The sequence below is a fragment of the Streptomyces mayteni genome (assembly GCF_054783955.1).
On sequence record NZ_BAAGPR010000002.1, the window covers coordinates 1 to 55752 of the forward strand.

General features: G+C 72.5%; 54 protein-coding genes and 1 pseudogene (1 of these 55 only partly in view). 40 read left to right on the top strand and 15 right to left on the bottom strand.

Annotated elements, in window-relative coordinates; genetic code table 11:
- The 9 genes from ftsW to ACYVPE_RS01085 form a co-directional block, all read left to right on the top strand.
- Positions 1-1236, top strand: a 1236-nt coding sequence (gene ftsW, locus ACYVPE_RS01045) for a putative lipid II flippase FtsW (protein WP_461031400.1), incomplete at its 5' end; no start/stop codon positions are given.
- Between the two features lie 6 nt (positions 1237-1242).
- Positions 1243-2334 carry an undecaprenyldiphospho-muramoylpentapeptide beta-N-acetylglucosaminyltransferase gene (murG, locus tag ACYVPE_RS01050; RefSeq protein ID WP_461031401.1) on the top strand — a complete coding sequence of 364 codons (1092 nt, stop codon included), beginning with the start codon at positions 1243-1245 and terminating at the stop codon, positions 2332-2334.
- 36 nt (positions 2335-2370) lie between these two features.
- Positions 2371-3177 (top strand): cell division protein FtsQ/DivIB, encoded by an 807-nt coding sequence (locus ACYVPE_RS01055; RefSeq protein WP_461031402.1) that lies wholly within the window; start codon positions 2371-2373, stop codon positions 3175-3177.
- A 292-nt stretch (positions 3178-3469) separates the two neighbouring features.
- Positions 3470-4723, top strand: coding sequence for a cell division protein FtsZ (gene ftsZ, locus ACYVPE_RS01060; protein WP_461031403.1), 1254 nt, complete (start codon positions 3470-3472; stop codon positions 4721-4723).
- A gap of 57 nt (positions 4724-4780) precedes the next feature.
- Positions 4781-5521: a peptidoglycan editing factor PgeF gene (pgeF, locus tag ACYVPE_RS01065; RefSeq protein ID WP_461031404.1), complete on the top strand. Its 741-nt coding sequence runs from the start codon at positions 4781-4783 to the stop codon at positions 5519-5521.
- A 53-nt stretch (positions 5522-5574) separates the two neighbouring features.
- Entirely contained in the window at positions 5575-6300 is a 726-nt protein-coding gene (locus ACYVPE_RS01070; protein WP_461031405.1) for a YggS family pyridoxal phosphate-dependent enzyme, read from the top strand.
- 121 nt (positions 6301-6421) lie between these two features.
- Positions 6422-7045, top strand: a complete 624-nt coding sequence (sepF, locus tag ACYVPE_RS01075) for a cell division protein SepF (protein ID WP_461031406.1) — start codon at positions 6422-6424, stop codon at positions 7043-7045.
- A gap of 73 nt (positions 7046-7118) precedes the next feature.
- Positions 7119-7403 (top strand): YggT family protein, encoded by a 285-nt coding sequence (locus ACYVPE_RS01080; RefSeq protein WP_132820481.1) that lies wholly within the window; start codon positions 7119-7121, stop codon positions 7401-7403.
- Positions 7404-7452: 49 nt separating this feature from the next.
- A complete protein-coding gene (locus ACYVPE_RS01085; protein WP_461031407.1) occupies positions 7453-8790 on the top strand; it encodes a DivIVA domain-containing protein in 1338 nt (445 codons plus the stop codon).
- 97 nt (positions 8791-8887) lie between these two features.
- On the opposite strand, the gene ileS is transcribed toward ACYVPE_RS01085, so the two are convergent.
- Positions 8888-12028 carry an isoleucine--tRNA ligase gene (ileS, locus tag ACYVPE_RS01090; RefSeq protein ID WP_461031408.1) on the bottom strand — a complete coding sequence of 1047 codons (3141 nt, stop codon included), beginning with the start codon at positions 12026-12028 and terminating at the stop codon, positions 8888-8890.
- A 459-nt stretch (positions 12029-12487) separates the two neighbouring features.
- Between ileS and ACYVPE_RS01095 the strand changes: the two genes are divergently transcribed.
- The 4 genes from ACYVPE_RS01095 (at position 12488) to ACYVPE_RS01110 (ending at position 16543) form a co-directional block, all read left to right on the top strand.
- Positions 12488-13207: a TraR/DksA family transcriptional regulator gene (locus ACYVPE_RS01095; protein WP_461031409.1), complete on the top strand. Its 720-nt coding sequence runs from the start codon at positions 12488-12490 to the stop codon at positions 13205-13207.
- A 104-nt stretch (positions 13208-13311) separates the two neighbouring features.
- Entirely contained in the window at positions 13312-13935 is a 624-nt protein-coding gene (gene lspA, locus ACYVPE_RS01100) for a signal peptidase II (RefSeq protein ID WP_461031410.1), read from the top strand.
- Positions 13936-13960: 25 nt separating this feature from the next.
- Entirely contained in the window at positions 13961-14923 is a 963-nt protein-coding gene (locus ACYVPE_RS01105; protein WP_461031411.1) for an RluA family pseudouridine synthase, read from the top strand.
- A 21-nt stretch (positions 14924-14944) separates the two neighbouring features.
- Complete coding sequence (locus tag ACYVPE_RS01110; RefSeq protein ID WP_461031412.1) at positions 14945-16543, top strand: Na+/H+ antiporter; 1599 nt, start codon at positions 14945-14947, stop codon at positions 16541-16543.
- Between the two features lie 141 nt (positions 16544-16684).
- Here ACYVPE_RS01110 and ACYVPE_RS01115 read toward each other — a convergent pair whose 3' ends face one another.
- Positions 16685-17734: a mechanosensitive ion channel family protein gene (locus ACYVPE_RS01115; RefSeq protein ID WP_461031413.1), complete on the bottom strand. Its 1050-nt coding sequence runs from the start codon at positions 17732-17734 to the stop codon at positions 16685-16687.
- 119 nt (positions 17735-17853) lie between these two features.
- On the opposite strand from ACYVPE_RS01115, the gene ACYVPE_RS01120 reads away from it, so the two are divergent.
- The gene (locus ACYVPE_RS01120) at positions 17854-18426 is read left to right on the top strand and encodes a dienelactone hydrolase family protein (RefSeq protein ID WP_461031581.1); all 573 of its coding nucleotides are present in this window, start codon (positions 17854-17856) and stop codon (positions 18424-18426) included.
- 130 nt (positions 18427-18556) lie between these two features.
- On the opposite strand, the gene ACYVPE_RS01125 is transcribed toward ACYVPE_RS01120, so the two are convergent.
- The 3 genes from ACYVPE_RS01125 to ACYVPE_RS01135 form a co-directional block, all read right to left on the bottom strand.
- Entirely contained in the window at positions 18557-20128 is a 1572-nt protein-coding gene (locus tag ACYVPE_RS01125; protein ID WP_461031414.1) for a serine/threonine-protein kinase, read from the bottom strand.
- A gap of 117 nt (positions 20129-20245) precedes the next feature.
- Positions 20246-21088, bottom strand: coding sequence for a DsbA family protein (locus tag ACYVPE_RS01130; protein ID WP_461031415.1), 843 nt, complete (start codon positions 21086-21088; stop codon positions 20246-20248).
- 76 nt (positions 21089-21164) lie between these two features.
- Positions 21165-21839 carry a hypothetical protein gene (locus ACYVPE_RS01135; protein WP_461031416.1) on the bottom strand — a complete coding sequence of 225 codons (675 nt, stop codon included), beginning with the start codon at positions 21837-21839 and terminating at the stop codon, positions 21165-21167.
- Between the two features lie 257 nt (positions 21840-22096).
- Here ACYVPE_RS01135 and dnaE point away from each other — a divergent pair, with 257 nt between their 5' ends.
- Positions 22097-25636 (top strand): DNA polymerase III subunit alpha, encoded by a 3540-nt coding sequence (gene dnaE / locus ACYVPE_RS01140; RefSeq protein WP_461031417.1) that lies wholly within the window; start codon positions 22097-22099, stop codon positions 25634-25636.
- Positions 25637-25727: 91 nt separating this feature from the next.
- On the top strand, positions 25728-25967 hold the full coding sequence (locus ACYVPE_RS01145) for a hypothetical protein (RefSeq protein ID WP_461031418.1): 240 nt from the start codon (positions 25728-25730) through the stop codon (positions 25965-25967).
- A gap of 148 nt (positions 25968-26115) precedes the next feature.
- Here ACYVPE_RS01145 and ACYVPE_RS01150 read toward each other — a convergent pair whose 3' ends face one another.
- Positions 26116-26277 (bottom strand): hypothetical protein, encoded by a 162-nt coding sequence (locus tag ACYVPE_RS01150; protein WP_461031419.1) that lies wholly within the window; start codon positions 26275-26277, stop codon positions 26116-26118.
- A gap of 221 nt (positions 26278-26498) precedes the next feature.
- Between ACYVPE_RS01150 and ACYVPE_RS01155 the strand changes: the two genes are divergently transcribed.
- From ACYVPE_RS01155 to ACYVPE_RS01170, 4 genes are all read left to right on the top strand, one after another.
- Positions 26499-27746: an NYN domain-containing protein gene (locus ACYVPE_RS01155; protein ID WP_461031420.1), complete on the top strand. Its 1248-nt coding sequence runs from the start codon at positions 26499-26501 to the stop codon at positions 27744-27746.
- Positions 27747-27865: 119 nt separating this feature from the next.
- On the top strand, positions 27866-28876 hold the full coding sequence (locus ACYVPE_RS01160) for an ABC transporter ATP-binding protein (RefSeq protein ID WP_461031421.1): 1011 nt from the start codon (positions 27866-27868) through the stop codon (positions 28874-28876).
- Between the two features lie 825 nt (positions 28877-29701).
- Positions 29702-30481, top strand: a complete 780-nt coding sequence (locus ACYVPE_RS01165) for an ABC transporter permease (protein WP_461031422.1) — start codon at positions 29702-29704, stop codon at positions 30479-30481.
- A gap of 83 nt (positions 30482-30564) precedes the next feature.
- A complete protein-coding gene (locus tag ACYVPE_RS01170; protein WP_461031423.1) occupies positions 30565-31215 on the top strand; it encodes an ABC transporter permease in 651 nt (216 codons plus the stop codon).
- 8 nt (positions 31216-31223) lie between these two features.
- Here ACYVPE_RS01170 and ybaK read toward each other — a convergent pair whose 3' ends face one another.
- Together ybaK and ACYVPE_RS01180 are read right to left on the bottom strand one after the other, a co-directional pair.
- Positions 31224-31724, bottom strand: coding sequence for a Cys-tRNA(Pro) deacylase (ybaK, locus tag ACYVPE_RS01175; protein WP_461031424.1), 501 nt, complete (start codon positions 31722-31724; stop codon positions 31224-31226).
- A gap of 8 nt (positions 31725-31732) precedes the next feature.
- A complete protein-coding gene (locus ACYVPE_RS01180; protein ID WP_461031425.1) occupies positions 31733-32479 on the bottom strand; it encodes an LON peptidase substrate-binding domain-containing protein in 747 nt (248 codons plus the stop codon).
- Between the two features lie 125 nt (positions 32480-32604).
- Between ACYVPE_RS01180 and hisD the strand changes: the two genes are divergently transcribed.
- From hisD to hisF, 7 genes are all read left to right on the top strand, one after another.
- The gene (hisD, locus tag ACYVPE_RS01185) at positions 32605-33975 is read left to right on the top strand and encodes a histidinol dehydrogenase (RefSeq protein WP_461031426.1); all 1371 of its coding nucleotides are present in this window, start codon (positions 32605-32607) and stop codon (positions 33973-33975) included.
- The gene (locus ACYVPE_RS01190) at positions 33972-35087 is read left to right on the top strand and encodes a histidinol-phosphate transaminase (RefSeq protein ID WP_461031427.1); all 1116 of its coding nucleotides are present in this window, start codon (positions 33972-33974) and stop codon (positions 35085-35087) included. The genes hisD and ACYVPE_RS01190 overlap by 4 nt, the downstream gene beginning before the upstream one ends.
- Positions 35084-35674 carry an imidazoleglycerol-phosphate dehydratase HisB gene (hisB, locus tag ACYVPE_RS01195; RefSeq protein WP_461031428.1) on the top strand — a complete coding sequence of 197 codons (591 nt, stop codon included), beginning with the start codon at positions 35084-35086 and terminating at the stop codon, positions 35672-35674. The genes ACYVPE_RS01190 and hisB overlap by 4 nt, the downstream gene beginning before the upstream one ends.
- Positions 35675-35759: 85 nt before the next feature.
- Positions 35760-35915, top strand: a complete 156-nt coding sequence (locus ACYVPE_RS01200) for a hypothetical protein (protein ID WP_461031429.1) — start codon at positions 35760-35762, stop codon at positions 35913-35915.
- A gap of 4 nt (positions 35916-35919) precedes the next feature.
- Positions 35920-36567 carry an imidazole glycerol phosphate synthase subunit HisH gene (gene hisH, locus ACYVPE_RS01205; RefSeq protein ID WP_461031430.1) on the top strand — a complete coding sequence of 216 codons (648 nt, stop codon included), beginning with the start codon at positions 35920-35922 and terminating at the stop codon, positions 36565-36567.
- Between the two features lie 9 nt (positions 36568-36576).
- Positions 36577-37317 carry a bifunctional 1-(5-phosphoribosyl)-5-((5-phosphoribosylamino)methylideneamino)imidazole-4-carboxamide isomerase/phosphoribosylanthranilate isomerase PriA gene (gene priA / locus ACYVPE_RS01210; RefSeq protein WP_461031431.1) on the top strand — a complete coding sequence of 247 codons (741 nt, stop codon included), beginning with the start codon at positions 36577-36579 and terminating at the stop codon, positions 37315-37317.
- Positions 37314-38084 carry an imidazole glycerol phosphate synthase subunit HisF gene (hisF, locus tag ACYVPE_RS01215; protein ID WP_461031432.1) on the top strand — a complete coding sequence of 257 codons (771 nt, stop codon included), beginning with the start codon at positions 37314-37316 and terminating at the stop codon, positions 38082-38084. Before priA ends, hisF begins: the two co-directional genes overlap by 4 nt.
- Here the strand turns inward: hisF and ACYVPE_RS01220 are convergent.
- Positions 38044-39282 (bottom strand): FAD-dependent oxidoreductase, encoded by a 1239-nt coding sequence (locus ACYVPE_RS01220; RefSeq protein ID WP_461031433.1) that lies wholly within the window; start codon positions 39280-39282, stop codon positions 38044-38046. The two genes, hisF and ACYVPE_RS01220, sit on opposite strands and share 41 nt — an antisense overlap.
- A gap of 88 nt (positions 39283-39370) precedes the next feature.
- Complete coding sequence (locus tag ACYVPE_RS01225; RefSeq protein WP_461031434.1) at positions 39371-40558, bottom strand: macrolide family glycosyltransferase; 1188 nt, start codon at positions 40556-40558, stop codon at positions 39371-39373.
- A 210-nt stretch (positions 40559-40768) separates the two neighbouring features.
- Between ACYVPE_RS01225 and ACYVPE_RS01230 the strand changes: the two genes are divergently transcribed.
- A complete protein-coding gene (locus ACYVPE_RS01230; protein WP_461031435.1) occupies positions 40769-41332 on the top strand; it encodes a TetR/AcrR family transcriptional regulator in 564 nt (187 codons plus the stop codon).
- A gap of 11 nt (positions 41333-41343) precedes the next feature.
- On the opposite strand, the gene ACYVPE_RS01235 is transcribed toward ACYVPE_RS01230, so the two are convergent.
- Entirely contained in the window at positions 41344-41787 is a 444-nt protein-coding gene (locus tag ACYVPE_RS01235; protein ID WP_461031436.1) for a MarR family winged helix-turn-helix transcriptional regulator, read from the bottom strand.
- Between the two features lie 72 nt (positions 41788-41859).
- Here ACYVPE_RS01235 and ACYVPE_RS01240 point away from each other — a divergent pair, with 72 nt between their 5' ends.
- Together ACYVPE_RS01240 and ACYVPE_RS01245 are read left to right on the top strand one after the other, a co-directional pair.
- Positions 41860-42735: an MBL fold metallo-hydrolase gene (locus ACYVPE_RS01240; protein ID WP_461031437.1), complete on the top strand. Its 876-nt coding sequence runs from the start codon at positions 41860-41862 to the stop codon at positions 42733-42735.
- 36 nt (positions 42736-42771) lie between these two features.
- Positions 42772-43047: a type II toxin-antitoxin system Phd/YefM family antitoxin gene (locus ACYVPE_RS01245; RefSeq protein WP_461031438.1), complete on the top strand. Its 276-nt coding sequence runs from the start codon at positions 42772-42774 to the stop codon at positions 43045-43047.
- On the opposite strand, the gene ACYVPE_RS01250 is transcribed toward ACYVPE_RS01245, so the two are convergent.
- Entirely contained in the window at positions 43029-43241 is a 213-nt protein-coding gene (locus tag ACYVPE_RS01250) for a DUF397 domain-containing protein (RefSeq protein WP_461031439.1), read from the bottom strand. The genes ACYVPE_RS01245 and ACYVPE_RS01250 overlap by 19 nt on opposite strands.
- The gene (locus tag ACYVPE_RS01255) at positions 43238-44113 is read right to left on the bottom strand and encodes a helix-turn-helix domain-containing protein (protein ID WP_461031440.1); all 876 of its coding nucleotides are present in this window, start codon (positions 44111-44113) and stop codon (positions 43238-43240) included. The genes ACYVPE_RS01250 and ACYVPE_RS01255 overlap by 4 nt, the downstream gene beginning before the upstream one ends.
- A gap of 292 nt (positions 44114-44405) precedes the next feature.
- On the opposite strand from ACYVPE_RS01255, the gene ACYVPE_RS01260 reads away from it, so the two are divergent.
- On the top strand, positions 44406-44687 hold the full coding sequence (locus ACYVPE_RS01260; RefSeq protein WP_461031441.1) for an ATP-binding protein: 282 nt from the start codon (positions 44406-44408) through the stop codon (positions 44685-44687).
- 50 nt (positions 44688-44737) lie between these two features.
- On the opposite strand, the gene ACYVPE_RS01265 is transcribed toward ACYVPE_RS01260, so the two are convergent.
- Both ACYVPE_RS01265 and ACYVPE_RS01270 read right to left on the bottom strand, forming a co-directional pair.
- A complete protein-coding gene (locus ACYVPE_RS01265; protein ID WP_461031582.1) occupies positions 44738-45820 on the bottom strand; it encodes a protein kinase family protein in 1083 nt (360 codons plus the stop codon).
- 82 nt (positions 45821-45902) lie between these two features.
- Positions 45903-46256, bottom strand: a complete 354-nt coding sequence (locus ACYVPE_RS01270; RefSeq protein ID WP_461031442.1) for a MerR family transcriptional regulator — start codon at positions 46254-46256, stop codon at positions 45903-45905.
- Between the two features lie 329 nt (positions 46257-46585).
- On the opposite strand from ACYVPE_RS01270, the pseudogene ACYVPE_RS01275 reads away from it, so the two are divergent.
- The 9 genes and pseudogenes from ACYVPE_RS01275 to ACYVPE_RS01315 all read left to right on the top strand — a co-directional run.
- A pseudogene (locus tag ACYVPE_RS01275) lies at positions 46586-47742 on the top strand (RNA-guided endonuclease InsQ/TnpB family protein).
- A 93-nt stretch (positions 47743-47835) separates the two neighbouring features.
- Entirely contained in the window at positions 47836-48561 is a 726-nt protein-coding gene (locus tag ACYVPE_RS01280; RefSeq protein WP_461031443.1) for an aminotransferase class IV family protein, read from the top strand.
- Positions 48562-48732: 171 nt separating this feature from the next.
- Positions 48733-49737 (top strand): phosphotriesterase family protein, encoded by a 1005-nt coding sequence (locus tag ACYVPE_RS01285; protein WP_461031444.1) that lies wholly within the window; start codon positions 48733-48735, stop codon positions 49735-49737.
- A gap of 57 nt (positions 49738-49794) precedes the next feature.
- A complete protein-coding gene (locus tag ACYVPE_RS01290; RefSeq protein ID WP_461031445.1) occupies positions 49795-50760 on the top strand; it encodes an aldo/keto reductase in 966 nt (321 codons plus the stop codon).
- 104 nt (positions 50761-50864) lie between these two features.
- Positions 50865-51917, top strand: a complete 1053-nt coding sequence (locus tag ACYVPE_RS01295; protein ID WP_461031446.1) for a ScbA/BarX family gamma-butyrolactone biosynthesis protein — start codon at positions 50865-50867, stop codon at positions 51915-51917.
- A 6-nt stretch (positions 51918-51923) separates the two neighbouring features.
- Complete coding sequence (locus ACYVPE_RS01300; RefSeq protein WP_461031447.1) at positions 51924-53825, top strand: FAD-dependent monooxygenase; 1902 nt, start codon at positions 51924-51926, stop codon at positions 53823-53825.
- Positions 53822-54541 (top strand): HAD family hydrolase, encoded by a 720-nt coding sequence (locus ACYVPE_RS01305; protein ID WP_461031448.1) that lies wholly within the window; start codon positions 53822-53824, stop codon positions 54539-54541. The genes ACYVPE_RS01300 and ACYVPE_RS01305 overlap by 4 nt, the downstream gene beginning before the upstream one ends.
- Positions 54538-55581, top strand: a complete 1044-nt coding sequence (locus ACYVPE_RS01310) for a 3-oxoacyl-ACP synthase III family protein (protein WP_461031449.1) — start codon at positions 54538-54540, stop codon at positions 55579-55581. The genes ACYVPE_RS01305 and ACYVPE_RS01310 overlap by 4 nt, the downstream gene beginning before the upstream one ends.
- Positions 55571-55752: the 5' portion of a hypothetical protein gene (locus ACYVPE_RS01315; protein ID WP_461031450.1), read on the top strand. Its footprint extends 4 nt past the window's final position; only the first 182 of its 186 coding nucleotides appear in the window; the start codon lies at positions 55571-55573; the stop codon falls past the right edge of the window. Before ACYVPE_RS01310 ends, ACYVPE_RS01315 begins: the two co-directional genes overlap by 11 nt.

Here is a 55752-nt window from a genome sequence, read left to right on the forward strand (position 1 = left end):
GCCGGGCGGCCGCCCCGCCGGTTCACGCCCCTCGACCGGCTGCGGCGGGCCTGGGACCGCCCGTTGACGGCCTACTACGTCCTGCTCGTCACCGGCCTCCTGCTCGCCCTCCTCGGCCTGGTGATGGTGTTCTCCGCCTCGCAGATCCAGGCGCTCCGCTGGGACCTGCCGGCCACCTTCTACTTCCGCAAACAACTGCTCGCCGCCGTCCTCGGCGGCACGCTGCTGCTGGTCGCCTCCCGGATCTCCGTCAAGCTGCTGCGCGCCCTCACCTACCCGTTCCTCGCCGGCACCGTGGCGCTGCTGATCCTCGTCCAGGTGCCAGGCGTCGGCGTCTCGGCGAACGGCAACACCAACTGGATCGCCCTCGGCGGCTCCTTCCAGCTCCAGCCGAGCGAGATCGCCAAGCTCGGCCTCGTGCTGTGGGGCGCCGACCTGCTCGCCAGGAAGGGCGACCTGCGGCTGCTCACCCAGTGGCGGCACCTGCTGATCCCGCTGCTGCCCGGCGCCCTGCTGGTCTGCGGCCTGGTGATGGTCGGCGGCGACATGGGCACCGTGGTGATCCTGGTCGCCGTCGTCTTCGCGCTGCTCTGGCTGGCCGGCGCCCCGATCCGGCTCTTCGCCGGGGCGATCGGCGTCGCCGCGGTCCTCGGCGTGGTCTTCATCGCCACCAGCCCGCACCGGATGGACCGGATCTCCTGCCTGGGCGCCGGAGACGCCGAGCGCTGTCAGCAGGCCGTGCACGGCATCTACGCCCTCGCCTCGGGCGGCTGGTTCGGCTCAGGACTCGGGGCCAGCGTGGAGAAATGGGGCGAACTCCCGGAGCCCCACACCGACTTCATCTTCGCGATCACCGGCGAGGAACTCGGGCTAGCGGGGACGCTGTCGGTACTCGGACTCTTCGCGGCTCTAGGCTATGCGGGTATCCGCGTGGCCGGACGCACGGAGGACGCCTTCGTGAGGTATGCCGCGGGAGGGGTGACGGCCTGGCTGATGGTCCAGACCGTCATCAACATCGGTGCCGTGCTGGGCCTGCTGCCCATCGCCGGCGTGCCGCTTCCGCTGTTCTCCTACGGAGGGTCCGCCCTGCTGCCCACCATGTTCGCCATCGGGCTGCTGATCGCGTTCGCGCGCGGCGAGCCCGCGGCCCGGGCCGCCCTGGCCGCGCGGGGACCCGGGCACAGATGGAAGACGATGAGACGGCGCCGCGACCGAGCGCCGTCTGGAGAGCGGTGAAATTCGGTGCATGTTGTCGTCGCCGGCGGAGGGACCGCCGGCCACATCGAGCCGGCGCTCGCCCTCGCCGATGCCCTGCGCAGGCGCGATCCCACGGTGGGCATCACGGCCCTCGGCACGGAGCGCGGCCTGGAGACCCGGCTGGTGCCGGAGCGGGGCTACGAACTCGGCCTGGTCCCGGCCGTTCCGCTGCCGCGCAAGCCCACCCCCGAGCTCTTCACCGTGCCCGGGCGGCTGCGCGGCACCGTGAAGGCGGCCGAGGAGATCCTGGAGCGGACCAAGGCCGACTGCCTCGTCGGCTTCGGCGGCTACGTGGCCATGCCCGGCTACCTCGCGGCCAAGCGGCTCCGGATCCCGATCGTGGTGCACGAGGCCAACGCCCGCCCCGGCCTGGCCAACCGGATCGGCGCCCGCTACACCCGCTTCGTCGCCGTCTCCACCCCGGAGAGCAAGCTGCGGCACGCGCGGTACGTCGGCATCCCGCTGCGCCGCTCGATCGCCACCCTCGACCGGGCCAGGGCCAGGCACGAGGCGCGCGCCTTCTTCGGCCTCGACGCCAACCTGCCCACCCTGCTGGTGTCCGGCGGCTCGCAGGGCGCGCGCCGGCTCAACGAGGTGGTGGCCGCCGCGGTGCCGGTGCTCCAACGCTCCGGCGTGCAGGTCCTGCACGCGGTCGGCCCGAAGAACGAACTGCCCCAGGTCGACACGATGCCGGGAATGCCCCCCTACATCCCGCTATCGTATGTGGACCGCATGGACCTCGCGTACGCGGCGGCCGACATGATGCTCTGCCGCGCGGGCGCGATGACCGTCGCCGAACTGTCGGCGGTCGGGCTGCCCGCCGCCTACGTGCCGCTGCCGATCGGCAACGGCGAACAGCGGCTCAACGCCCAGCCGCTGGTCAGGGCCGGCGGTGGCCTGCTGATCGACGACGCCGAGCTCACGCCGGAGTGGGTCAGGGGCAACGTCCTGCCGGTGCTGACCGACCCGGGCCGGCTGCTCGCCATGTCGCGCGCCGCCACCGAGTTCGGCCGCAGGGACGCGGACGAGCTGCTGGTCGGGATGGTGTACGAGGCGATCGCGGCGCGCCGGGCCTAGCCAGGCCGGCACGTCAGACAGGGGAGATGAGGGAGCGTGGCCGGAGCGACGACCGCCAGGCGCGACGCGGACCGACGGCGGTCGGACCCCGGCCCGCCCCCGCCCCGCCCGCGCCGCCCCCGTTGGCTGCCTGGCCGCCGGCTGGCCGTCGTGCTCGCCGTGCTCGCGGTCGCGCTCGGCGGCTTCGGCGGCTGGGCGCTCTACGGCTCCGACTGGCTGCGGATCGAGCGCGTCTCGGTGCGCTGGCGGGACGAAGGGCCGCGGAACCTGACGGAGGAACAGGTGCTCGCGGCGGCCGGCGTCCCCCTCGGCTCGCCGATGATCTCGCTGGACAAGGACGCCATCCGCGACCGGCTGCTCGACCAGCTGCCCAGGCTGGAGTCGGTCGAGGTGGTCCGCGCCTGGCCGCACGGCGTCGGCCTGCGGCTGACCGAGCGGGAGGCCGAGATGCTGATCCCGAACGGGAACGGCTACACCGAGGTCGACGACGGCGGGCTGGCGTTCGCCGAGATCGCCGAGCCGATCGACGGGGTGCCGCTGCTGCGGCTCGACGTCGAGGACGGTCCAGGGCTCCGCAGGTTCGGCGAGGACGGCATCCGCCGCGAGGCGGTCACCGTGACGCTCTCGCTCCCCGACGAGGTGCGGGACGACCTGCTGCTCGTCCGGGTCTCCTCCTACGACGGCGTCACGCTGGAGTTGACGGGGGACCGCACCGTGGTGTGGGGCAGCGCGGAGGAGCCAGCGGCCAAGGCGCGGGCCCTGGCCGCGGTGATGGAAGCGGCTGGTGACGCGCGGTACTTCGACGTCAGCGCGCCCACCGTGCCGGCGGTTTCCGGTGGTTGACGCGGCGTCGACCCGGCGGCGTCGGCGCAGGCCAGCCCCCTGGTTGGCGATGCGCGAGCGTGATCACATAGGGTGAAAAGAAAAACAGGAGGTTCGGCGTGTTCGTTGAACGCGTACCACTTGTCGACTTAGTGTCCGTTCCTAGGATTCCCGGGAACGACAAGCACAGGGCACCCTAAACTGAAGCGTTAGGGTTCTGGGGCGGTCATCCCCTCCGTCCCACAGGCATCAGTCGGCGCGCTGCGGCTCACGCGGAGCGGCGACACGTAAATCGAGGCGAGAGGCCTTCGACGTGGCAGCACCGCAGAACTACCTCGCAGTCATCAAGGTCGTCGGTATCGGCGGCGGTGGTGTCAACGCCATCAACCGGATGATCGAGGTCGGTCTCAAGGGCGTCGAGTTCATCGCGATCAACACCGATGCGCAGGCGCTGCTGATGAGCGACGCCGACGTCAAGCTCGACGTCGGCCGTGAGCTCACCCGCGGTCTGGGTGCGGGCGCCAACCCCGAGGTGGGTCGCAAGGCTGCCGAGGACCACCGCGAGGAGATCGAGGAGGTCCTCAAGGGGGCCGACATGGTCTTCGTCACCGCGGGCGAGGGCGGCGGCACCGGCACCGGCGGCGCTCCGGTCGTGGCGAACATCGCGCGCACGCTCGGCGCGTTGACCATCGGCGTCGTCACCCGCCCGTTCACCTTCGAGGGGCGCCGGCGGGCGAACCAGGCGGAGGACGGCATCGCCAGCCTCCGCGACGAGGTCGACACCCTGATCGTCATCCCCAACGACCGGCTGCTGTCCATCTCGGACCGTCAGGTCAGCGTCCTCGACGCCTTCAAGTCCGCGGACCAGGTGCTTCTCTCCGGCGTCCAGGGCATCACCGACCTGATCACCACCCCCGGCCTGATCAACCTCGACTTCGCCGACGTCAAGTCCGTGATGTCGGAGGCCGGTTCCGCCCTCATGGGCATCGGCTCGGCCCGCGGCGACGACCGCGCGGTGGCCGCCGCCGAGATGGCCATCTCCTCGCCGCTCCTCGAGGCGTCCATCGACGGCGCTCGGGGCGTGCTGCTCTCCATCTCCGGCGGCTCGGACCTGGGCCTGTTCGAGATCAACGAGGCCGCCCAGCTGGTCAGCGAGGCCGCCCACCCGGAGGCCAACATCATCTTCGGCGCCGTCATCGACGACGCCCTCGGCGACGAGGTGCGGGTCACCGTGATCGCCGCCGGCTTCGACGGGGGCCAGCCGCCCGCCCGCAGCCGCGACCGGATGCTCGGTTCCTACGGCGCCAAGGACGACTCCTCCTCGGTCGGCCAGGACCGTTCGGCGGCCGAGCCCGAGCCGGAGCGTCCCTCGTTCGGCGGCCTCGGCACCCTGCCCTCCCGCGACCCGGGCCCGCTCGGCGACCGGGACACCTCGCCGGTGGGCGGCGCCGAGCCGGCGGCCGAGCCGGTCCGCGAGCCGCTGAAGAGCTCGCCGCAGGTACCCTCGGCCCGGCCTTACGATGGGGGTCAGGTCGAGGAGCTGGACGTCCCCGACTTCCTGAAGTAATCAAAAGTGTCGACGGAGTTCCGCCCGAACCCCGTGTGAGCCAGACGTGATGGACCCGTGATAGACCGACAGACGACGGACAGCGGCGCCCACTTCGCCTTCACCGACCGGTGGGGCGGGGTGAGCGCCGCTCCGCATGACACGCTCAATCTCGGCGGCGCGGTCGGCGACGACCCCGCCGCCGTGCTCGCCAACCGGGAGCTGGTGGCCAAGGAACTCGGCCTCGACCCGGCCGAGGTCCGCTGGATGCGGCAGGTCCACGGATGCGTGGTGGCCCTGGCCGACCAACCCTGGCCAGACGGGGAGCCGCCCGAGGCGGACGGCGCGGTCAGCGCGCGCCGGGGCCTCGCGCTCGCGGTGCTCACCGCCGACTGCACGCCGGTGTTGCTCGCCGACCCGGTGGCCGGGATCGTCGGCGCCGCGCACGCCGGGCGTCCCGGGCTGCTGGCCGGAGTCGTTCCGGCGACCGTCGAGGAGATGTGCCGGCTCGGCGCCCGCGCCGAGCGGATCGTCGCCAGGACGGGACCCACCGTCTGCGGCCTCTGCTACGAGGTGCCGGTGGAGATGCGCGAGGCCGCCGAGCTCGCGGTGCCGGGCAGTGGCTCGCACACCAGGGAGGGCACCCCCTCCATCGACATCCCCGCCGGGGTGCGGCGCCAGCTCGCCGACCTCGGCGTCGTGGACATCGCCCTCTCGCCGGTCTGCACCCGGGAGTCGGCCGACCACTTCTCCTACCGCCGCGAGCGCGTCACCGGCCGGCAGGCCAGCTACGTCTGGATCGGCCGGGCCGACCGATGAGGAACGGTGAGCGGCGGCCGGGCGATGCGACCACCTCCCACGGTGCGCCCAGCGTGCGCCCGGCGCGCGAGGTCGAGTTGGCCACCGGCCTCGCCCGGGTGGAGGAGCGCGTCGCCCGCGCCTGCGACGCGGCGGGGCGCCGGCGGAGCGACGTGACCCTGATCGTGGTCACCAAGACCTATCCCGCCGAGGACGTGCGGCTGCTCGCCGGGCTCGGGGTGCGGGACTTCGCGGAGAACAAGGACCAGGAGGCGGCCGCCAAGGCGGCGGCCCTCGCCGATCTTCCGCTGACCTGGCACTTCGTGGGGCAGTTGCAAACGAACAAGGCGCGTTCCGTGACGGCTTACGCGGATTATGTGCACTCGGTGGATCGCGTCCGGCTCGTCGACGCGCTGGCGCGCGCCGTCGCACAACGGGAGCGCGCCCCGCTCAACTGTTTGATCCAGGTCGCCCTGGAGGAGGAATCCGCCCCGGGCGCCGGCCGCGGCGGCGTCGACCCGGCGGGGGTCGCGGAGTTGGCGGCCGCGCTGGCGGCCGCGCCGGGGCTGCGCCTGGCGGGGCTGATGACGGTCGCGCCGCTCACCGGCGCCTACGCGGGGTCGCCGGGCGCCGCGTTCGAGCGGCTGATGGAAATCGCGAGGGACCTGCGCGGGGTCGATCCTGCTGCGAACATGGTCTCGGCGGGAATGAGCGCGGACCTGGAGGAGGCCATCATCGCCGGGGCGACACACGTGCGTGTAGGAAGCGCGGTACTCGGAGTCCGCCCCGCCCTCGGGTAACGTCGCCAAGCGAGGACCACAGCCGAAAATATGGTCATTCCCGAGGGATTCGGGCAGGTTACGTGGATGCGCGGCCCCGGAGGTTCGGAGCCGATCCACCACAGAGCGGAGGACGCAGTCGATGGCTGGCGCGATGCGCAAGATGGCGGTCTACCTCGGCCTCGTGGAGGACGACGGCTACGACCGCCCGGGGTACGGCCCCGATGACGAGTTCGAGCCCGAGCCGGAGCCGGACCGGGGGCGGCGTCAGGAGACGCACGAACCGCCGCGCAGGGAGCGGGTGGAGGAGCCGGTGCGGGTGGTCCACCCGCCGGCCCAGCGCGAGACGGAGCCAACACCCGCTCCGATTCTGGCGGAAAGCAGACGACCCGGGAGGATCGCTCCCGTGTCTTCCATCACATCAGAACGACAGAACGTGGAGAAGAGCGCACCGGTGATCATGCCCAAGGTCGTGTCAGAGCGGGAGCCGTACCGGATCACCACGCTCCACCCCAGGACGTACAACGAGGCCCGTACCATCGGGGAACACTTCCGCGAGGGAACCCCGGTGATCATGAATCTGACGGAGATGGATGACACGGATGCAAAGCGACTTGTCGACTTTGCGGCTGGTCTCGTCTTCGGTCTGCATGGCAGCATCGAGCGGGTGACGCAGAAGGTGTTCCTGCTGTCGCCTGCTAACGTCGATGTAACGGCGGAGGACAAGGCCCGCATCGCGGAGGGCGGGTTCTTCAACCAGAGCTGACGAGAGCAGTACCGGAAGTGGGAGTTCCGGCCGATCGGCCGGGGCATGAGTACAGGGGAGAGGGCCAGGCAGGATGGGCATCGTTCAACAGGTGATCCTGATTGTCTTGTACTGCTTGCTCGGCCTGTTGCTCTTCCGTCTGGTGATGGACTACGTCTTCATGTTCGCGCGCGCATGGCAGCCCGGCAAGGCGATGGTGGTCGCTCTGGAGGCCACCTACACTGTCACCGATCCGCCGCTGAAGGCGCTACGGAAGGTCATCCCTCCCCTGAGGTTCGGGGGAGTGGCGCTTGATCTGTCCTTCTTCGTACTCATGATCATCGTCTACATCCTGATCAACGTCGTGGCCAGGCTGTGAACGAGTACGGTCTTGCCGATATGCCGACGAATCACGTTGAGGTGAAGAGATGCCGTTGACCCCCGAGGACGTGCGGAACAAGCAGTTCACGACCGTCCGTCTGCGAGAAGGCTATGACGAGGACGAGGTCGATGCCTTCCTCGACGAGGTCGAGGCAGAGCTGACCCGCCTGCTGAGGGAGAACGAGGACCTGCGCGCCAAGCTGGCCGCGGCGACTCGGGCGGCCGCGCAGAACCAGCAGAACATGCGTAAACCCGAGCCCCAGGAGCGTCCTGGCGGGCCCATGCCGGCCATATCAGGTCCGCAGGGCGGCCCGGGGACCCAGCAGATGGGCGGCCCGCCGCAGTTGCCGGCCGGCCCTGGTGGGCCCGGCGGCCCCGGTGGCCCTGGTGGTCCCGGTCAGATGGGGCAGGGCGGTCCGATGGGTCCCGGTGGTCCTGGTCAGATGGGCCAGGGTGGCCCGATGGGTCCTGGTGGTCCTGGCCAGATGGGCCAGCAGGGCATGGGTGGCCCGATGGGTCCTGGTGGTCCCGGTCAGATGGGCCAGCAGGGCATGGGCGGTCCGATGGGTCCTGGTGGTCCTGGTCAGATGGGCCAGGGTGGCCCGATGGGTCCCGGTGGTCCCGGCCAGATGGGGCAGATGGGCCAGCAGGGCATGGGCATGGGTGGCCCCGGCATGGGCAACCCCGGTCTCGGCGGCCCGCCGCAGATGCAGCAGCCCGGTGGCAACGAGAGTGCCGCCCGCGTGCTGTCCCTCGCGCAGCAGACGGCCGACCAGGCCATCGCCGAGGCGCGTTCCGAGGCCAACAAGATCGTCGGTGAGGCCCGCAGCCGCGCCGAGGGCCTGGAGCGGGACGCCCGCGCCAAGGCCGACGCGCTGGAGCGGGACGCCCAGGAGAAGCACCGCGTGGCGATGGGCTCGCTGGAGTCGGCCCGCGCCACCCTGGAGCGCAAGGTCGAGGACCTGCGCGGCTTCGAGCGCGAGTACCGCACCCGGCTCAAGTCGTACCTGGAGAGCCAGCTGCGCCAGTTGGAGAGCCAGTCCGACGACTCGCTCGCCCCGCCGCGCACGCCTTCACCCTCCGTCGCGCCCTCGCTGCCGCCTTCGCCCTCCCCGTCGCTGGCCTCCGCCGGCGCGCCGTCGGGCGGGCCTGGCCCGATGGGCGGGCAGCAGGGTATGGGTGGCCAGCCGATGGCCGGCCTCGCGCCGCACCCCGGTCACCCGGGGCACGTCGGCCCGGGCGGTCCTGGCTCCTACGGCGGCCAGCAGCAGATGTCGCCGGCCATGACCCAGCCGATGGCGCCGGTTCGGCCGCAGGGCCCGCAGCCGATGCAGCAGGCGCCGTCGCCGATGCGGGGCTTCCTCATCGACGAGGACGACAACTGACGCGAGCCGTCGGCGCATAGCGCACAGCGACAAAGGGGCGGGGCCCGGATCCCAGGATCCGGGCCCCGCCCCTTCCGGCGTCGGTGGGTTCTTCTCGTCAGCTCTTCCGCAGCCGGAAGGTGCCGCCCAGGGCCTCGTCGCCGAAGGGAGCGCCGAAGCCCTCGTCGCCCTCGCCCTCGGCGAAGTCGGTGGCCAGCACCTCGCCGCGGATCAGCGCCTGGTGGTCGTCGAGCGCCCGCGTCAACTCAGGGTCGGCCGTCACCCAGCGCACCGCGATCCGGTCGACCACGTCGAGGCCGCTGTTCTTCCTGGCCTCCTGGATCAGCCGGATCACGTCCCTGGCCAGGCCGGCCCGGCGCAGCTCGGGGGTGATCTCCAGGTCGAGGGCCACCGTGGCGCCGGTGTCCGAGGCCACCGACCAGCCCTCGCGCGGGGTTTCGGTGATGATGACCTCGTCGGGGCCGAGCCCCACCCGCTCGCCGTCCACCTCGACCGAGGCGGTGCCGGCGCGCAGCGCGGCGGAGAGCTCGGCGGCGTCGGCCTCGGCGATGGCCCTGGCCACCGGCTGGGTGCCCTTGCCGAACCGCCGGCCGAGCGCCCGGAAGTTGGCCTTGGCCGAGGTGTCGACGAGGGAGCCGCCCATCTCGGAGAGCGCGGCGAGGCCCGCCACGTTGAGCTCCTCGGCGATCTGCCCACGCAGGTCGTCGTCGAGCAGTTCGAAGCCCTGGGCCGCCACCAGCGCGCGGGAGAGCGGCTGCCGGGTCTTCACTCCGGACTCGGCGCGGGTGGCGCGGCCCAGCTCGACGAGGCGCCGCACCAGCAGCATGTCCTGGGACAGGTCGGGGTCGACCAGCGCCGGGTCGGCCTCCGGCCAGCCGGCCAGGTGCACCGAGTCGGGCGCGCCGGGCGTCACCGGCACCACCAGGTCCTGCCAGACCCGCTCGGTGATGAACGGCACCAGCGGGGCCATCAGCCGGGTGACGGTCTCCAGCACCTCGTGCAGGGTGCGCAGCGCGGCCGGCTCGGCCTGCCAGAACCGGCGGCGTGACCGTCGCACGTACCAGTTGGACAGGTCGTCCACGAAGGTGGAGACCAGCTTGCCGGCACGCTGGGTGTCGTAGTTCTCCATGGCCTTGGTGACGGCCTCGACCAGCGCGTTGAGCTCGCTGAGCAGCCAGCGGTCGAGCAGCGGCCGGTCGGCCGGCGCCGGGTCGGAACCGCTGGGCGCCCAGCCGCCGGTGCGGGCGTAGAGCGCCTGGAAGGCCACGGTGTTCCAGTAGGTCAGCAGGGTCTTGCGGACCACCTCCTGGATGGTGCCGTGCCCGACCCGGCGGGCCGCCCAGGGCGAGCCGCTGGCCGCCATGAACCAGCGGACGGCGTCCGCGCCGTGCCGCTCCATCAGCGGGATGGGCTCCAGGATATTGCCCAGGTGCTTGGACATCTTGCGGCCGTCCTCGGCGAGGATGTGGCCGAGGCAGACCACGTTCTCGTAGGAGGACCGGTCGAAGACCAGGGTGCCGACGGCCATCAGCGTGTAGAACCAGCCGCGGGTCTGGTCGATGGCCTCGGCGATGTACTGCGCCGGGTAGCGGCTCTCGAACTGCTCGCGGTTGCGGTGCGGGTAGCCCCACTGCGCGAACGGCATGGAGCCCGAGTCGTACCAGGCGTCGATGACCTCGGGGACCCGCGTCGCGGTGTGGGCGCAGCCCTCGGCCGGGCAGCCGAAGACCACCTCGTCGATGAACGGCCGGTGCGGGTCGAGCCCCGACTGGTCGACGCCGGTCAGCTCGGTCAGCTCGGTCAGCGAGCCCACGCAGGTGAGGTGGCCGTCCTCGCAGCGCCAGATCGGCAGCGGGGTGCCCCAGTAGCGGTTGCGGGAGAGCGCCCAGTCCACGTTGTTGTCGAGCCACTCGCCGTAGCGGCCGTGCTTGACGGACTCCGGGTACCAGGTGGTCGCCTCGTTCTCCCGCAGCAGCGCCTCCTTGACCCGGGTGGTGCGGATGTACCAGGACGGCTGTGCGTAGTAGAGCAGCGGGGTGTGGCAGCGCCAGCAGTGCGGATAGCTGTGCTCGTAGGCGAGGTGGCGGAAGAGCAGGCCGCGCTCGGCCAGGTCGGCGACCAGCGCCTCGTCGGCCTTCTTGAAGAACTGGCCGCCGACCAGCGCCAGGCCGTCCTCGAACGTGCCGTCGGTGCGGACCGGGTTGACCATCGGCAGCCCGTAGCCGCGGCAGGTCAGCAGGTCGTCCTCGCCGAACGCCGGGGCCTGGTGGACCAGGCCGGTGCCGTCCTCGGTGGTGACGTAGTCGGCCAGGACCACGAAGTGGGCCTCGGCGCCGCCGAAGTCGACGAGGTCGAAGGGCCGCTCGTAGGCCCAGCGCTCCATCTCCCGGCCGGTGAAGGTCTGGCCGGTGGCCGACCAGCCCTCGCCGAGCGCCTTCTCCAGCAGCGGCTCGGCGACCACCAGCCGCTCGGTGCCGTCGGTGGCGACGGCGTAGGTGACGTCGGGGTTGGCGGCGACCGCCGTGTTGGAGACCAGGGTCCAGGGGGTGGTGGTCCACACCAGGAGCGCGGCCTCGCCGGCCAGCGGTCCTGAGCGCAGCGGCAGCCGGACGTAGACGGAGGGGTCGACGACCGTCTCGTAGCCCTGGGCCAGCTCGTGGTCGGAGAGCCCGGTCTCGCACCGCGGGCACCAGGGGGCGACCCGGTGGTCCTGGCCGAGCAGCCCCTTCTCGAAGATCTGCTTGAGCGACCACCACACGGACTCGACGTACTCCGGGTCCATGGTGCGGTAGGCGGCGTCCAGGTCGACCCAGTACCCCATGCGGCGGGTGAGCTCGGCGAAGGCGTCGGTGTGCCGGGTGACGGACTCGCGGCACTTCGCGTTGAACTCCGCGATGCCGTAAGCCTCGATATCCGGCTTGCCGCTGAAGCCGAGCTCCTTCTCGACGGCCAGCTCGACCGGGAGGCCGTGGCAGTCCCAGCCGGCCTTGCGGACGACGTGGTAGCCGCGCATGGTGCGGAAGCGCGGGAACACGTCCTTGAAGACCCGGGCCTCGATGTGGTGGGCGCCCGGCATGCCGTTGGCGGTCGGCGGGCCCTCGTAGAACACCCACTCGGGGCGCCCCTCCGACAGTTCGAGGCTACGGGCGAAGGTCTTGTTCTGCTGCCACAGCTCGAGCACCCCGTGCTCCAGTTGTGGCAGTTCGACCTGGGCCGGTACGTGGCGGTACTGCGTCATCGGTCGTCCTCCGGCGGACACACACTCTGCGTTCTCCGTCGGAGGGACGAGAGCACGCTCCCGCGGTACCACCCTCCTTGACCGGGGGCCGCCTGGCTCGGCGGCGCCCTCGGCCCACTCATTGGGCCGCGACTGCCGGATCTACTCACCGCGCCCGGCCTCGACCGGTGGGCTTTCCGCCGACGGCTCGGGGGTGATCTTCACGCCGCGCGGACCCCTGGGCTCACACCGTCCCCAGGTCGCTCAAGGCCGCCGCCGACGCTACTCGTCCCCGTCAACGCCTGTCGCTCCGGCCAGTGTACGGGGCGCCGCGGGACCGCGACGACCGGTTAAGCCCGGGGCCGGGCGGGGCACAACGGATGGAGACCGGCGCGCCCTTGTTGCCGCGCGCCCGGAGTCGATTTATCGTTCCGGTCACGATTCGCGAGCAAGATCACACTATGTGAAGGGGCCGCCGCCATGGTGGCAGCGAAGAAGACCACACAGCAGGCGACGGCGGAGAGCGACGAGCGGCCGCCGGCGGCGGCGAAGAAGGCCGCGGATGGCGGGCGGGCGGCCAAGAAGGCCGCCGCGAAGGCCGCGCCGGCCGCGCCGCCGGCCGGCGAGGAAGGCGCGACCGGGACCACCAGCAAGCGCACCACGACCAGCAGGCGCACGACGGCCGGGAAGACGGGAGCCAAGAAGGTGGCAGGGAAGAAGAGCACCACGAAGGAGACCGTCATGGACACGGTGGACAAGGAGAACGCGGTGCCCTCGGCCCGCGCCTCGGCCGCCACCGGCCCCGGCGATCTCGCGGTGCGCACCGGCGAGGACCCCTGGACCCGGGAGGAGGTCGCCGAGGCCCGTGGCGAGCTGGTCGCCGAGGCGGACCGGCTGCGCGCCGAGATCGCCGACGCCGAGGCCTCGCTGGCCGGCCTGATGCGCGACTCGGGGGACGGCGCCGGCGACGACCAGGCGGACACCGGCACCAAGAACGTCACCCGCGAGCACGAGATGGCGCTGGCCACCAACGCCCGCGAGATGCTCTACCAGACCGAGCGGGCGCTGCAGCGGATCGACGCCGGCACCTACGGCCTGTGCGAGAACTGCGGCAAGCCGATCGGCAAGGCCAGGATGCAGGCGTTCCCGCGGGCCACGCTGTGCGTCGACTGCAAGCAGCGGCAGGAGCGGCGCTTCTAGGCCGTCCGCATCGTCCGCGGACCGTCCGCGGATCTCCCGCCGGTGCTTCGCCGGATCAGCTCAGGCTGCCGTTTGTCGCACTGGAGTGTCGTACCCTCAATCCCGTGAGCGAGGCGGAGCGGATCATCGAGACACCGGACGAGCACTCCACGGCCGAAGAGGCGGACAAACCGGATGAAACCGGCGAAGTGCGGCCCGCCGAGGAGAGCGACGACGAGGCCCCGGCGGCCCGGGGCAAGCGGCGGATCGGCGTGGTCGCCAGCGTGGCCGCCTTCGCCTACCTCCTCGACCTGATCACCAAGACCCTCGTCGTCGAGTTCCTGGAGAACCCGACGCCGCCCAAGAGCATCGACGTGATCGGCGAGTGGCTGCGCTTCGACGTGGTCCGCAACGCCGGCGCCGCCTTCGGCATCGGCTCCGCCTTCACCATCGTCTTCACCTGCATCGCGGCCGCCGTCATCGTGGTGATCATCCGGCTCGCCAGCCGGCTCTACAGCACCCCCTGGGCGATCGCCCTCGGCCTGCTGCTCGGCGGCGCGCTCGGCAACCTCACCGACCGGATCTTCCGCGCGCCCGGCGTGCTCCAAGGGCACGTGGTCGACTTCATCGCGCCCCAGAACTTCGCGGTGTTCAACCTCGCCGACTCCGCGATCGTCTGCGGCGGCATCCTGATCGTGCTGCTCTCCTTCCGGGGCCTCGATCCGGACGGCACCGTGCACCGGGACTGACCCTCCGTCCGGCATACTCGATCAGGTGAGCACGCTTCCCGCACCTCCCGAGCAGACCCCAGAGATCCGCGTACTGCCCGTACCCGAGGGCCTTGAGGGGGAGCGCGTCGACGCCGCTCTCGCCCGCATGCTGGGCTTCTCCAGGACCAAGGCGGCCGAGCTGGCCGCCGCAGGCAAGGTCACCGTCGACGGCGCCGCGGTCGGCAAGTCGGAGCGGGTCACCGGCGGTTCCTGGCTCGAGGTCGAGATGCCCCCGCCGCCCGCCCCCGTGCGGGTGGTGGCCGAGCCGGTCCCCGGCATGGTGATCGTCCACGACGACGAGGACCTGGTGGTCGTCGACAAGCCCGTCGGCGTCGCCGCCCACCCCAGCCCCGGCTGGACCGGCACCACCGTGATCGGCGGCCTGGCCGCCGCCGGCTACCGCATCGCCACCTCGGGCGCCGCCGAGCGGCAGGGCATCGTGCACCGCCTCGACGTCGGCACCTCCGGCCTGATGGCGGTCGCCAAGTCGGAGCGCGCCTACTCACTGCTCAAGCAGCAGTTCCGCGAGCGGACGGTCGACAAGCGCTACCACGCGCTCGTCCAGGGCCACCCCGATCCGCTCAGCGGCACCATCGACGCGCCGATCGGCCGGCACCCGCAGCACGACTACAAGTGGGCCGTCACCGCCGAGGGCAAGCCGTCCGTCACCCACTACGACCTGGTCGAGGCGCTCCGCGCCGCCAGCCTGCTCGACATCAAGCTGGAGACCGGCCGCACCCACCAGATCCGGGTGCACATGGCCGCCCACCGCCACCCCTGCGTCGGCGACCTCACCTACGGCGCCGATCCCACGCTGGCCAGCCGGCTCAAGCTCAACCGGCAGTGGCTGCACGCGATGCGGCTCGGCTTCACCCACCCCGCCGACGGCAGCTGGGTCGAGTTCAGCAGCGACTACCCGGAGGACCTGCGGTTCGCGCTCGAGGCACTGCGGGCCGAGAGCGCCTAGCGGCGGGGAAGGCGCGGCGTCATGGGCCAGCTCACCCTGCTCTTCGTGCTGGGGCTCGGCGCCGTGCTGACCGTGCCGCTCGGCGACCGGTTCGCCGTCCCGCCGCCGATCCTGATGACCCTGCTCGGCGGGGTGCTCGCCGTCCTCCCCTGGGTGCCGAACGTCGACATCCCGCCCGAGCTGATCCTGCCGCTGGTGCTGCCCCCACTGCTCTACGCGGCGGCCCAGCGCACCTCCTGGCGGCAGTTCCTCGGCAACATCAGGCCCATCCTGCTGCTCGCCGTCGCCCTGGTCTTCGTGACCACCGCCGCCGTGGCCGTGGTGGCCCAGCTGGTGATCCCCGGGCTGCCGCTCGCCCCCGCCATCGCGCTCGGCGCCCTCGTCGCGCCGCCCGACCCGGTCGCCGCCACGGCGGTCGCCGGCCGGATCGGGCTGCCCCGCCGGATGGTGTCCATCCTGGAGGGCGAGGGCCTGTTCAACGACGTCACCGCGATCACGCTCTACCACGTCGCGGTCATCGCCGCCGTCGGCGGCTCGTTCTCCGTGCTCGGCGCCGGCGGCGAGCTGCTGCTCTCGGCCGCCGTGGCCGTCGCCGTCGGCCTGGTGCTCGGCTGGGGCACCGCCCGGCTGCTCGACCTGCTGGGCGACGCCACCCTGCGCACCGGGCTCACCCTGCTGGTGCCCTTCGCCGCCTACACCCTGGCCGAGGAGCTGCGCGGCTCGGGGGTGCTCGCCGTCCTGGTGGCCGCGCTCTTCCTCGCCGAGTGGGCCGCCGACCCGGACGACGTGTCGGGCCGGCTGACCGGCCGCAGCTTCTGGGCCGTGATCGACACCCTGGTCACCGGCATCGCCTTCGGCCTGATCGGCCTCGAGCTCAGCGTGGTCCTCGGCACCGTCACCGAACGCTGGAGCCAGCTGCTGCCCGCCGCCGCGCTCGTCCTCGCCACGCTGCTCGTCGTCCGCCTGCTCTGGCTGCTGCCCGCCGCCTGGCTCGCCAAGCGGCTGCACAGGCGCGCCGACTACGCCGAGGAGATCCCGCTCAGCTGGCGGGAGACGGTGATCATCTGGTGGGCCGGGATCCGCGGCGTGGTCACCGTGGCCCTGGTGATCGCCCTCCCCTTCACCGTGGACGACGGCGGCGCCTTCCCCGAGCGGGACGCCATCGTCTTCGTCGCCTTCGCCGCCGTCATCGGCACCCTGCTGATCCAGGGGCTCAGCCTGCCCTGGCTGGCCCGCCTGCTCGGCGTCGAGGCCGACACCGCGGCCGAGGAGCGCCTGGAGCACGAGCTGGCGCTGCGCGCCGCCAAGGCGGCCAAGCGGCGGCTGCGGGAGATCGAGGCGCGCCCCGGGGTACCGGAGGAGCTGATCGACGCGCTGTCCAAGCGGGTCTACGACCTCGGCTCCCGGATCTCCCCCCGGGTGGCCGAGGAGGAGCGCAAGGAGAACGTGCGGGCCCGCGTCCAGCGGCTGCGGGAGCTGCACGACCTCTACGGGGAGCTGCTCTCCGCGGCCAGGACCGAGGTGCTGGACGCGCGCCGCGAGCCGGGCGCCGACCCCGAGGTGGTGGACCGGGTGCTGCGCGAACTCGACCAGCGCAGCCTCCCGCACCACGGGACGTAGGCCCGGGCCTGCTCAGGCTCGGGCCTACGGGTGCGGCGCGGTCCGTTGCGGTTCGGCGGCGCCCCGCAGGGGCGCGACCAGCCGCGACGGCGCCGCGGACGAGAAACGGCCGGCCGCGGCACCTCCCGGCGGAGCGCCTCGTCAGTCGGTCGTCGGCGGCAGCGCGGCCGGGCCCGTGTTGACGCGCGGCAGCGCGTAGGGGTGGTTGTCGCGCAGCCAGGCCACCAGCTCCTCGCGGACCGCGCACCGCACCGACCAGGCGTCGCTCGCGTTCGCCGCCGACATCGCGGCCCTGACCTCGATGGTGGTCGGCGTGGTGTCGGTGACCACGAGCCCCCAGTGCCGGCCGTCCCAGTCCTCGCGGCTCTCCAGGAACTCCCCGAGGTGCTTGCGCAGTTCGGACACCGGCGTGGTGTGGTCGAGGTGGAGGAAGACGGTGCCGGTGATCTCGCTGCCGCCGCGCGACCAGTTCTCGTAGGGGCGGCTGTTGAAGTACGACACCGGCATCGTCAGCCGCCGGTCGTCCCATATCCGGACGGTGAGGAAGGCCAGCGACATCTCCTCCACCGTGCCCCACTCGCCGTCCACCACCACGGTGTCGCCGATCTTCACCGAGTCGCCGAAGGCGATCTGGAGGCCGGCGAACAGGTTGCTCAGCATCGCCTGGGCCGCGACACCGGCGATGATGCCGATGACGCCGGCCGACGCCAGCATCGAGGTGCCGAGCGCCCGCAGGTCGGGGAAGAGCAGCAGGATGGTGACCGCCGCCGCGACCACGGCGAGCACCGAGGTGACCACCCGCCGCAGCATCGTCAGCTGGGTTCTGAACTGCCGCACCCTGGCCAGGTCGTGGGTGCGCTCCTCGTAGCGCACCAGGTAGTTCTCGGCGACCGCGCCCGCCGCCCGGATCGTCAGCCAGGCCGTGGAGGCGATCGCCACCAGGGCCAACAGGCTGCGGATCACGTCGTTGCGCCGCAGTTCCAGGTCGAACAGGTCGTAGGCGACCATCGTGCCCACCGTGGCCAGCAGCACCTGCAGCGGCAGCTGGCAGCGGCGCAGCAGTCTCCACAGCCGGGTGTCCGGGTGCCTGGCGTCGGCCGCGCACAACGCCCGATCGATCAGCCAGCCCAGGGCCACGGTCAACGTGATGGTGCCGCCTATCGCGAGCAACGGCCGCAACACATCGTGCATCGGCGCTCTCAGCTCCTCTTCCCGCTCTGCCCTCGGGGCGTTTCGTCAGTTCCACCTGGGAGGATGGCGCCCCGACCCATAGCTATCACCCGAGGGGATTTCGGACCGTGACCGATATCATGCTTTTTCATTCCGTCCTCGGGCTACACCCCACCGTCGGGGAGACCGCGGATCGGCTCAGGTCCGCAGGGCACCGGGTGTTCACCCCCGACCTGTTCGACGGCCGCACCCCGGAGTCGGTGGAGGCCGGCGTCGAACTCAAGGACGAGATCGGGCAGGACGAGATCCTGCGCCGGGCCATCGCCGCCGCCGCCCCGCACTCCGACGCCGGCCTGGTCTACGCCGGCTTCTCGCTCGGCGCCTGGCTGGCCCAGACCATCGCGTTCGGCGACGAGAAGGCCCGCGGCCTGCTGTTGCTGCACGGCACCGGCGAGGTGCCGGACGACGCGTCCGTCGACGACCTGCCGACGCAGCTGCACGTCGCCGACCCGGACGCGCACGAGCCGCACGACTGGCAGACCGTCTGGTACCTGCGGATGCGCGAGGCGGGCGCCGACGTCGAGGTCTTCCGCTACCCGGGCGCCGGCCACCTCTACACCCACCGGGGGACGCCGGACCACGACGCGGAGGCCGCCGAGCGGACCTGGCGGGTGGCCGAGGACTTCCTGCGCGGGCCGCTGCGCGGGGCTTGAGCGGATGCCGGGTCCTCCGGAACCGGGTCGCCGCCGTTCACGCGCCGGGAGCCTCCGGATCACTCGCGGCCGCCGGCCGCTGCGGCGTCGAGCACGTTCGAGGGCATCGCCGGCCTGAGCTGTCGTTCTCTCAGTCCCGCTCGCAGCGGCCACTCCCACCGTCCCTGGGCTGGCAGATGTAGACGCTGTCGGCCGGGTCGTCGCTGAGGTAGCGGCCCATGCACTGGTTGGCGGTGGTGCGGCCGCGGTCGGCGCAGAACGCGAGGGCTTCGCGGCCGTCGGCGAACGGCCCGGGCGCGTAGATGACCCAGTAGCCGGGGTTGAGCGAGGCGAAGTCGTCGCTCAGCACCACCTCGGCCTCGGGCACGCCCTCGGCGCGGACGGCGGCCAGCCGCTCGTCACGCACCTCGGGGCCGCTGGCGACCGGCTCCGAGAACAGCTGCGCCATCCAGAAGCCGTCGCCTTCGGCCGGGGCGTCATCGGTGGGGTCGGGCTCGGCCGGTTCGTCGGGCGTGGGCGCGTCGGTCGGTTCCTCGGCCGTCTCGTCCGGGGCGGGCGACGACGTCTCGGGGGTGGCGGGGGAGGGGGGCACCGGCCGGGCCCCCGGGTCGGGGGGGGGGGGGGGGTCGGTGGTGGCCGTCGGCTCGGGGGTGGGCGTCGGCTCCGGGCTCGCCTCCGCGTCCGCGCCGCCGCGGAGCAGCAGGGCCGCGACGAGGCCGCCGGCGAGCAGCACCGCGCCGGCGGTGAGCCCGGCGACCAGCGCCGTCCGCGACCGGCTGGTCGGGGACGCCTCGGTCCGCGCCGGCTCGGGCGGCCGGGGCGGCAGCAGCGGGGCCGGCCGGGTCTCGGGGGCCGCCGGCTGCCAGCTGGGGAGCGCGGCGGCCTGCTGGGCGGCCATGGCCAGCATGGCGTCCAGGTGGGCGGCGGTCGGCCGGGCCGCCGGGTCCTTCACCAGCAGCGTGCTGAGCACGTCGCCCAGCGGTCCTGAGCGCACCGGCGGCGGCACCGGGTCCTCCAGCACCGCGGCGAGGGTGTTGACGGTCGTGCTGCGGCGCAGCGGGCTGACGCCCTCGGCCAGCAGGTAGAGGGTGATGCCGAGCGACCACAGGTCTGCCGCGGGGTGGTCGGGGGCGCCGCGCAGCCGCTCGGGCGAGATGAACTCGGGGGAGCCGACGATGGAGCCGGTCATGGTGAGCGAGGTGCCGTCCGCCACCGCCGCGATGCCGAAGTCGGTGAGCACGGCCGCGCCGTCCTCGCGTAGCAGCACGTTGGCCGGCTTCACGTCCCGGTGGTGGATGCCGGCCTCGTGGGCCGCGCGCAGCGCCGCCAGCACGTCGCGGCCGTAGCGGATCACCTCGACCCAGGGCAGCGGCCCCTTGCCGACCTTGGACTGCAGGGTGTCGCCCGGCAGCAGCTCCATCACCAGCCAGGGGTGCGGCTCCAGGTCCACGATGTGGTAGATCCGCACCACGTTGGGGTGGTTGAGCCTGGCCAGCGCGCGGGCCTCGCGCAGCACCCGCTCCCTGAGCATGGCCTCGGTGGCCGGCGTCGCGTCCTCCGGCGGCCGCACCTCCTTGAGCGCCACCTCCCGGTGCAACGCCAGGTCCATGGCCCGCCACACCGCGCCCATGCCGCCGCGGCCGAGCCGCTCGCGCAGCTCGAAGCGGGCGTCGATCACCTGTCCCGGTTCTCCCCCTGGCATGGGCAGAAGCGTAAGGGCAGCCAACGGGCGGGCGGAAACCCGGTGTTCCAGGCCCTGTCCCGCTGATCCGGCCGGCGGTCGGGCGTCGCGGCCCGCCCGCCGGCCCTGACCCGCGGGTCACTCGGTGCTGTTGGCCTCCACCATGGCGGTGAAGTCCTCCGGCGTCTGCGGGGTGTCGACCACCGTGCCGTTGAACTTCAGGGTGGGGGTGCCGGTGACGTCCTCGTCGGCGTTGAACTTGTCGGACATCCGCAGCGCCCAGACCGCGAAGGTGCTGTTCTCCACCGCGTCCTCGAACTGCTGGCTGTCCTGGAGCTCGGGTACCGACTGGGCTATCTCCAGCAGGTGGTCGTCGTCCGCGAAGTCGTCCGACGACTCCTCAGGGTGGAACTCGGCCGAGTAGAGCGCGTCGTGGTAGGCCATGAACGCCTCGGGGCTGACGTCGAGCGCCGCGCCCAGCGCGTTGAGGGCGTTCCGCGAGCCGCTGCCGGTCAGCCGGTCGTCGAGGAAGGTACCGAAGACGTACTCGACGTTGTAGCTGCCGTCGTCCACGCCCTGCCGGACCGTTTCGCCGGTGCCCTGCTCGAACGCGGCGCACGCCGGGCAGCGCGCGTCCTCGTAGAGGGTGAGGGTGTTGGCGGCGTTCTCGTCGCCGACCCGGACGGTGAGGCCGTCCTCGCCCGTGGTGTTGGCGGGCGCGGCGGTCGCGAACTCGGCGTCCGCGCCGTCCGTGCCGTCGTCGAGCTGGGCGCGCACGGCGCCCCAGTCGGTGTTGTCGCCGCCGCCGCCCATGTTGGCGACGGCCACGCCGACGCCGCCCGCGACGCCGAGGATGGCGACGGCCGCGCCGCCGACGGCCAGCCGTCGGCGCAGCCTGCCGCGCCGCTCCTCGCGCTCGCGTTCTGCCCGCAGCCGTTCCCTGGCCGCTCGCTTGGCCTCGGCGGAATTGCGCTTGCTCATGATGGGGTTGTCTCCGTGTGTGTCGGGTGATCGGGATCGCCTGTCGCCTGCGACGCGGTCGCGCGCGGCGGCGTGATCACACCGGCGCGTACCGCGGGGCGGCCGGCGGGCCGCGACGGAGCACGGAGTGGGCGAGCACCGGCAGCGCCGGGGCGGCGCGGTCGGTCCTGAAGGACCTGGGGAGCGGGCGGCGGGCCGGCCGCCAGAGCACGACGGCGGCCACCGCGAGCAGCAGCGGCCGGAAGGTGGCCGCCACGGCCGCGCGCGCCAGCCTGGCCAGCGCGGCCTCGCCGCCGGCCAGCCAGTCGGCGGCCAGCAGGCCCACCGCCACCTGGGCGGCGAGCAGCAGCCAGGGGCTGGCGGTCAGCGGCCCCTCGCCGCCGGCCGTCAGCCGGGCCAGCGGGGCGCCGAGGTCGCCGCCCGCGCAGACGAGGTCGAGGCCAAGCAGCCGCAGCGGCCCGGTGATCGGGCCGCCGCTCGGGCCGTAGCAGGTGGCCTGCCCGGTGGTGAAGAGGGTGTCGGCCGCCAGGTGCAGCGGCACCAGCAGCCCGGCGATGGGCCAGAAGCCGCGCTCACGGTCGCCGGCGAGCAGCAGCGCGACGGCGAAGACCGCGGCCGCGACCACCGCCACGGTGGGCAGCGGCAGGGGCGCGCCGGACAGCAGCACATGGGCCCCGGTGGCGAGCGTGACACAGAGCGCGGCGAACACCGCCGCGCGCAGCACGCGTATCCAGGATGCCGATATGCCCATCGAGCCGAGTGTGCCATGACGCCGGCCGCCGGCGGAACGGGCCACCGGTCGGGAGGAGGAAACGGTCGTCCCCACCGGCGGCGCGTGCACGCGTGCAGGGGATTTCCCACCGTCTTCCTGACCTTGGACGATGCCCGGTGCACTGCCTCTGACCTGGAGAAACGCCGGCCCGGGCGGGTGGCTCCCGAGGGCGGGCGAGGGGGCGTCGTGGGGGTAGGGTCGAAGGTCCCCCGACCCTGCTGCGGAAGGCGCGTGGAGTGACGAAGCCGTTCACACACCTGCATGTTCACACCCAGTACTCGCTGCTGGACGGTGCGGCACGGCTGAAGGACATGTTCAAGGCCTGTAACGACATGGGCATGTCGCATATCGCCGTCACGGACCACGGGAACCTGCACGGCGCGTACGACTTCTACCAGCAGGCCACGGGGGCCGGGATCACGCCGATCATCGGGATCGAGGCGTATGTCGCGCCGGAGTCCCGCCGGCACAAGCGCCGTGTGCAGTGGGGCCAGCCGCACCAGAAGCGGGACGACGTCTCCGGCTCCGGCGGTTACACCCACAAGACGATCTGGGCCACCAACAAGACGGGGCTGCACAACCTGTTCCGGCTCTCCTCGGACGCCTACACCGAGGGCTTCTTCGTCAAGTGGCCCCGGATGGACCGGGAGACCATCGCCGCGCACGCCGAGGGGCTGATCGCCTCCACCGGCTGTCCCTCGGGCGAGGTGCAGACCCGGCTGCGGCTCGGTCAGCCGGAGGAGGCGTTGAAGGCCGCCTCCGACTACCGCGACATGTTCGGCAAGGACCGGTACTTCCTGGAGCTGATGGACCACGGCCTCGACATCGAGACCCGGGTCAGGGACGGCCTGTTGGAGATCGGTCGGAAGCTCGGCATCCCGCCGATCGTCACCAACGACTCGCACTACACCTACGAGCACGAGTCGAGCGCGCACGACGCGCTGCTCTGCGTGCAGACCGGCAAGAACCTCTCCGACCCGGACCGCTTCCGGTTCGACGGCAGCGGCTACTACCTGAAGTCGGCCGAGGAGATGTACGCCATCGACTCCTCCGACGCCTGGCAGCAGGGCTGCGCCAACACCATGCTGGTCGCCCAACAGGTCGACACCAGCGACTGGTTCAAGCCCCGCGACCTGATGCCGCGCTTCGACGTGCCCGACGGGCACACCGAGGTCTCCTGGTTCCGCGAGGAGGTGGCGCGGGGCATGGCCCGCCGCTACCCGGGTGGGGTTCCCGAGGACCGGCAGAAGCAGGCCGAGTACGAGATGGACATCATCATCCAGATGGGGTTCCCCGGCTACTTCCTGGTGGTCGCGGACTTCATCATGTGGGCGAAGGCCCAGGGCATCGCGGTCGGCCCAGGGCGCGGCTCGGCCGCCGGCTCGATCGTGTCCTACGCGATGGGCATCACGGACCTCGACCCCCTGGAACACGGGCTGATCTTCGAGCGGTTCCTCAACCCCGAGCGCGTCTCCATGCCCGACGTCGACATCGACTTCGACGAGCGTAGGCGCGGCGAGGTCATCCGGTACGTCACCGAGAAGTACGGCGCGGACAAGGTGTCCATGATCGGCACCTACGGCACCATCAAGGCCAAGGCCGCCATCAAGGACACCTCGCGCGTGCTGGGCTACCCGTACGCGATGGGCGACCGGATCACCAAGGCCATGCCCGCCGACGTGCTCGGCAAGGGCATCCCGCTCTCCGGCATCACCGACAAGTCGCACCCGCGCTACAGCGAGGCGGGCGAGGTCCGGTCGATGTACGAGAACGAGCCGGACGTCAAGAAGGTGATCGACACCGCGCGCGGCCTGGAGGGCCTGGTCCGGCAGATGGGCATGCACGCGGCCGGCGTGATCATGTCCAGCGAGACGCTGGTCGACCACGTGCCGCTCTTCGCGCCGAAGAACGACGGCGTCGTCGTCACCCAGTGGGACTACCCCACCTGTGAGTCGCTCGGCCTGCTGAAGATGGACTTCCTCGGCCTGCGCAACCTCACGATCATGGACGACGCGGTCAAGCTGATCAAGAAGAACAAGGGCATCGACATCAAGTTGCTCGACCTGACGCTCGACGATCCCAAGACCTTCGAACTCCTCGGCCGCGGCGACACGTTGGGCGTCTTCCAGTTCGACGGCGGCCCCATGCGCTCCCTGCTGCGCATGATGAAGCCCACCAACTTCGAGGACATCTCCGCCGTCGGCGCCCTGTACCGGCCTGGCCCGATGGGCATGAACAGCCACATCAACTACGCGCTGCGGAAGAACGGCCAGCAGGAGATCACCCCGATCCACCCGGAGCTCGAGGATCCGCTGAAGGAGGTCCTGGACGTCACCTACGGCCTCATCGTGTACCAGGAGCAGGTGCAGAAGGCAGCCCAGGTGCTCGCCGGCTACTCGCTCGGCCAGGCCGACCTGCTCCGCCGCGCCATGGGCAAGAAGAAGAAGGAGATCCTGGACAAGGAGTTCGTCCCCTTCCAGGCCGGCATGCGCGAGCGGAAGTACTCCGACGGCGCGATCCAGGCCGTGTGGGACGTCCTGGTGCCGTTCTCCGGCTACGCGTTCAACAAGGCGCATTCCTCGGCATATGGCCTTGTCACCTACTGGACGGCATATCTCAAGGCCAATTACCCCGCCGAGTACATGGCCGGTCTGCTCACCTCGGTGCGCGACGACAAGGACAAGATGGCGATCTATCTCAACGAGTGTCGCCGCATGGGGATCAAGGTACTGCCGCCGGACGTCAACGAGTCCGAGGCGTTCTTCACGCCGCGCGGCGACGAAACGATCGTCTTCGGCCTCACCGCGGTGCGAAATGTCGGCCAGAACGTGGTGGACTCCGTGGTCGCCACCCGGAAGAGCAAGGGGAAGTACGGTTCCTTTCCCGACTTCCTTGACAAGGTCGATGCCGTGGTCTGCAACAAGCGCACCGTGGAATCGCTGATCAAGGCCGGCGCCTACGACGCTCTGAACCACACCAGGAAGGGCCTGACCGCACACTTCGAGACCATGATCGACAACGTGGTCCAGGTGAAGCGCAAGGAGGCCGAGGGCCAGTTCGACCTGTTCGGCGGCATGAGCGACGACAGCGCCGACGACGGTCCGGGATTCGGCCTCGACGTGGTCTTCTCCGAGGAGGAGTGGGAGAAGACCTATCTCCTCGCCCAGGAGCGGGAGATGCTGGGGCTCTACGTCTCCGACCACCCGCTGTTCGGCATCGAGCACGTGCTTGACGAGAAGGCGGACGCGGCGATCTCCGCGCTCAACGGCGGCGACTACCCGGACGGGGCGGTGGTCACCATCGGCGGGATCATCTCGGGTCTACAGCGGAAGATGACCAAGCAGGGCAACCCCTGGGCCATCGCCACCGTCGAGGACCTCGGCGGCTCGCTCGACTGCATGTTCTTCCCCGCCAGCTACCAGCTCGTCTCCACCCAACTCGTCGAGGACGCCGTCGTCTTCGTCAAGGGCCGCCTCGACAAGCGCGAGGACGTCCCGCGCCTGATGGCCATGGAACTCCAGGTCCCCGACCTCTCCGAGGCGTCCGCCGACTCGCTGGTCACCATCACCATCCCCGCCGTGAAGGTCACGCCGCCGCTGGTGGCCAGGCTCGGCGAGGTGCTCGGCCAGCACCGCGGCCCCGCCGAGGTGCGGGTCAAACTCCAGAGCGCCCGGGGCACGACCGTGCTCCGGCTCGACCGCCACCGGGTACAGGCGGATCCGGCGCTCTTCGGCGATCTCAAAGCACTCCTGGGGCCGACCTGCTTGGCGGGATAATGGCGTGCGTTTTACCTTAACGGGGCATTCCCGGGTCTACCTTCGGTGATGAGCGAATCTCCGTTAGGGGGTGGGCCGAGTGGATGCCCGAATGATAGAGAAGGCCGTTTTCCTGGTGCGAGAAGCGCATGCTTCTCGGGAGACGGCCGTGCACGCCCTGCTGGAATACTTCCCTGGTTCCGCATTCGAGGACCGACTTCGGTGCGTGCACGAGGCATGGGACATCGTGCACTGCGGCGCACCGCCCGTCCCCGCCTATTCGGCTCGTTCGGAGGTCTCCGACGCCCGCTATTTCGCGGCGGCGCACGAGCGGCACGCCTTCACGGATTAGTCGCGAGGCGTCGGGCACCATCACGGATTAACCGAGGCGCGGCCGCGGCGGCGGCTCGCGTACCGGAGGGCGCATCCCCCGAGTCGGGGGGTGCGCCCTCGCTCGTTCACCGGCACGCCGCGCGGCGGCGTCAGTCGCGGCCGAACCCTCAGTTGTGGCCGAACTTCTTCTCGCGCTTGCGGATCTTCGGCTGGTCCGTCGTCGAGTCCGACGCCGACGGGCCCTGCCCGGAACCCGATCCGGAGCTCGACCGCTCCGGTCGCCGGGCGTCCTGCTGCTGCCGCCGGTCGCGGTTCTTGTTCTTGGCCATGAGCGCCTCCAGGCTGGGACAGACGGAAACGTCGGTGGGACCGCGGACCCGCGACCAGATTCGCACGGCGCACCATACTTCGCATTCCGGACGGGGTCTCCGACGGATTCGCCACGCCGAAGATCGAGTTGGCGCAGATAACGACGGTCCTGTCGGGCAGACTCAAGGCGGGCAGACTGAAGAAGACACTTCTGTGAACGTGTCGGTGAGCGAGGTGCAACGTGGACCGCTGCGTCGTTCTGGTAGATGCCGGGTATCTGCTGGGCGCCGCCGCCAGCCTGCTCGCGGGCGAACCGGCCCGCCCACGCATCGCCGTCGACCACGCCGCCCTGATCCAGGCGCTCCGCGAGCGTGCGGAGGCCGACACGGGCCGTGAGCTGCTGCGGATCTACTGGTTCGACGGCGCCCCCGACCGGGTGCCCCAGCCCGAGCACCGCAGGCTCCGGGTGATGCCCCGCGTCACCGTCCGCCTCGGTGCCCTCACCCGCAGCGACGGCCGTTGGGCGCAGAAGGGCGTCGACGCCGCCATGCACGCCGAACTCACCGAGCTGGCCCGCAACCGCGCCTGCGCCGACATCGTCCTCGTCACCGGCGACGGCGACCTGCTGCCCGGGCTGATGTCCGCCAAGGAGCACGGCGTCGCCGTCCACCTGTGGGCCGTCCAGGCCGCCGACGGCGACTACAACCAGTCGGAGGACCTGGTCGCCGAGGCCGACGAGCGCCGGGTCCTGGACCGCGCCTGGATCACCCGCGCCGTCCGCGTCAACGACGCGCCCACCGTCGACACCGCGCACCACGCCCCCCGGCCCGAGATCGCCGCCATCCTCGCCGCCCCGCTGCCGGAGGGCGCGGGCCAGGCCGGCGAGCCGTCCCGGCGGCCCAGGGTGGTCGCCGCCAAGAACGGCACGGCCCCCGCCGAGGGCGACGAGGACTGTCCGCCCGCCCAGCGCGAGCCCGTCACCGCCCCGGGGCCCGGCGGCAAGGCCGTCCCCACCCCCAAGGACCTCGCCTCCCTCGGCCGCCCGCTCCCCACCCCGCCGCCCGGCGGCGCGCCGACCACCGCCACCCTGCGCTGGTCCTCCGACCGCGGCTGGGTCGACCGCGGCTCACCGGACGAGGCCCCCGAGACGGCCGCCCTGCCGATGCTCTCCCAGCTCACCACCGCCGAGCAGCGCTGGGCCGACCGCGAGGAGGACATCACCGCCGTCAGCGGCGACCCCTTCGAGGTCGGCCAGGTCTTCGCCCGCCGCTGGGCCGAGCGGCTGGTCTCGACCGGCCACCTCGACCGGCTCTCCACCGAGTACCCGCGCATCCCGCACCGCATCGACGGCGAACTCCTGCGCTACGCCGCCAGGTTCGGGCTGCTGGCGCACAAGGACGACCAGATCGACGAGCAGGACAGGTACGCGATCCGGGCCGGTTTCTGGCGTGAGGTCGACCTCAGGACGGGCGTCGAACGCGCCTCCTGAGCCGGGGGGCGCGTCCCGCGGATCCACCGCGCCGCGTAGGCTCGTGGACCGTGGCCTCATCTACCGCACGGGCCGAGGCCCGAACCCCCGCACCGCGACGCGCCCCAGCCAAGGCCGCGTTGACCGTGCGCGGACTGGTCAAGACCTACCCGGCCACCCGCTGCGGCCGGCGCCTCAGGCGGGCCGCCAAGGCCGAGCCGCCGCCGGTCGTGGCCAGCGACGGCATCGACCTCGACGTGGCCCGCGGCGAGATCTTCGGCCTGCTCGGCCCCAACGGCGCCGGCAAGACCACCCTGGTTCGGCAGCTCACCGGGCTGCTCCGACCCGACGCCGGCACGGTCACGCTGCTCGGCCACGACCTCCTCCGCCACCCGGGGCACGCCGCCAGGCTGCTCGCCTACCTCGGCCAGGAGTCCACCGCCCTCGACGAGTTGACCGTCTCCCTCGCCGTCGAGACCACCGGCCGGCTCCGCGGCCTCGACACGGCCGCCGCCCGTCGGGAGCGGGACGCCGTGCTCGACGAACTCGACCTCGCGCCGCTCGCCGGCCGCCCGCTGAAGCGGCTCTCCGGCGGCCAGCGGCGGCTCGCCTGCGTGGCCGCCGCGCTCGCCGGCCACCGGCCGGTGCTGGTGCTCGACGAGCCGACCGCCGGCATGGACCCGGTCGCGCGCCGCGCCGTCTGGTCCGCGCTCGACCGCCGCCGCGAGCGGCACGGCACGACGGTGCTGCTCGTCACCCACAACGTCACGGAGGCCGAGACCGTCCTCGACCGGGTCGCGGTCCTCGACGCCGGCCGCGTCATCGCCTGCGACACCCCCGCCGGGCTGCGGGCCCTGGTCGGCACCGAGGTGCGGCTCGAACTCGTCTGGCGCGACGAGCCGCCGCTGCGGATCCCGGCCATCGCGGCGGCCGCGACGGGCGCCGCGACGGGCGCCGCGACGGGCGCCGCCGGCGTCTCGGGGCGGCGCTGGACCCTCCGCCTTCCGCAGGACGACGCGCGGGCGCTGGTCGCCACGCTCACGCAGGGGCCGGCCTTCGCCGCCCTGGAGGACTTCACGCTGACGACGCCGAGCCTGGAGGACGTCTACCTGTCGCTGGGTGGGAGGGGGGAGGGGTTGTTCCGTGCGTGACGCTGCGCGCGGGGCGTGTGGGGGGTTGGTTCTCCCCCGCCCACCCACCCCCTCGGCGCGGCTGCGCCGCGGCCCAGGCCTGCGAGGCCACTTCGTGGCCGGCCTGCGGCCTCGCCGGCCGCAGGCCGGCGGCGCCATCCGCCTGCGCGGAGCGCCCGGCCGGCCGGGCCGATGGCCCTGGCCCGGTGGCTGCTCCGGCGTGGCCGGCCGCAGGCCGGCAGTGTGGTTCGCCGCAAAGCCGCGCTGGAAAGGGCGGGTGGGTGGGGGAGAACCCCTGCGCCCCGGTTTCCCGCGGCTGCGCCGGCGTGGCCGGCGGCGCGATCCGCTTGCGCGGAGCGCCCGGCCGGTCGGGCCGGTGGCTCCGGCCCGGCGCTGCTCCGGCGTGGCCGGCCGCAGGCCGGCAGTGTGGTTCGGCGCGAAGCGGCGCTGGTGGGCGCGGAGCGCCGGGCCGGTCGGCTCGGTGGTTGCACGGCTGCGCCGGCGCGGGGCGCCCGGCCGCAGGCCGGCGGTGCTGGGGCACCCGCAGGGTGCTGGAAAGGGCGGGTGGGTGGGGGAGAACCTTCGCACCCGAGTCCCCCGCGGCCGCGCAGCGGCCCGGCCGGCCGCAGGCGGGCAGTGCGCTCCGCTCAGCTGGTCGGGCCGGTGGCCCCGGCCGGAGGCCGGCGGTGCGGTTCGCCCGCGAAGCGCTCAGCTGGTCGGCGCGGGGCGCCCGGCCGCAGGCCGGCGGTGCTGGAAGGGGTGGGGGAAAGCCCGTCGGCCGCAGGCCGGGGGCGGGCAGCCGCCCGTGGGAAGAGGGAACCGTGACGTGTGGATGGAGGTTCGTTGATGGTCGGTGGTGGTGAGGCCGCCGTCGCGTTGGCGCCGCGGGTCGCGGTGTGGGGGGCGTTGGGGGCCGTGTACCGGGCGCAGTTGTCGCGGGCGCGGGTGGCGCGGATTCCGTTGTTGTTCGTGGCGACGTTCCAGTCCGTCGGGATCATGGTCCTGATGCGCGGCGTCGTCGACGGCGGCGGGGACGAGGCGCGGGCCGTAGTCGCGGGGTCGGCCGTGCTCGTCGTGGCCTTCGTGGCGCTCAACCTGCTCGCCCAGTACTTCGGGCACCTCAGGGCCGCAGGCGGGCTCGACCACTACGCCACGCTGCCGGTGCCGGGCGCCGCCGTCGCGCTGGGGACGGCCGCCGCGTACGCGTCGTTCACCGTGCCGGGGGTCCTCGTGACCGCCGTCGTCGGGGCCCTGCTCTACCAGCTGCCGCTCGGCGGCCTCTGGGTGGCGTTGGCCGTCGTGCCGCTGGCCGGGGCCGCGCTCGCCGGGCTCGGGGCCGCGCTCGGGCTGCTCGCGCCCCGGGCCGAGCTGGCGACGCTCTGCGGCCAGCTCGGCATGTCCGCGGCGCTGCTGCTCGGCGTGCTGCCCGAGGCCCGGCTGCCGGAGCCGGCCCGCTGGCTGCGGGAGCTGCTGCCGTCCAGCTACGGCGTGGACGCGCTGGCCGCCGCGCTCGGGCCGCGTCCCGACTGGGGGTCGGTGGCCGCCAACCTCACCGTCTGCGCCGTCGTCGGCGCCGTCGCGCTCGCGCTCGCGACCTGGGCGTATCGCCGGGCCGCGGTGCGTTGAACCGTTGAACCGCTCAGTCGTTCATAGGGCCGAACGGCCGTCCCGTGGCCCGAACATCCGGCCGGACCTGGCAGGATGACGGGGTGACCGCACCCGAGCCAGCACCGGAACCGCGTCCCGCCGCGCACGTCGGCCACGACCCGTGGGCGGCGCCCCAGCCGGCCGCCCCGGCCGAGCCGGCCGGGCGGCACTGGGGTCGGGAGATACGCCTGGCGCTGCTGGTCGCGCTGCCCGTCGCGGCGCTCGCCGGACCGCTGCTCGGCTTCCTCTGGCTGTGGCGGGCGCCCAGGGTGCCGCTCGTCGCCAGCGGCAACGACGTGATCCTCGCCGACCCCGAGGGCCAGCAGGCCTTCGCCGCGGACGGCACCTTCCTGCTGATCGGGCTCGCCGTCGGCGCCGTCGCGGGGCTGCTCGTCTTCCTGCTGCGCCGCCGCGACGGGGTGGCCTCCGTGCTCGGGCTGGCCGCCGGAGCCCTGGGCGGCTCGTTCGTCGCCTGGCGGATCGGCGTCTGGCTCGGCCCCCAGCAGGACCTGGCGGCCCACGCCCGCGCGGCCGGTTCCGCCGTCTTCGACGCCCCCCTCGACCTCGGCGCCCGCGGCGTGCTGCTGGGCCTGCCGTTCGCCGCGATCGGCGTCCACCTGCTCTGCATGGCCGCCTGGGGCCCGCGCGATCCGCGTCCGGTGCCGACCGAGTTCCCCCGATGGGGTGAAGCGACCGGCGAGGCGACGCACTAGTCGACGCGCTAGTCCCGCGCGATCGCCGCGCTGACCGCCCCGGTCAGCCGCACCAGGTCGGCCGGGGCCAGCTCGATCTCCAGGCCGCGCCGGCCGGCCGACACGAACAGCGACGCGAGGTCGTCGGCCGAGGCGTCCACCGCCGTCCGCAGCCGGCGCCGCTGGCCGAGCGGTGAGATCCCGCCCCGCACATAGCCGGTGGCGCGCTCGGCGGCCGCCGGGTCGGCCATCGCCGCCCGCTTCCCGCCGAGCGCCGCCGCGAGCGCCTTCAGGCCGAGCGAGCGCGACACCGGCACCACCGCCACCACGAGCTCGCCGTCCACCTCGGCGAGCAGCGTCTTGAAGACCCGCTCGGGCGCCACCCCGAGCGCGCGGACCGCCTCCTCGCCGTAGGAGAGCGCGGAGGCCGGGTCGTGCTCGTAGGAGTGCAGCGTGAACGACACGCCCGCCCTGGTCGCGGCCACCGTCGCGGGGGTGCCGCCGGCGCCCTGCTGCTTCTTCCTCCCCATCGCTGGCCTCAGTTCAGGCTCGTCGGCCGGACCGTGAACTCCGCGCCAGGCACCGAGGGCAGCCGCGCGATCACCGACGTCTCCTGCCGCAGGATCCGCAGCTCCTCGGCGAGCCGGGTCGCCGTGTCCTTGGCCTGGAGCAGCCGTTGCTTGTCCGCCGTGTAGAGCATCGTGGCCGCCGCCACCAGGTAGGAGACCACCGAGGGATCCTCCGGCAGCTCCTGCCGCGGCCCGAGCGTCCGCTCGTTGGCGCCGGCCAGCACCTTCTGGTAGCCGCGGAACGCCCGCAGCACCCCCGAGGCCAGCGCGCCCGCGCCCTCGCCGGCGACCTCCTCCAACGGCTCGACCTCGGCCGTCAGGTAAGGCCCGCTCGCGTCCACCGACACCAGCCGGAACCTGGTGGTGCCGGTGGCCAGCACCTCGAAGCCCTCGGCCGAAGGCCGTGGCCTGATCGTCGACGCGTCCGCCACGCAGCCCACGTCGTGGAAGGAACGCATCGGATCCTCCGGGTCGAAGCCGTCGGCCGGGCCGCGCTCGGGGCGCTCGCCCTCCTCGGGCAGCCCGAGACCGCTCCGCGACGCCTCGCGGCCGTCCCTGATGGCGACCACCGCGAACGGCCGCGGCCCCTCCTCCGGCAGCTCGGACAGGTCGCTCATCATGGCGCGATAGCGCGCCTCGAAGACGTTGAGCGGCAGCACCAACCCGGGGAACAGCACGGTGTTCAGCGGGAAGAGCGGCAGGCGCGTGGTCGTCACGACCGGCCAGCCTATCGGCTGCGCCGCCGGCCGCTACCTGGCCAGGTCCCGTCCGGCCCGCATGGTGCGCCCACATCGTGAACTGCACGGCCGCCCCGTTCCGGCCGTCTGCGAGACTGGGAACCGTGCTGAACCGAATCGATCTGCGGGACATGCCGTCCTCCCCGGACGGGATCGACCGCGACCTGCTGCCGCGCGCCGAGCTCGACGTCGAGGCCGCCCTGGAGAAGGTGCGGCCCATCTGCGAGAACGTGCGGCATCACGGCACGGCGGCGCTGATCGAGTACGCGCGGCGGTTCGATGGCGTCACCATCGACCGGGTCCGGGTGCCCGTCGAGGAGCTCGACCGGGCGCTGGCCGCCCTCGACCCGGCCGTCAGGGCGGCCCTCGAGGAGTCCATCAGGCGGGCCAGGCTCGTCCACCGCGAGCAGCGGCGGGCCGACTCCACCGTCCGCGTCGTGCCCGGCGGCACCGTCACCGAGCGCTGGGTGCCCGTCGAGCGGGTCGGCCTCTACGTGCCAGGCGGCCGCGCCGTCTACCCCTCGTCCGTCGTCATGAACGTGGTGCCGGCCCAGGAGGCGGGCGTCGGCTCGCTCGCCGTCGCCTCACCGCCGCAGGCCGACCACGGCGGCCTGCCACACCCCACCATCCTGGCCGCCTGCGCCCTGCTCGGCGTCACCGAGGTGCACGCCGCCGGCGGCGCCCAGGCCATCGCGATGTTCGCCTACGGCACCGAGGAGTGCCGCCCCGCCCGGCTGGTCACCGGCCCGGGCAACGTCTACGTCGCCGCCGCCAAGCGGCTGCTGCGCGGCGTCATCGGCATCGACGCCGAGGCGGGGCCCACCGAGATCGCCGTCCTCGCCGACGACAGCGCCGACCCCAGGCTCGTCGCCGCCGACCTGATCAGCCAGGCCGAGCACGACGTGCTGGCCGCCGCCGTGCTGGTCACCCCGTCCGTCGCGCTCGCCGACGCGGTGGACGCCGAGCTGCGCCGCCAGGTGCCGGCCGCCAAGCACCAGGAGCGGATCACCGAGGCGCTCACCGGCCGGCAGTCGGGCATCGCCCTGGTGGCCGACCTCGACCAGGGTCTCGCCGTCGTCGACGCCTACGCCGCCGAGCACCTGGAGATCATGACCGAGGACGCGGCCGCCGTCGCCGCCCGGGTGCGGAACGCGGGCGCCGTCTTCGTCGGCCCCTACGCGCCCGTCTCGCTCGGCGACTACTGCGCCGGCTCGAACCACGTCCTGCCCACCGGGGGCTGCGCCTGCCACTCCTCCGGGCTTTCCGTACAGTCGTTCCTGCGTGGCATCCACGTCGTGGACTACGACCGCGAGGCGCTGGCCGGCGTCGCCCACCACGTGGTGGCCCTCGCCGAGGCGGAGGACCTGCCGGCCCACGGCTCGGCGGTCAGCGTCCGCTTCGAGGGTCCGGCAGGCGCGGCAGGCGCGGCAGGCAGCGAAGCAGAGCGAGAGCGGAAGGGGCCCCAGAGCACGTGACCCGCATCGACGACCTCCCCGTCCGCGACGAGCTGCGCGGCAAGTCCCCGTACGGCGCCCCGCAGCTCGACGTCCCGGTGCGGCTCAACGTCAACGAGAGCCCGTACCCGATGCCGGAGCAGCTGGTGCGGCGCATCGCCGAGCGCGTCTCGGACGCCGCCCGCACCCTCAACCGCTACCCCGACCGGGACGCGGTGGTGCTGCGCACCCAGCTCGCCGACTACCTCACCCGCACCACGGGGCACCCGCTCGGGCCCAACCAGGTCTGGGCGGCCAACGGCTCCAACGAGATCCTCCAGCAACTGCTCCAGGCGTTCGGCGGCCCCGGCCGCACCGCCCTCGGCTTCGACCCCTCCTACTCGATGCACCCGCTGATCTCCCGGGGCACCGGCACCGGCTGGATCTCCGGGCCGCGCACCGCCGAGTTCGACATCGACACCGAGGCCGCCGTCGCCGCCATCCACGAGCACCGGCCCGACGTCGTCTTCGTCTGCTCGCCCAACAACCCGACCGGCACCGCCGTCTCGCCCGAGACGGTGCTCGCGCTGTACGAGGCGGCGCAGGCCGCCAGGGGCGGTCCCGGCGCGCTGGTCGTGGTGGACGAGGCGTACGCCGAGTTCAGCCACCGGCCCTCGCTGCTCCCGCTGATCGAGGGCCGGCCGACGCTGGTGATCAGCCGCACCATGTCCAAGGCGTTCGGCGCCGCCGGGCTGCGGCTCGGCTACCTCGCCGCCGATCCGGCCGTGGTGGACGCCGTCCAGCTGGTCAGGCTGCCGTACCACCTGTCGGCGGTCAGCCAGGCCACCGCGCACGCCGCGCTGGAGTTCTCCGACACGCTGCTCGGCTACGTCGAGGAGCTCAAGGCCGAGCGGGACCGGCTGGTCGTCGAGCTGCGGGTGCTGGGCTGCGAGGTCACCGAGTCCGACGCCAACTTCGTGCAGTTCGGCCGGTTCGCCGACCCGCACGACGTCTGGCAGCGGCTGCTCGACCACGGGGTGCTGGTGCGGGACAACGGTGTGCCGGGGCGGCTGCGCGTCACCGCCGGCACCCGTCAGGAGAACGACGCGTTTCTCGACGCGGTTCGAGCCGTGATGAAGGAGAACAACGAATGACCCGCGTGGGTCGCGTGGAACGCACCACCAAGGAGACCTCGGTCAAGGTCGAGATCGATCTCGACGGCACCGGGAAGGTCGACGTTTCGACCGGAGTCGGCTTCTTCGACCACATGCTCGACCAGCTCGGCCGGCACGGCCTGTTCGACCTCACCGTCACCACCGAGGGCGACCTGCACATCGACAGCCACCACACCATCGAGGACACGGCGCTCGCGCTGGGCGCCGCGTTCCGCGAGGCGCTGGGCGACAAGCGGGGCATCGTCCGGTTCGCCGACGCCTCGGTGCCGCTCGACGAGTCCCTCGCCCAGGTGACCGTCGACCTCTCGGGCCGCCCCTACCTGGTGCACCGCGAGCCGGAGAACATGGCGCCGATGATCGGCTCCTACGACACCACCATGACCCGGCACATCCTGGAGTCGTTCGTCGCCCAGGCCCAGATCGCGCTGCACGTCCACGTGCCGTACGGGCGCAACGCGCACCACATCGTGGAGTGCCAGTTCAAGGCCCTGGCCAGGGCGCTGCGCTACGCCAGCGAGATCGACCCCAGGCAGCCGGGGATCCCGTCCACCAAGGGGGCGTTGTGAGCGACGCACACGCGGCTGCCGGGCCGAGGATCCACACGATGGCGGAGCCGTGCCGCGTGGGCGGAGAAGCGAACGGAGGGGCGCTGTGAACGGGGTGTCGACCGTCCTGATCATCGTCGGGCTCTTCCTGCTCGGCGGGGTGATCTCGTTCCTCAAGCAGGGCCTGCCCAGGGGCGTGATCGTGCTGCTCGGCAGCAGCAGCGCGCTCTGCCTGCTGGCCGGCGTGCTCAGGCTGGGGTGATCCGATGACCGCGACAGCCACGAAGAAGGTCGTGGTCTTCGACTACGGCTTCGGCAACGTCCGTTCGGCCGAGCGCGCCGTCGCACGGGCCGGCGCCGACGTCGAGATCACCCGCGACTACGACACCGCGATGAACGCCGACGGCCTGCTGGTCCCGGGCGTCGGCGCCTTCGCCGCCTGCATCGACGGGCTGCGCGCGGCCCGCGGCGACTGGGTCGTCGGCCGTCGACTCGCCGGCGGCCGGCCGGTGTTGGGCATCTGCGTCGGCATGCAGATCCTCTTCGCCCGCGGCATCGAGCACGGCGTGGAGAGCGAGGGCCTCGACGAGTGGCCGGGCACGGTGGGCCCGCTGCACGCCGAGATAGTGCCGCACATGGGCTGGAACACCGTCGAAGCCCCCGCCGACTCCGCGCTGTTCGCCGGCCTCTCCGCCGAGGACCGCTTCTACTTCGTGCACTCCTACGCCGTGCACGACTGGGAGCTGTCGACCCACCACCAGGCGCAGGCCGCGCCCCTGGTCAGCTGGGCGACCCACGGTGAGCGGTTCGTGGCCGCCGTGGAGAACGGCCCGCTGTGGGCGACGCAGTTCCACCCGGAGAAGTCCGGCGACGCCGGCGCCCGCCTCCTCACCAACTGGATCGAGACACTGTAGATGCCCGTCATGCCCACGCTTGAGCTTCTTCCCGCCGTCGACGTCCGCGAAGGACAGGCCGTCCGCCTGGTGCACGGCGTCTCCGGCACCGAGACGTCCTACGGCGACCCGCTCACCGCGGCCCTCGCCTGGCAGGCGGCCGGCGCCGAGTGGCTGCACCTGGTCGACCTGGACGCCGCGTTCGGCACCGGCGACAACCGGGAACGCATCGCCGAGGTCACCCGCACCATGGACATCAAGGTCGAGCTGTCCGGCGGCATCAGGGACGACGCGTCGCTGGCCGCCGCGCTGGCCACCGGCTGCACCCGGGTCAACCTCGGCACCGCGGCCCTGGAGTCGCCCGAGTGGGTCGCCAAGGTCATCGCCGAGCACGGCGACCGGATCGCGGTCGGCCTCGACGTGCGCGGCACCACGCTGCGCGGCCGCGGCTGGACGCGGGACGGCGGCGACCTGTTCGAGACGCTGGCCCGGCTGAACGCCGAGGGCTGCGCCCGCTACGTCGTCACCGACATCAACAAGGACGGCACCCTCCAGGGCCCCAACGTCGAGCTGCTGCGCTCCGTCTGCGCCGCCACGGAGCGTCCGGTGGTGGCCTCCGGTGGCGTCTCCTCGCTGGACGACCTGCGGGCGCTGGCCGCCCTGGTGCCGGAGGGCGTCGAGGGCGCCATCGTCGGCAAGGCCCTGTACGCCCGCGCCTTCACGCTCGAGGAGGCGCTGGCGGTGGTCTCCGGCGGAGAGGTCGCCGCATGAGTCTTGCCGTACGGGTCATTCCCTGCCTCGACGTGGACGGCGGCAGGGTCGTCAAGGGCGTCAACTTCGAGAACCTGCGGGACGCGGGCGATCCGGTGGAGATGGCGCAGATCTACGACGCCGAGGGCGCCGACGAGCTGACGTTCCTCGACATCACGGCCTCCTCTGGCAACCGGGAGACCACCTACGACGTGGTGCGCCGCACCGCCGAGCAGGTCTTCATCCCGCTGACGGTGGGCGGTGGCGTGCGGACGGTCGAGGACGTCGACCGGCTGCTGCGGGCCGGCGCCGACAAGGTCGGCGTCAACACCGCGGCGATCGCCCGCCCCGAGCTGATCAGGGAGATCGCCGAGCGCTTCGGCCGCCAGGTGCTGGTCCTCTCGGTGGACGCCAGGCGCTGCCCCGAGGGCACCAGCACGCCGTCCGGCTTCGAGGTCACCACGCACGGCGGCCGCCGCGGCACCGGCCTCGACGCGGTCGAATGGGCGCATCAGGCGGCCGAGTTGGGCGCTGGCGAGATCCTGCTCAACTCGATGGACGCGGACGGCACCAAGGACGGCTACGACACCTCGATGATCGCGGCGGTCCGCAAGCACGTCACGATCCCGGTGATCGCCTCGGGCGGCGCGGGCCGGCTCGGGCACTTCCCGCCGGCCATCGAGGCGGGCGCGGACGCGGTGCTCGCCGCGTCGGTCTTCCACTTCGGCGATCTGCGGATCGGCGAGGTCAAGGGCGCCCTGCGGGAGGCCGGTCACCCGGTGCGCTGACGTCGGTCGAGCCGATCGGGGCGGCCGGGCCGGCCGGGGCGGCCGGCGGCGGTCGCCAGTCGGCGATGCCGTCCAGGGTGCGCAGGGCGGCGGTCGGGCCGAGCAGTCGGGCCGCCGCGAACATCAGTGTCCTGGCCGTGACGGCGGGCCGCGATCGCCACCTGGTGAGCGCCGCGATCCGCGCCGAGCGGCGCGCCACCATGTCGGTGCGGGCCAGCCGTTGCCCGGTGTATCCCGCCAACTCCCCGGCGGCGGTGGCGAGTCCGGCGAGCACCACGGCGTCCTCGATGGCCTGGCAGCCGCCCTGGCCGAGGTTGGGCGTCATGGGGTGTGCCGCGTCGCCGAGCAGCGCCACCCGGCCGCGGTGGAGGGCGGGCAGCGGCGCGGCCAGGGTGTGGACGTCGCCGCGCAGCACGGCCCCGGGGGCGACGGCGTCGAGGAGTCGCGGCACCGGCTGGTGCCAGTCGCCGAACAGCCGCCGCAGCTCGGCCCGTTCGTCGTCGGGGGCGGGTTCTCCCGGCGGGGTGACGGCAGTGGCGTAGCAGTAGACCCGGCCGCCGGCGAGCGGGGTGGTGCCCCAGAGCCGGCCGCGCCCCCAGGTCTCGTGCGGTTCGTAGCCCCCGGGCGGCGCGGCCGCGACGAACCGCCAGGCGGTGAAGCCGGCGTAGGCGAGTCCTGGGTGGTCGGGGAAGAGCGTCGCGCGGGTGCGGGAGTGGATGCCGTCCGCCGCCACCACCAGCTCGGCCCGCGCGGTCGTCCCGTCGGCGGTGCTGACCTCCGCCGGCGCGCCGCCCGGGGCACCCGGCGCGACGCCGGTGACGGTGGTGCCGGTGCGGATGGTGCCCTCCGGCAGCGCGTCGACCAGCAGGTGGACGAGTTCGGCGCGGTGGGCAAGCACCACCGGGCCGCCGAAGCGGGCGGCCGCGGCCTCGCCGGTGGTCCGCCACACCCATCTGCCGCGCGGGGTGCGGAGCCCGCCCGTGCCGGAGAAGGCCGCCAACGCGCGCACGGCGTCGCCGAGTTCGAGGACGTCGAGCGCGCGTTGGGCGTTCGGGGCGACGGCGATGCCGGCGCCCACCGGTTCGAGCGCCGGGGCCCGTTCGAGGACGGTGACCCGCCAGCCGCGGCGGTGCAGCGCGACGGCCGTGGTGAGCCCGCCGATGCCGGCGCCGACGACGATGGCGCGGGGGAGGGGCATGGTGTCCTCCGAGAGACGCTTGGAAACTACAAGTGTAGTCCCGCCCGGTCCCCCGCGCACTACGGCCGTAGTGGCCGCGGTCGTGTCGTCAGCCCAGCATGGCCTCGATCAGGTCGGCGGCCCGCTCGGTGCCACCCTCGGCCCGCGCCTCCGCCCTGAGGCGGGCCGAGCGGCGAGCCACCTCGGGGTCGTCGACGAGCTCGGTCAGCGCGGCCCGCAGCGCCTCGGCCGTGGCGTCCTCGGTGTCGACGCGGCGGGCCACGCCCAGCTCCACGAGCCGGTCCGCGTTCATGAACTGGTCGACGGCCTGCGGCACCGCGATCATCGGCACGCCCGCGTACAGGCCCTCGCTGCTGCCGCCCATCCCGGCGTGGGTGACGAACGCGTCGGCCTGCTCCAGGATCGCCAACTGCGGCAACCAGGCGTGGACTTCGACGTTGGACGGGATCTCGCCGAGCTCGCTCGGGTCGGTGTGTCGCCCGATCCCCAGCACGACGTGCCAGCCGGGGAGGTTCCCGAAGGCCGCCAGGCACCGCCGGTAGAACTCCACCTGCCTGGTGAACGCCGAGCCGAGCGAGATCAGCAGCACCCGCTCCGCGTCGGCCGGGCGGGTCCAGGTGTCCCTGGCCGTCCTGGCCCCGAAGCAGGGGCCGACGAACGTCACCGTCCCGGTGTCGACCCGCTCCCCGTGCGGCTGCATCGCCCGGGGGATGAGGGCGATGGAACGATCCGGGCGCCTGGAGAACTCCTCCATGTCGGTGGTGGTCGCCCCGCAGCCGGCCAGCCACTCGGTCAACCGGGCGCGGAGCGCGTCGCCGCCGGGCAGCGCCAGGAGCGGCTCCGCCACCTCCTTGTCGTAGCCCTCCCAGGCCACGTAGGTCGGCGACAGCTGGAGGTACGGGCGGCCCTGCGCCTCGGCGATGGCGCGCGCCGCGTAGGTGCCGATGTCGTACAGGTAGAGGTCCGCCGGGTCGGCGTCGTAGAAGGCGCGCAGCCGCGGGTGGGCCTGGATGGAGTCCTCCACGAAGACGCGCATCGCGGCGATGGGGTCGTCGGGCCAGTCGTTGTCGGCGACCGGCAGGGTGGTCGGGTAGGGGACGAGCTCGGCGCCCGTCTCCACGATCCGGTCGGCGACCTGGGTGATGGCCGGGTCGTTGGCGTAGGTCACCCGGTGGCCGCGGGCCACCAGCTCGCGGATCACCTCCAGGCCGGGCAGGACGTGGCTGACGGCCGGGATGCCGATCATGGCGATATGGGCACGAGTCCGTGCTGACATGGGGGATCACTCGTTTCAGTTCTACGGCGTGGAAAGGGAACGCCAAGCCGGGGCGCCACGTTGCGGGGCGCCCGCGCGACTCGCGGGACGGGGCCGGGCACTGGGCCCGGGCCGCGTCAGCCGTAGATCAGCTGCATGAACTGCATGTCGGCACCCTAACCCGCGCCGGCCGCGCCGCGCACCCGGGTTGTGGGCGGTAGGTTCTGCCGGGTGAGCACGGCAAGGATCGACGTCATCGCCGACGCCGCACTCGGGCTGCTGGCCGAGCGCGGCTCCCGGGGCCTGACCCACCGCGCGGTCGACGAGGCGGCCGGGCTGCCGCCCGGCTCCACCTCCAACCGGGCCCGCACCAGATCAGCGCTGCTCGAACTCGCCGTGCGGCGGCTGGCCGTCCGCGAGGCGGCACACGCCGGCCCCGAAGGGCCGGGGTCCCTCGCCGACCTGTTGGCCCGCGCGGTCCACACGTCGATCACCGACGGCCGCGAACTGACCAGGGCCCGCTTCGAGTTGGCCCTGGAGGCCACCCGGCGCGCCGAACTGCGCGCCGCCTACGACGCCGCCGGCCGTGGATTCCGCGACCTGCTGACCGCCGCGCTCTCCGCGCTCGGCGCCCCGGACCCCGGCCGCCAGGCCCGCTCCCTCGCCGCCTGGTGCGAGGGCGTCCAGTTCCGCTTCGTCGCGGGCGCGGAGTCCGGCGATCCACCGACCGAGGCCGAACTGCGAGCGGACCTCGGGGAGTTGCTCGCTGGCATGCTGGAGGCCGAGCGGCGCTGAGCCCGCCCGGCTCACGAGCTCCGGCTCTCCGGTTGGATCGCCCGCTGGAGCAGCCCCTGCAGCACGGCCTTCTCCTCCCGCGACAGCCCGCCCAACGGCGAGTCCTCGGCGAGCAGTTCGAGCAGACGCTCCCGCAACCCGGTGCCGTTGGCCGTGAGGACCAGCCACTTGGCGCGGCGGTCGGTGGGGTGGGGGCGGCGCTCGAGCAGGCCCCGCCCCTCCAACTTGTCCACGACGAAGGTGGCGTTGGACGGCTCGCAGGTCATGCGCTCCGCGAGCTCGCTGACCGTCATCGGCCCGCTGAGCTCGCGCAGCGCGACGGCCTGCGGCGCCGTGAGCCCCAGCCGGCCGGCACGCAGGCGCAGATGCTCCGCGATCTGCTGCGCCATCCCGGTCACCAGGCCACACAACTGCCGATCCGCGCCGGCGCGCGTCTCCTGGCTTTGGTCGCTCATGCGAACATTCTATCCCTAACATGAAAATTGTAAGCTTGAACGTTTCTAGCTTGATGCTTTACGGTCGGTGCCATGGACCTCTTGAACGAACGACTGCGTAGGCCCGCGATCATCCGATCGCTGCACCTCGGCGAGACCACGGTGACCTATGTACCGGACGGCGTGTGCCGGCTCACGCCGACCGGCTGGTTCCCCACGAGCATCGAGGAGGGCTGGGCCGCCGACTCCGGATACCTGGACGAGTCCGGCTGCGTGGTGTCCGGCATCGGCGCCCTGCTGGTGGAGCGCGAGGGCCGCGCCCTGCTGATCGACGCCGGCTTCGGCCCGTTCTCCGACCCGACAATCCCGGAGCCGGTCACTGAGATCATCGGCGGCGCGCTCCTCGACAACCTGGCCCGACTCGGCCGTGCGCCGGCGGACATCGAGGCCGTCGCCTTCACCCACCTCCACATTGACCACATCGGCTGGGCCTGGCTCCCCGCCCCAGGCGGCGACCGCCCCCCGTTCGCGCACGCACCCTACCTGGTGTCCGAGCGGGAGTGGACCCAGCGCGACCACCTGGAACCGGCCGGCACCACCCGGGAGATGCTCGACGCGATGGCGCCGTACGTCCGCACCATCTCGGACGGCGACGAGATCTTCCCCGACGTCCACGCCCGGCTCTCGGTCGGCCACACTCCAGGCCACGTCACCTACGTCATCACCTCGGCCGACCGCCGGCTGATCGTCTTCGGCGACGCGATGCACACCCCGGTCCAGATCAACCACCCCGAATGGCACGCGGCCCCCGACCATGACACCGCCGAGTCCACCGAGGCCCGCCGCCAACTCGTCGCCGAACTCCAGCAGCCCGACACCATCGGCTTCGGCGTCCACTTCGCCGACGTCCCCTTCGGCCACATCCGCCAGGACGGCGACCGGCTGGCCTGGGACCCGGTCGATCAGTGACGGTCCGGCCGCGCGAGTCTGTGTACATTTCCCCGCATGACCGACTCGCTCTCCATCCGTGAACTCCCGTGTCGCCTTGCCGAAGTCGTGGCCAAGGCGGAGCAGGGCGATCCGACGGTGCTGACCCGCGACGGGGTACCGGTCGCCGCAATGGTGCCCGTGGAAGCCTTCCACGCCCTGGAGGCGGCGGCCGACGAACTCCTCGCCCGCGAGGCGGCTCGCGTGCTGGGGGAGGAGGGTGCGGGACCGACCTACACGATGGCCCAGGTCGTGGCCGACCTCATGAGCGAGGTTCAGCCACGCACCAGGTGATCGAGGAGCGACCTGAGTTCGGCGTCCGTGCAGCGAAGCGGCTCGGCCTCCGGGCACTTGGAGTCCCCTATGGCCACGCCGCCGGCGATGCGCATCAGTTGTACGCAGTCGCTGCCACTGCCGTTGCTGTAGGAGGATTTCATCCACCGGCCGTTGAGGGGAGCGGAGTAGAGGTCGTTCCTCGGGTGCTTCATGTGAGCTCTCCTTCGATCTCTGCGACGCGGTGGAGCGTTTCCCGCTTGCTGAGTGCGTGCCCCGCGAGGTCGGCGAACTTGCGTCGCGCCCGCCGTACGTGCGCGGGATCGTCGGAGAGCGTCTCACCGCTGATGGTTTCCTGCGAGACCACACTGTGGTTGCCCGTTCCGGGGAAGTCGAGCACGGTGAAGGGCGAGGCGTGGATGCTGGGTGCACCGGTGGAATGCGGCACCATCCGTAGGCTGATGTGGAGTTGCTGTGCCAGCTCGCGCAGTCGCCGAAGCTGTCGTCGCATGACCTCCGGCCCGCCGACCACCGCACGCAGGGCTGATTCCAGGCACACCACGTCAAGCGAGACGGGGTTGCGGCGGCTGAGGATCGCCTGCCGCCGCAGTCTGGCTTCGACGAACACCTCGCGGCGCTCCGCGCTCTCCTGCCTCTGGCCGAAGGCGGCGATGGCTTCGACGTACTCCCTGGTCTGCAACAGGCCTGGAATGTAGGTCCCGGAGCTGTGGGAGATGCGTTCGGCCGCATCCTCGACATAGAAGTACCGGTGGGAGTCGCCCCGGAAGAGGTCCCGGAACGGAGACTGTTCCCACCAGGCGCGCCCGTACGACCTGCCGTGTTCGATCTTGGCCTTGATGGCCGCGCGTTCCTCGACGGTCGCCCGGTAGAGCCGTGCGAGGGTGCGGAGTTGATGGTCGGTGGGGAACGCCTTCCCGCGCTCGATCTTGCTGATCGTGTAGCGGGTGACGTCCAACCGCACGGCGGCGTCGTCCTGGCGCAGGCCGGCTCGTACCCGTAGCTGCTGAAGGTTCTCGCCCACGTCGCGCATGGCGAAGATGGCGTTGGTATTCACGGTGGCGGTCACGGGTCTCCCCTCCCGGTCGCATCCTCGACGGCACGGCCAGCGTACCTCTCTGTCAGGCAGCGACCACCTGCTGTAACTCTTTCGAGCGATCTCGGGTCGCCTTCTCTTGCGCGTGGATGGTCACGTGACCAACGCTCGTGCGGTAGACGAAGGGGGCTGTGATGCGGGAACTCCAGCTGGACCAACGCACGTTCCGCTGGGTCTTGACGGCACGAGCGGCGGAGATCGAGCACTGGCGCCGGATCGTGAGCGACGTGCTGCTGGCTTGGGGCGCGGAGCCTCTGCCGTCGAGTTGGCACGGCTCGGTGTCTCGGAGCTGCTGTCCAACGTGGTCAAGCACGTGGAGAGCCAGCGGTGTCACCTCACGGTGACCAGGAACGGTGACGAGGCGCTCGTGCGGGTCTTCGACCGCTCGCCGCACCTACCCGTCATCGACGAGCCGGCCTGGGACGCCGAGTCGGGGCGGGGCCTGTGGATGTTGCGCGAGATGGCGCCGCGGTTCGGCTACGAGGTCGGCCGCTCCAGGAAGGGCAAGTGCATCTGGTTCGCCTGCGGGCTCAAGGGCTACGAATGACAGCCGGGGACGCCGCAGCTGCCGCAGTTCGGATCGCCGTAGCACGTGGATCAGCTCGGGGGTGTGGCGCCAACTTCCAACTGCTGCTCGATCTCCGCGGCCGGGAACGGCGTCTGCTTGCTCTCGGTGAACAGACGGCTGAAGAAGGAGTCCATGACGACGGTAGGACGTGCGTGCCGGTCGATGATGGCCGTGATCTCGGGTGGGATGTCGCCGGGCCGCCGGCCCGCGATCCAGTCGTGGAGGAAGACTTCGCGTTCCGTGTCACCTCGCACGCCGTCGAGCACGTGGTATTGGAGCAGGTGGCTCGCGGTGTAGCAGCGGTCGTACGCGAGGTGGTTCGAGAGGAAGTCGGACTCGTCCGCCGAAAGGTCGAAGCGGGAGCTCAGGGCAAGTCCGAAGTCGGCGAAGTAGAGCTGCCGGCCATCGGTCAGGAGGTTGGCGAAGTGAGCATCGAAGTGGACAAGTCCGCGAGAACTCATGAAGGAAGAGCCACTTATCAGAGCTTCCTCCACCCAGCGGAAGAGTGAGCCGTCTCCGCCTTCCGGCACGGGGTTCTTGCGGTGGTCGGCCAGCCATTCGGCGAGTGTGTGCGGCACGTGCTCCAAGAAGACCACCAGGCTGTGCGAGGACTGGCCGATGGCCTCCAGCCGGTTACGAACGGCAGGTGCTCCCTCCCAGTGAGCGACGGCCCCCTCCAGGCCCCCGAACTCGTCGGTGAACCCCTCGGGAGGGGAGTCAGGAAGAACCCGCCAGTGGTACATCAGGGGGAATCCTGTGTACTCAGCGCCGAGAACCCAGTTCGTTGTCATGGTGTGCATGGCAAGCTCCCGCCAGGCGCCGAACCCGGCCGAGCCCACCCCATACTGGTAGAACATCGGCAGTTCGAAGACGTTCGCCGTCGACCGCACGTTCTCCGGGCGCAATTCGATGTCCGTCAAAGGGATCCGCTTGACGAAGACGCGCGTTCCGTTGATGTCCAGCTCTGCCGACCTGCCGCCGATGCCCGATCCGAGTGGGGCAGCGGCTGTCACGACCTCCCCGAGCCGGTGGTCGCTCAGCAGGGAGAGCTGAGTGCTCACGGTCCCGTAACCAGCCAGGCGCGTGGCGCGTGGCGGATCCTGGTCCAGCATCGACTGCTCCTCGGTGCCCGAACCAGGGCTTCGGCAATCCTCGACGTACGGCATCGACGTTACGCTGGCATGGCTGACGCAGTCAGGAGTCGGCGAGGTAGCCCGCCAGGGCGCGCCGGCTGCGTTGGAGGCCGTCGATGCGGTTGTCCATGGCGGCCAGTTCGCGGGTCAGGACGGCGCGCAGGTCCTCGCACCAGGTGAAGTGGGCCGGGTCGCGGAGTTCGCCGCGGACGCAGGGGAGGACGGCGCGGATCACGGCGCTGGAGAGGCCGATGTTCAGCAGGGCGCGGATGTGGCCCACGGTGGCGACCGTGTCCTCGGTGTAGTCGCGGTAGCCGTTGGGGCCGCGGTCGGCGGTGAGGAGGCCCTGGGCCTCGTAGTACCGCAGCGAGCGCTGGCTCGCGCCCGTTCGCCGCGACAGCTCCCCGATCAGCATCTGTCGTACACCACCCGCGTTTGCCCCTTCCCTCGGTGTCAGGCTCTAACGTCGCCGCGACCAGGGACATTCCACGGGAGCAGGGACCAGGGAGCAGCTGTGACGTACTTCGCCGTGCAGAGAAACGGGCGGGCGGCGACCGCCGAGGAGTTGGCGCCGGTGGCCTTCGCCGGCTACGCGCACTTCACCAGTTTCTAGCCGGGAGCCCGGGGCTTCAGCGCCAGGAGGAATGGCTTCCTTGAGGCGGAGCCGCGCAGCGGTGGAGCGCTCTGCCTGACGTGTTGACGGTGGTTTGATCTTCTGGCGCCTGTCCTACTACGGTGCTTAGTGTGAAGATTGTCGCGCAGGTGAAGTTGCTGCCCGCGTCAGCGTATGACGCGGATGCGCTGGCGGCGACCCTGCGTGCCTGCAACCGGGCCGCGAACCGGGCGTCCGAGGTGGCTTTCGCCAAGGACCTCAAGCGGCGCCATGTGTTGCAGAAGGAGGTCTACTACGCGCTCAGGGCGGACTTCGACCTCGGGGCCCAGCCCGCCGTGCGGGTGGTGTCGAAGGTCTGTGACGCCTACACCACCTTGAAGGCGAACATCAGGGCCGGGAACCTCGGCCGAGGGGGATCCAAGCGCCGTCGGCGGGCCGAATCGAAGCCAATCCGGTTCCGCGAGGACGCGGCCCAGCCGTTCGACGACCGCATCCTGACCTGGAACCTCGACCAACAGGCCGTCAGCATCTGGACGGTCGCGGGGCGGATCAAGGACATCCCGTTCGTCTGCTCCCCAGAGGCGCTGAAGCTCCTTGACTCCCGCAAGGGGGAGTCCGACCTGGTGCTGCGGGACGGCATCTTCTTCCTCCTCGCCACCATCGACGTCCCCGAGCCCGAGCCCTACGAGCCGGCCGGCTTCCTCGGCGTGGACCTCGGGATCGTCAACATCGCCACCACCTCCGACGGCCAGATCATGGCCGGACGCCGCCTGAACCGCTACCGCAAGCGACACCGCGACCTGCGCACCAAGCTCCAGAAGAAGCGCACCAAGAGCGCCAAGCGCGCCCTGAAGCGCCTCCGCCGCCGCGAGGCGCGCCACGCGGCCAACACCCACCACGTCATCGCCAAACAACTCGTCGCCACCGCTGAACGCACCTCACGCGGGATCGCCCTGGAAGACCTCTCGGGTATCCGGCAGAGGGTCACGGCCAAGAAGGACCAGCGGGCACGACTGCACTCCTGGGCCTTCGCCCAACTCGGCGCCTTCGTCGAGTACAAGGCACGGCGGGCCGGTGTGCCGGTGGTCCATGTGGACCCCCGCAACACCTCCCGGCAGTGCTCGACGTGCTGGCACACCCACCGTTCGAACAGGGTGACTCAGGCACGGTCGTGTGTCGGTCCTGCGGGATCGTGCTGCACGCGGACCACAACGGCTCCCGCACCATCACCCACCGAGGCGATGCCGCGTGGCAGCGGGGCGCGGTCAACCGCCCCAGGACGGCCTAGCGTCGTTCCGGACGCAGGGGACCACGCGACAGCCAGCCGCGCTCCACTTGCAATCAACGCCCAACTGACCGAGCCAACAAGCTCAGTCCCTTCATGGCCGAGAAGTTGACCGCGGCGCAGGTGCGGGGCGGGCGGATCAGGGGGCTTGATCTGCATCTGGCGCGGCTGCGGGCCGCGTCCGAGGAGTTGTTCGGGCGGGCGCTGCCCGACGAGCGGGTGCGGGAGCTGCCGCGGGCGGCGCTGGCGGCGGGGCCTGAGGACGTGTCGCTGGTGGCGACGGTGTACTCGTCGGCCGGCGAGTTCACCGCGGCCGGGGGCGAGCTCGACGTGCTGGTGCGGACCGGGCCGGCCACCGGAGGCCCTGCCGGGCCGCTGGCGCTGGCCGCGGTGGAGCACGAGCGGACGCTGCCGGGGCTGAAGCACGTGGGGGAGGTGGCCAAGACGTACCTGCTGAGGCGGGCCGTCGCGGACGGTTTCGACGACGCGGCGTTCCTCGACCGGCGGGGGCGGATCGGCGAGGCCACCATCTGGAACCTCGCGTTCTGGGACGGCGAGGCCGTGGTCTGGCCGGCGGCCGAGGTGTTGGGTGGGGTCACGATGGGCGTCGTCCGTCGGCAGCTCGACAGGGCCGGGGTCGCGCAATGGGAGCGGGAGATCACGACGGGTGATCTGCCGGCGCTGCGCGGGGCTGTCGTCATGAACTCGTGGACGCCCGGGGTGCCGGTGCGGCGGATCGGGGCGACGGAGCTGCCCGCGGCGCCGGAGTTCGTCGACGCGCTGCACCGGGCCTACGCGGCCGAGCCGCTCACCGCCCCCTGAAGGGGCGGCCGCCGGCGTCCGTCGCGGGCGTCGGCGGCCGCGCGGGGTACCCGAACGGGCATCCCGATCTCGCCTTGTGAGCTGCTGCTCCTGACCTGAGGCTTGGAGAGATCGCCCGATTCCAGGTCCGCCCCGATCAGCGCCGCCCGCTTCGGCGCCCGAGGAGATGGCATGGCTACGTCAGAAGTTCCGGTCGGCGAGGAGCCCGTCGTCCAGACCGTCCAGGGACCGGTCCCCGTCGCCGACCTCGGCGTCACGCTCATGCACGAGCACCTGTTCGTGCTGACCCCCGACGTCCAGCAGAACCAGCCGCACCTGTGGAACGAGGAGGAGCGCGTCGAGGACGCCGTCGCCAAGCTGACCGGCGCCCACGAGCTTGGCGTGCGCACCTTCGTCGACCTCACCGCGATCGGTCAGGGCCGGTTCATCCCCCGGGTTAAGAAGGTGGCCGCCCGGGTGCCGCTCAACATCATCGTGGCCACCGGCGTGTACACGTACCACGACGTCCCCTACTTCTTTCACTACCGCGGCCCCGGCCGGCTCTTCGAGGGCCCCGAGCCGATGACCGAGCTGTTCGTGCGGGACATCACCACCGGCATCGCGGACACCGGGGTCCGTGCCGCCGTGCTCAAGTGCGCGACGGAGGAGGCCACCGTCTCCGAGGGCGTCGAACGCGTGCTGCGCGCCACCGCCCAGGCGCACCGCGAGACCGGCGCCCCGATCACCACCCACTCCAACGCCTATGTGCGCAACGGCCTCCCGCAGCAGAAGATCCTCGCCGAGGAGGGCGTCGACCTCCGGCACGTGATCATCGGCCACAGCGGCGACACCGACGACCTCGACTACCTGCGGGAGTTGATGGACGCCGGCTCGACCATCGGCATGGACCGGTTCGGCCTCGACAACTTCACGCCGCACGAGAAGCGGGTCCGCATCGTCGCCGACCTGGTCGCCGACGGCTACGCGGACCGGATGGTGCTCTCCCACGACTGCCCCTGCTTCATCGACTACTTCACCCAGGAGGACATGGCGGCGACCCTGCCCGACTGGGACTACACCCACCTGCACCGCCGCGTCATCCCCGCGCTGCTGGAGCTCGGGGTCACCGAGGACGACATGCGGCAGATGCTCGTCGACAACCCGCGCCGCTACTTCACCCCCGTAGCGCCGTACTGATCCCCCTCCTCCCCCCACCACGCCACGCCACGCGACATCGCGAAGGAGCCACCGAACATGAAGACACGTCTGCCCGGCGACAGTGGACTCGAGCTCTCCGCCATCGGCCTCGGCTGCATGGGCATGAGCTGGGTCTACGCCGAGTCCGAGCGTGACGACGTCGAGTCCGTCAAGGTCATCCAGCGCGCCCTCGACCTGGGCGTCACCTTCATCGACACCGCCGACCTCTACGGCCCGTTCACCAACGAGGAGTTGGTCGGCCGCGCCCTGGCCGGCCGCCGTGACGAGGTCGTGCTGGCCACCAAGTGCGGCCTGGTGCCCGACATGTCGCTGTACCCGACCAAGGTCAAGGTGACGCCCAACGGTCGCCCCGAGCACATCAGGGCCTCCATCGACGGCAGCCTGCGCCGCCTCGGCACCGACCACGTCGACCTCTACCAGCTGCACCGGATCGACCCCGAGGTGCCGATCGAGGAGTCGTGGGGCGCCATGGCCGAGCTGGTCGCCGCCGGCAAGGCCCGCCACATCGGCCTCTCCGAGGCCGGCGTCGAACACCTGGAGCGCGCCGCCACCATCCACCCGGTGGCCACCCTCCAGTCCGAGCTGTCGCTGTGGTCCCGCGACCCGCTGGCCGACACCCTGCCCTGGTGCCTCGCCAACGGCGTCGGCTTCCTGCCCTTCTCGCCGCTCGGCCGCGGCTTCCTCACCGGCGCCATCCGCAGCGCCGAGCAGCTCCCGGCCAGCGACTTCCGCTCCCAGCAGCCCCGGTTCGCGCCCGCCGCGCTGGAGCGGAACCTGCGGATCGTGGACGGCGTGGCGAAGGTCGCCGAGCGCCACGACGCCACCCACGCGCAGGTCGCGATCGCCTGGGTGCTCGCGCAGGGCCCGCACGTCGTCCCCATCCCCGGCAGCACCCGGCTCGCGCACCTGGAGGACAACGTCGGCGCCGTCGACCTGGAACTGAGCGCCGCCGACCTCACCGAACTCGACGACCTGCCCGCGCCCGTCGGCACCCGCTTCTAGGCCGGACAGGACCCACCCCCCCCACATCGGCACCCGCAACCGACCGCCGCCACTCCCGCCCGGCCGACGCCTGGCGGGGCCCCCAGGAAGGTGACCGTCGCACCATGCCGAACCCCGGCCCGCCCCACGCCCCAACCGCCCCCACCGCTCCGCACGCCGTCCACGCCCGCCAGGAGGCGCCGATCCCGGACATCGGCTTCCACTCCACCATCAGCCGCGGCCGCGTCCACCGCGCGGCGCTGGCCGAGACGTTCGTCACCGACATCGTCCCGCTGGCCGCCGACCTGTTCGCCTGCGGCGCCCAACTGCCCCGCTCCCACGCCTACTTCGGCGAGGGCGGCCATCCGCCCGCGCACCACGACACGCTGCTGCTCGTCGAGGTCGTCCGGCAGGCCGTGATGGCCGGGGCGCACGAGTTCCACGGCATACCCGAGGAGGACACGTTCGTCCTCACCCACAACCGGATCGCCGTGACCTCGCTCCCCACGCTCCGCGTCGGCCCGGCCCCCGGGCACCTGACGGTCAACGTCCGCGTCGTCCGCACCGTGCTGCGCGACGACGTGGTCCGCGGCCTCGACTTCGAGGCCATCCTGCTCGCCGAGGGACACCCGGTCGCCGAGGCCAGCATGGGCATGGTCTACAAGACCCCGGACTCCTACCAACGGCTGCGCGACCGCGGCAGGGCCGAGGTCGGCCTCGCCCCCGAGGGGCGGCCGCTCGCGCCCCTGCCGCCGGTCGCCCCCGACCTGGTGGGCCGCCGCGACCCGGCCAACGTCGTGCTCTCCGCGTCGCGCGCCACCGGACCCGCCGAGGTCGGCGCCGGGCTGCGGGTCGACCAGGACCACCCCAGCATGTTCGACCACCCGCAGGACCACATCCCCGGAATGGTCATGAACGAGGCGTTCCGGCAGATCGCGCTGCACGCCGCCGACGCCGCCCACGCCCTGCACCCGGGCCGCGGCCGGCTCACCCGGCTCGACGCCGTCTTCGCCAGGTTCGGCGAACTCGACCTGCCCGCCACCGCCACCGCCGTGGCCGGCGCGCCGGTCACCAGCGGCGGGCTGCTGACCGTGCCGGTCACCGCCACCCTCGCCCAGCACGACGCGCCGATCTCCACCGCCGAGATCGAACTCACCTACCTGCGGCAGGGGAGTTGACGCCACGTGCCAAGCGGAGCGCCACCCACCACGACGACGGACGTGGCCATCGTCGGCGCGGGGCCCACCGGCCTGGTCGCGGCCTGTGAACTCCTCCGCCACGGGATCCGGGTCCGGCTGATCGACGCCCGACCCCAACCCTCGGCCCACTCCAAGGCCCTGCTGCTGTGGCCGCGCAGCATGGACGTCCTCGACCGGCTCGGCGTCGCCCCCGAGGCGGCCGGAAAGGCCATCCCGTTACGGAGGTTCCACTACTACTCCTCGGGACGCCAGGTCGCCCGCATCGACTTCGACGCCACCACCCTCCCGCAGTGCCTGCCGCAGCGCTCGACCGAGGAGGTGCTGACCGCCCTGCTGCACTCCCTCGGCGGCACCGTGGAACGCGGCCACCGGCTGGTCGAGCTCGACCAACGGCCGGACGGGGTACGGCTGGTGACCCACGACCAGGACGGGACCGCGCACGCCCTCACCGCGCACTGGGTGATCGGCGCCGACGGCGCCCACAGCACCGTGCGCGACCTGCTCGGCATCGAGTTCGTCGGCGCCACCTACCCCAACACCTTCATGCTGGTCGACGCGTTCGCCACCGCCCGCCGGCGCGGCGCCGGCGGCGAGCTGCTGGCCCGCGACATCGCCCACTACTACCAGTCGCCAGGCGGCGTCCTGGTGGTGGTACCGCTCCCCGACGGCCGGTCGCGGTTCTTCGTCAACGCGCCGGCCGGCCACCCCACGGCCAGCCTCGAACTGCTCCAGGGCCTGGCGGAGGAGCGCGGTCCCGGCGGCGTCGACCTCGCCGACCCGGAGTGGATCAGCACCTTCGAGGTGCACCACCGGCTGGTGACCCGGATGCGCGGCGGGCGCTGCTTCCTCGCCGGCGACGCCGCCCACATCCACTCGCCGGCCGGCGGCCAGGGCCTCAACACCGGCCTCCAGGACGCCCACAACCTGGCGTGGAAGCTGGCCGCCGTGATCACCGGGCGGGCCGGTCCCGCGCTGCTCGACACCTACCACCGGGAGCGGCACGCCGTGGCCCGCCAGGTGGTCAGGGACACCGACATCCAGACCAGGGCCTGGCTGGTGTCGGCCCCCTGGAAGGTGCGGGTCCGCGACGTGTTGCTGCGCGCCGCCGACGCCACCGGCGTCCTCACCCGCGCCTACGCGCCCGTGATGGCCGGCCGCCGCATCACCTACCCGCCCATGCCGCGCCCGACGGGCCGCCGCGCCCGCCAGCACGTCGGGGTCGGCGGCGCGTTCCCGGCCGCCCGGCCGGCCCCCGGCGACCCGGCCGACGCGTACCGCCTGGTGACGGTCGGCCCGGCCGGCCTCGCCGAGCGGGCCGCGGCCGTCGCCGCCGACTGGCCGCACCTGGTCGCCCACCAGACCCTCGACCCGGCCGGCGGGCCGCTGCCCTGCGCCAGGGACGGCTACTACCTGGTCAGGCCCGACGGCTACGTCGCCGACCACGGCCACCCCGAGGACCTGGAGTCCGTGCACGCCCTGCTCGCCGCCTTCCACCCGGCGTCCCCCACCTCCGAGGAGCCAGCGATGACCACCCGCACAGACCCCACCGCCGGCGCCGCCACCAGCGGCGGCCCCTGGGTGGAGCTCGGCGCCGCCCTGGAGGTCGACACCCCGGGGGCCAGGTCCTGGGTGGAGCGCATCCCGCGCGGCGAGGCCCGGCCGCCGCACACCCACCACAGGCCGTGGCTCACCATCGTCGTCAGCGGTGGCACCGCCCAGGTCAGCGGCGTCGAGGACGCCGAGCCCGAGGACGTCGAACTCGTCACCGGCACCGTCAAGTTCAACCCGCTGCCGGCCGAGGGCAGCGTCCGGCACGCGCTCCGCAACACCGGCGACACCGACCTCGTCCTGGTGGCCGTCGAACTCGGCGGGGGTGAGCCGGCATGACGGCGCCCCTCGCCCAACCCGCCCCGCCGTACCTGGTGTTCTGCGACGTCGACGAGACGCTGATCACCACCAAGAGCATGTTCGACTTCCTGGCCTTCCACACCCCGCCGGGCGTCTACCGGCGGGTGGCCGGCGAACTCCGCTCGATGGCCGACCGCGGCGTCCCCCGCACCGAGGTCAACCGCGCCTACTACCGGGCCTACCGGGGCGCCCCGGTGGCCGAGATCCGCGAGGCGGGCCACCGCTGGTACGCGGACCGCGCCGCCCAACCCGGGTTCTGGGTACCGGAGACGCTCCGCGCCCTCCGCGAACACCGGGCCGCCGGCGCCGCGTTGGCGCTGGTCTCCGGCTCCTTCGACGCCTGCCTGCGGCCGATCGCCGAGGCCGTCGACGCCACGCACCTGCTGTGCACCAGGCCGCTGGCGGACGCCGGCCGCTACACCGGGGAGATCGAGACCCCCATGATCGGCGACCACAAACAGGCCGCCGTCCAGGCGCTGTTGGCCGACCACCAGGACATCGACCCGGCCGACTGCTACGCCTACGGCGACCACCCGAGCGACCTGCCGATGCTCGACTGCGTCGGCCACCCGGTCGCCGTCGGGGACCACCCCGAGGTGCTCGCCCACCTCGCCGCGCGCCGACGCCGCCGCGCCCAGGCCCCAGCCACTGGACCAGCCACCGGACGAACCACCGTGAGAGGAGCCAGGGCATGACCGCCTTCCCCGAGGGCACCCCGGGCACCGGCATCGTCGGCGTGGGCTCCCACCTGCCGAGCCAGGTGGTGTCCAACGGCTACATCGCCGCCAGGGCCGGCGTCACCCCGGAGTGGATCGTCCGCAAGACGGCGATCAGGGAACGCCGTTACGCCGGCCACTACGAGGCCACCTCCGACCTGGCCGCCAGGGCGGCCGAGGCGGCCCTGGCCGACGCGGGCATCACCGCCGACCAGCTGGGCTGGGTGGTGGTCGCCACCTCGACGCCCGACCAGCCGCAGCCCGCCACCGCCTGCCTGGTGCAGCACCAGATCGGCGCCGACCGGGCCGCCGCGTTCGACGTCAACGCGGTGTGCAGCGGCTTCGTGTTCGCGCTCGCCGCGGCGGCCCGGCTGATGTCCGGCAGCGGCGGTCACGGCCTGGTGATCGGCGCCGACGTCTACTCGCGGATCATCGACCCGAGCGATCGGAAGACGGCGATCCTGTTCGGCGACGGCGCCGGCGCGGTGGTGCTCGGGCCGGTGCCGGAGAACCGCGGCTTCGTGGGCGGCGGGATGGCGAGCCGGGGCGACCTCTCGGGGCTCATCCGCGTCGAGGCCGGCGGCAGCCGCGTCCCGGCCAGCAAGGAGAGCGTCGTCGACGGCTCGCACTACTTCCGGATGGACGGCCGCGGGGTCCGCGAGTTCGTCACCGGCCAACTGCCGGCCGCCGTCGCCGACGTGCTCGACGCCAACGGGCTGACCGGCGACGACGTGGACCACTTCATCCCGCACCAGGCCAACGGCGCGCTGCTGGCCGACGTCTGGCCGCTGCTCGGCCTCGGCCGCGCGAGCCAGGTGATGACGGTGGAGCGGCACGGCAACACCAGCGCCGCCTCGATCCCGATCGCCCTCGACCACGCCCGCCGGGAGGGCCGGTTCACCGACGGCGACCTCCTGCTGATGGCCGGGTTCGGCGGCGGCATGTCGATGGCGACGGCCCTGATCCGCTGGCATGGCCGACCCACGGCCGGCGGGGGAGGGGAACCTCGTGTGGCCTGACCCGCCGGGCACGGCGGCGCCCCCGCGGGCGCCCGGCCCCGTGCCCCCCGACCCGGTCTGGGGCCCGGGCCCGCCCTGCGCCACCGCCCTCGCCTGCTGGTCGATGGGCGGCGGCGAAGCCGGCCGCCAGGTCTGTCACACGGACTGCCCCGCGCTCGACGACGAGCGCGG

Bases quoted from the DNA above. Each gene is read 5' to 3' on its own strand.
- sepF (WP_461031406.1), top strand. From the start codon at position 6,422: ATGGCTGGCGCGATGCGCAAGATGGCGGTCTACCTCGGCCTCGTGGAG.
- ACYVPE_RS01080 (WP_132820481.1), top strand. From the start codon at position 7,119: ATGGGCATCGTTCAACAGGTGATCCTGATTGTCTTGTACTGCTTGCTC.
- ACYVPE_RS01085 (WP_461031407.1), top strand. From the start codon at position 7,453: ATGCCGTTGACCCCCGAGGACGTGCGGAACAAGCAGTTCACGACCGTC.
- ileS (WP_461031408.1), bottom strand. From the start codon at position 12,028: ATGACGCAGTACCGCCACGTACCGGCCCAGGTCGAACTGCCACAACTG.
- ACYVPE_RS01095 (WP_461031409.1), top strand. From the start codon at position 12,488: ATGGTGGCAGCGAAGAAGACCACACAGCAGGCGACGGCGGAGAGCGAC.
- ACYVPE_RS01110 (WP_461031412.1), top strand. From the start codon at position 14,945: ATGGGCCAGCTCACCCTGCTCTTCGTGCTGGGGCTCGGCGCCGTGCTG.
- ACYVPE_RS01115 (WP_461031413.1), bottom strand. From the start codon at position 17,734: ATGCACGATGTGTTGCGGCCGTTGCTCGCGATAGGCGGCACCATCACG.
- ACYVPE_RS01120 (WP_461031581.1), top strand. From the start codon at position 17,854: ATGCTTTTTCATTCCGTCCTCGGGCTACACCCCACCGTCGGGGAGACC.
- ACYVPE_RS01125 (WP_461031414.1), bottom strand. From the start codon at position 20,128: ATGCCAGGGGGAGAACCGGGACAGGTGATCGACGCCCGCTTCGAGCTG.
- ACYVPE_RS01130 (WP_461031415.1), bottom strand. From the start codon at position 21,088: ATGAGCAAGCGCAATTCCGCCGAGGCCAAGCGAGCGGCCAGGGAACGG.
- ACYVPE_RS01135 (WP_461031416.1), bottom strand. From the start codon at position 21,839: ATGGGCATATCGGCATCCTGGATACGCGTGCTGCGCGCGGCGGTGTTC.
- ACYVPE_RS01145 (WP_461031418.1), top strand. From the start codon at position 25,728: ATGATAGAGAAGGCCGTTTTCCTGGTGCGAGAAGCGCATGCTTCTCGG.
- ACYVPE_RS01150 (WP_461031419.1), bottom strand. From the start codon at position 26,277: ATGGCCAAGAACAAGAACCGCGACCGGCGGCAGCAGCAGGACGCCCGG.
- ACYVPE_RS01165 (WP_461031422.1), top strand. From the start codon at position 29,702: ATGGTCGGTGGTGGTGAGGCCGCCGTCGCGTTGGCGCCGCGGGTCGCG.
- ybaK (WP_461031424.1), bottom strand. From the start codon at position 31,724: ATGGGGAGGAAGAAGCAGCAGGGCGCCGGCGGCACCCCCGCGACGGTG.
- hisB (WP_461031428.1), top strand. From the start codon at position 35,084: ATGACCCGCGTGGGTCGCGTGGAACGCACCACCAAGGAGACCTCGGTC.
- hisH (WP_461031430.1), top strand. From the start codon at position 35,920: ATGACCGCGACAGCCACGAAGAAGGTCGTGGTCTTCGACTACGGCTTC.
- priA (WP_461031431.1), top strand. From the start codon at position 36,577: ATGCCCACGCTTGAGCTTCTTCCCGCCGTCGACGTCCGCGAAGGACAG.
- hisF (WP_461031432.1), top strand. From the start codon at position 37,314: ATGAGTCTTGCCGTACGGGTCATTCCCTGCCTCGACGTGGACGGCGGC.
- ACYVPE_RS01220 (WP_461031433.1), bottom strand. From the start codon at position 39,282: ATGCCCCTCCCCCGCGCCATCGTCGTCGGCGCCGGCATCGGCGGGCTC.
- ACYVPE_RS01225 (WP_461031434.1), bottom strand. From the start codon at position 40,558: ATGTCAGCACGGACTCGTGCCCATATCGCCATGATCGGCATCCCGGCC.
- ACYVPE_RS01235 (WP_461031436.1), bottom strand. From the start codon at position 41,787: ATGAGCGACCAAAGCCAGGAGACGCGCGCCGGCGCGGATCGGCAGTTG.
- ACYVPE_RS01240 (WP_461031437.1), top strand. From the start codon at position 41,860: ATGGACCTCTTGAACGAACGACTGCGTAGGCCCGCGATCATCCGATCG.
- ACYVPE_RS01245 (WP_461031438.1), top strand. From the start codon at position 42,772: ATGACCGACTCGCTCTCCATCCGTGAACTCCCGTGTCGCCTTGCCGAA.
- ACYVPE_RS01250 (WP_461031439.1), bottom strand. From the start codon at position 43,241: ATGAAGCACCCGAGGAACGACCTCTACTCCGCTCCCCTCAACGGCCGG.
- ACYVPE_RS01265 (WP_461031582.1), bottom strand. From the start codon at position 45,820: ATGCTGGACCAGGATCCGCCACGCGCCACGCGCCTGGCTGGTTACGGG.
- ACYVPE_RS01270 (WP_461031442.1), bottom strand. From the start codon at position 46,256: ATGCTGATCGGGGAGCTGTCGCGGCGAACGGGCGCGAGCCAGCGCTCG.
- ACYVPE_RS01280 (WP_461031443.1), top strand. From the start codon at position 47,836: ATGGCCGAGAAGTTGACCGCGGCGCAGGTGCGGGGCGGGCGGATCAGG.
- ACYVPE_RS01285 (WP_461031444.1), top strand. From the start codon at position 48,733: ATGGCTACGTCAGAAGTTCCGGTCGGCGAGGAGCCCGTCGTCCAGACC.
- ACYVPE_RS01290 (WP_461031445.1), top strand. From the start codon at position 49,795: ATGAAGACACGTCTGCCCGGCGACAGTGGACTCGAGCTCTCCGCCATC.
- ACYVPE_RS01295 (WP_461031446.1), top strand. From the start codon at position 50,865: ATGCCGAACCCCGGCCCGCCCCACGCCCCAACCGCCCCCACCGCTCCG.
- ACYVPE_RS01305 (WP_461031448.1), top strand. From the start codon at position 53,822: ATGACGGCGCCCCTCGCCCAACCCGCCCCGCCGTACCTGGTGTTCTGC.
- ACYVPE_RS01310 (WP_461031449.1), top strand. From the start codon at position 54,538: ATGACCGCCTTCCCCGAGGGCACCCCGGGCACCGGCATCGTCGGCGTG.